Raw genomic sequence first — 57,357 nt, 5'->3', positions numbered from 1 at the left:
AGCATGCCAATACACCGAAAACCTTCTGGATATGTGGCACACACTTTGTACAATTCGCTGGGTGCTTTGCCAGTGGCTCCATAAATCCGTACCCGGTTCGGGCCGGTTTCTTCAATGTTCACTGTGGTGAAGTCGCACACCACATCGGGCAGGGCATAGTTGGCCGGGTCATGAATTTCGTAAAGCAATTGCTCGGTGGCCACGGCTTTGTTCACCAAGCCGCCTGTACCTTCCGGTTTGCTCAACTCAAAGCTTCCATCCGCAGCCACTTCCACAATCGGGTAACCAATGTTGGCCCAGTCAGGCACTTGTTGCCAATCTGTGAACAGCCCGCCGGTGGCCTGTGCGCCGCACTCCACTATGTGACCTGCCAGGCTGCCCTGCGCAAGCGGGTTCAAGTCTGTGGTTTGCCACTTGAATTCATGCACCAGTGCGCCCAACACCATGGCACTGTCGACCACACGGCCGGTAATCACAATGTCAGCGCCGGCATCCAGTGCAGCTGCAATAGGAAAAGCACCCAAGTAGGCATTGGCTGTCAGAAAAAATGGCGGTGCAGCCTGGCTTGAATGTTGGTCTCGCAATTCAACGCCATCCTTGCGCAGTTGGCCAAGGGTGCCTGTTGCGTCATCGCCGCTGACCACGCCAATTCGAATGGTGTGGCCAGCCTCTATCATGGCTTGCTGCAAGGCCGCTGCACAACCGGCAGGGTTAAGCCCGCCTGCGTTCGCGATAATCTTGATGCCTTTGGATTTGGCCGCGGGCAGGGTCTTCTTCATCAGGTCAATGAAGTCGAGTGCATATCCGTGCTCCGGGTTTTTCATGCGCATGCCCGCCATGATGGCCAGGGTCAGTTCCGCAAGGTAATCGTAGGTGATGTACTGTATTCCCGGAACCTTCAGCAGTTGTTCAGTGCCCAGGCTACTGTCGCCCCAAAAGCCGCAGGCGCCGCCGATTTTGATGGTGTTTGGGGTTGGCATGCTCATGGTCACTTGTTAATGATTTTGGGAAGTCCATCATAGCAAAGCCATTTGTAATAAATCAAACGATCGTTTGAATTAATCAAATTGTTGGTAGCTTCTTTGCAGTGCATCCATCATCAAATTTGCTGCACTGGTTGTGTTGTGGTTCATGTCAGGCGCAATCCTCGGGAACACCATTATGTTTTTGCTTTCATCGTCAAAGCAAGCGGGTAATAGTCCTGATCTCAGCAGGACAAAATCAGCAATCAGGCGGCAGGTTCTGCCGTTGCCATCCGAGAAAGGATGAATTGAAATTCCTTTCATGGCGGTTTTTGCCGCCAGCAAAATCGGGTTGACATTGCCCAGGTTCAATTCTTCGGCCACTTCGTTGCACAAGGTGTTCAATTCGGTGTTAACCATTGAGCCGGGTACTGCAAGGCGGCTTGGGTGAGGGTCGGTGCTGCCTTTGGCGTCACAGGGTCCAACCCACACATTGTTCAGTTGCCTTACTTTCCCACCCGTACTGTTGTGAATTTCTTGCATCAGCACCGTATTGATTCGAATGAACAAATTGCGAATGGCCTGCGGCGTTGCAGGTTCCCTGCGCTTGGCGGTTTCGTGGACGATGGTGCTGGCCAGATCCCAATTCGCCAAGGCGACGTTGTGGTGTGCATTTCGATGTTTCAGTGTTTCTGAACCACCACGGCGAAGCGGGGCAAGCTGTTCCAGGTGCGAGGGTTGAACTTGCGGTATCTGAGTCTTGAACTGTTGAAGTTTTTGATCCGCCAGGCAAATCACGATTGGGTTCACTGGCTGATTGAAAATGTAGTCCAAATTGCGTTTCATGGCTGCATCATCTTGCCCTGAGGTAACAAGGTGCAGGCGTGCGTCAAGTAGTGGAATTTCATCTAGCCCAGCCTTTTTGCAGTCTGGTGCGGGCGGTTTGGTGTAGTGTGTTTTCAGGCTGCTTGGCACAAATCCATCACCCAGCTTTTCTTTTGTTATTACTTTAGGCCACTTGCCGTCGGCCGTTTTTATTGCACGTGAGCTCGATAGCTCGGATTGATTGGGTAATTGACACCGGTTCGCCAACAAACCAGGAAGGGACAATCTAGCAATTGTGTTCGCTGCGCTTGAAACTGAAGGCATGTGTTGTGTTGAAGCTTCCTCGGAAGCAGAGGGTTCCTCAACCGCTTTTGCGTCGCAGACAGCAATTTGGTTTGCCTTGAACATAAGTCAGGTCGCGAGGATGGATATTGTAGTGAGTTGACAAAATCCAAGCTTGGTTCCGCGATTGTCTGCAAATTACTCAGCTTTTGTAGCTTGATAGATGAATGCTGGTCTCGGTGTTACTGATGCCCTTGATGAGTCGAATTCGTTCCAAAATTCCGGACAGCCCGGTCAGGTTTTCTGCCTGCAACTCGACCAGTAAGTCCCATCGTCCATTGGTGCTGTGAATGGCGGTTACCCCAGGTTCCCCGAGCAACTTCGCCAGCACCGTGCGGCTGTCATTGCCTTCAATCAAAATACTCATCCAGGCGACAATCAGATTGGGTGTTGTGTCAGGCCGCAATTTGACACTGTAGCCCACGATCACGCCTGAGCTCTCCAGCTTGTTGATTCGATTGGTCACTGTGCCGCGGGACACTTTCAGATGGTGGGCCAACGCCGCGATGCTTAACCTGGCATTGGTACGGAGCAGTCCCAAAAGTTGGCGATCTAAAGCATCCATGCTATCGAAGTGTAGGTTGATGCTGTCATTGTGCAAGAAAATTGCCATTTTGTAAGCAAATTGTGTGCTTTTGATTGCCTTCACTGGGCAGCACAATGGTGTTTCTACTTGCAATTCAGCAGGTGAGGGAGTATGCGATGCGCACCTTATTCCTGAGCGCGCAAGGCGCGGCAACACTGATTTCACGGACTGGCCTGGCCCACTGTATTCGGGGAATGGTTAACGAGATTGATCACGATTTCAAGCGCTGGGAGCAGTTTGACAAGTCGGCGCGCCTGGCGAGTCATTCTGCACAGGGCGTGATTGAAATCATGCCAATCAGTGATGGACAAACCTATGGTTTCAAATATGTCAACGGGCATCCCAACAATCACCGGCATGAATTGCCCACGGTCATGGCCTTTGGTGTTCTCGCGCGTGTAGAAACCGGCCTGCCGGAGTTTGTCAGTGAATTGACGTTGATCACCGCGTTGCGCACTGCCGCGACTTCTGCACTCGCAGCACGGCACATGGCCAATCCAGCAGTGCGCTGCATGGCGCTGATTGGCAATGGTGCGCAAAGCGAGTTTCAGGCCGTTGCATTTCACGAACTGCTCGGAATTGACACGTTTTATTTGTACGACACCGATTTTTCGGCGACAGAAAAACTGGCCAATCATTTGTATGAACTCGGCTTGAAGACTATATTGTGCAAAAGTGTCCCGGAAGCTGTACGTGAGGTTGACGTGATCACCACTGCCACAGCCGCAAAAACCCATGCCAGCGTGTTGACCAAAAACATGCTCAGGCCAGGCGTTCACATCAATGCCATCGGCGGCGACTGCCCCGGCAAAACTGAGCTTCACCCCGATATTCTTCGCGACGCCCGCGTATTTGTTGAATATGAACCGCAAACGCGGATTGAGGGTGAGATCCAGCAAATGCCCAAGGATTTTCCAGTGACGGAGTTGTGGGAAGTGCTGACCGGTTTTGCGCTTGGGCGTACAGCGCCGGATCAAATCACCGTGTTTGACTCGGTGGGTTTTGCGCTCGAAGATTTTTCCGCGATGCGTTACATGCACAGGTTGGCGCTTGCACAGGGTGAACTTGAATCACTGTCCTTGATCCCTGAACTGCCGGATCCCAAGAACTTGTACAGTTGTTTGAAACACGGGGAGGTCGCATGATTTCACTGATCGGTGCCCCGTGCGATGCCGGCGCAAATATGGCTGGTGCTGCACTGGGTCCTTGTGCACTAAGGCGTGCCGGTGTTCAGCAGGGTTTGCAAAAAATCGGTTGCAAAGTGATTGACCGCGGCGATCTGAAAATACAGACATCTGAACCGTATGTCGAGGTGCAGGGGTATCGGAATTTTCATGAAGTACTGGCATGGAATCGGGCAGTGTATGCCGCAGTGGCCGCAGCATTGAATGTTGGCGATATTCCCGTATTGCTGGGTGGCGATCATTCGCTGGCCATGGGGTCAATCAGTGCGGTGGCATCGAATTGCCAACGTCAGAACAAAGAACTGCGGGTGTTGTGGCTGGATGCGCATGCTGACTTCAATACGGCCAATACTTCGATCACCGGCAATATGCATGGCATGCCATTGACCGCGCTGTGTGGTCAGGGACCTTCTGAGTTGACCGAGCTTGCCGGGTTCTCCCCAGCCTTGCGCGCTTCTCAAATTCGATTATTGGGTGTGCGTTCTGTTGACCCCGAGGAGCGCCGCGCGGTGCGCCGCGCGGCTTTGCCCATGGTTACCATGAGGCACATACAAGGGCGTGGAATTATTCAGGCCATGAATATTGCACTGAGCGACATTGAGCCAGGTACTCATTTGCACGTGAGCTTCGATGTGGATTGCCTTGACCCCTTGGTGTTACCCGGCGTGAGTACACCGGAAGACGGTGGCTTGCAGCTTGATTCGCTTCGATATTGCATGGCGCGCATTGCTCAAACCGGTTGTGTTGGGTCGGTCGATCTGGTTGAGTTAAACCCTGCCGCAGACCCCACTGGCAGCAGTGCGCAGCGTGCAGTGGAGTTGCTGACAGTTCTTCTGAATCCGCATTGGGAGCGGCATGTGCAGCGTTCGTTTGACTGGGCTGAACATGCAGGCTGAGCTGGACCGTTTGCGCACTGAAATAGATGCACTGACTCGGGTGGATGAAACACAGCGAGTGCGCAACCTGCTTGAACAATGCGATTGGCCTGACACCGGGTTTGATGTCATCAAACAGGCCGCACTCGGGCATGTAAAGCGTTTATATGAGGTGCAAAAACACCGTGCAGGCGTCCACCAGTGGATGGCGGAGTATCGCTTGTCCACCCAGGAGGGCGTTGCGCTGATGTGTCTTGCCGAGGCTCTGTTGCGAATTCCGGATACCCAAACACGCGATGATTTGATTCGCGACAAATTAAGCCATGCGAATTGGGCGGCTCACTTGGGGAACAGCACGTCCCTGTTTGTGAATGCAGGCACCTGGGGTTTGTTCATGGCCGGTCATTGGATTCAAATTCCAGATGACAACACCCTGTACTCCACCCTTCGGCGCTTGATCGCACATAGCACTGAAGGCCTCGTTCGTGCTGCGGTGGAACAGGCGGTGAAATTCATGGGGCAGCAGTTTGTTGCTGCCCAAAACATTGAGGAGGCTTTGCGCAGCAGCCGTGCGAAATCCTCGCAGGGCTTTACCTATTCCTTCGACATGCTGGGGGAAGCGGCTTTGTGTGAAGCGGACGCGCAGGCTTACTTCAGCAGCTACTTGCATGCAATCCATGTGATTGGACAAAGTAATTCCAAAGGCGTAATCGACGGTCACGGTATTTCTGTGAAGTTGTCGGCATTGCACCCGCGATACACCGTGTGGCAAGAACAACGCGTACAAGCCGAACTGTACCCGCGGCTTTACGCACTGGCACTTTCAGCCAAGCAGCACAACATTGCATTCAATGTGGATGCAGAGGAAAGCGAGCGTCTCGAATTATCACTCGACCTGTTCACACGCTTGGCCTTCGAGCCTGAATTAAAGCGCTGGAATGGTCTTGGGTTGGCGGTTCAGGCCTATCAAACCCGAGCAACAGCTGTGGTTCGATTTGTCGCTGCACTGGCACGCGCCAGTGAACGGATTATCCAGGTTCGATTGGTCAAAGGTGCATATTGGGACAGTGAAATCAAGCGTTGCCAAATACAGGGTTTGGCACATTTCCCGGTGTTTACCCAGAAGGTTCACACCGATCTTTCATACCTGTGTTGTGCGGAGCTGATGTTGCGCAATGCCGATTTCATTTACCCACAATTTGCCACCCACAACGCGCATACGTACGCCGCTGTTCAGCACATGGCCGAGCAACTGAATGTGCGGCAGTTCGAGATGCAGTGTTTGCATGGCATGGGTGAGGGGCTTTACAGCCGTGCCAGAATTTATGCGCCTGTGGGCACTCACCAAACATTGCTTCCCTACCTGGTGCGCCGTTTGCTGGAAAATGGCGCCAACACCTCGTTCGTTAATCAGATGGTGGATCCGAATGTGGACGTGAATGAACTGCTGGAACACCCGGTTCTCACCTTGCGTAGGCATGGCGTTCAAGCCAACCCTGCCTGCGTACCTGCACCGAATTTGTTTGGTGCCAATCGCCTGAACTCAAGCGGGCTAGATTTGTATTGCAAACGCACTGTGCAGCAACTTCATCAAGCCGTAGGTAGCGGAACCTTTGCGGATTTGGAACCCTTGGCTTACAACACACATGGGCAGGTGCAATCCGCATTGGGTGTTGCTTTTCGATCGCGCAGCACGGGTGGCGACTGGTTTGAGAAAGGGCCAGAACACTGGGCGACTGTCTTGTTGCAAGCAGCGGAGCTGCTCGAGAGTCATCAGCTTCCATTGATTAACCTGCTGGTTCACGAAGCCAGAAAAACCATCCCCAATGCCCACATGGAAGTGCGCGAAGCCGTTGATTTTTGCCGCTACTATGCAGCCCAGGTTTCCACCTTGCGTGCATCGCAATCCGAATCAACACCGCGCCTTGCGGTGTGCATCAGCCCCTGGAATTTTCCTTTGGCCATTTTTATGGGGCAGGTGGTGGGTGCACTGGCCAGTGGGCACGTGGTGGTGGCCAAGCCCGCCGAGCAAACGCCGCACATTGCATGTTATGCAGCAACGCTGTTGCACAAGGCAGGCGTGCCTGTGGAGGTGTTGCAGCTGGTCTATGGCGATTGGGAAGTGGGTTCCTGGCTATGCAGTTATCCTGCAGTGGATACCGTCTTGTTCACGGGCTCTAATGCGGCGGCCAAGCACATTCACGCCAGTTTGTTGAATCGTGACTGTTTGCAAAGCCTCCCCTTGCTGATTGCTGAAACAGGCGGACAAAATGCCATGGTGGTTGACTCTTCGGCATTGCTTGAACAAGTGGTCGGGGATGCGCTTGAATCGGCTTTTGGAAGTGCGGGGCAGCGTTGTTCGGCACTGCGGGTGCTGTGTGTGCAAGAGGATATTGCCGACAGCCTCATCGCTCTTCTAAAAGCCGCAATGCAGGAGCTACAGGTGGGTGACCCTGCATTTTTTTCCACCGATCTTGGACCCCTGATTGATCGAGACGCATGGCAAGCAGTGAATACCCACATTGAAAACATGAACGCAAATGGATTTCCCGTGTTCCGGGCGGAACGCGTGGATCTCTGCGTCGCGGGTCACTTTGCGGTGCCGACCCTGATCGAACTACAGCACTTGTATGAACTGCAGCAAGAGGTGTTTGGCCCGGTACTGCATGTCTTGCGTTTCAAGGTCGACCACTTGCCCGCCTTGCTTCATGAATTGAATGCTACCGGTTACGCCCTTACTTTTGGCATTCACAGCCGCATTCAATCCACCATCGATCTGGTTTGCAACACCACGCAAGCTGGCAACGTGTATGTGAACCGAAACATGGTAGGTGCTGTGGTGGGTAGCCAGCCATTTGGTGGGCATGGCAAATCGGGAACCGGGCCCAAGGCAGGTGGCCCGCATTATTTGCCTACCTTGATGCGCCTGCCTCAGCTTAAGAATATGCAGGACCAAGAATTGCACGGCCCCACAGGTGAACAAAACCTTTACCGCTGCCGACCCCGTGGCCGGATTTGGTGCACTGCACAGGACCTTACTTTGCTTGAACAACAAATTGACGCGGTGCTGAGCACCGGGAATGTGCCGGTTTGTGAGCTCGCAGACGATGACCGAAACCCACATTTGATCGCGAATGCCGAGGTGTTGTCTGAAATTGATCTTGGCAATATCAACCTGGTAATTTGTCACCCGGAAAACACAGAAATCTTGAAAAGGGTGTGCAATCTCCTGGCAAAACACCCGGGAACAATCATTCCTCTGGTGTTGGCCGATGAGCATGGCGTTTATCCAGATTACAGGCTGGTTTGTGAGCAGGTGCTGTCAATTAACACCGCAGCCATCGGTGGTAACTTGACGCTGCTTGCGGATGATCATCAGGGTTCGCATTAACCATGGCACAATCGGGAACCGGATCATCAATGCAGTAAAACATGTCTGAATTTCGAGGTATTCCGCCAGGCCCCAATGTGGGTACGCAGCTCAAAGCCCTGCGTCGAAAAAAGAAAGCGGCCGACAGGGCAGTAAATTTGGTACCAGCCACTGTAGGTCAAGCTCCCGAAGTCGTTCTTCAGGCGAATAGGCCGCCGTTGTCAGAACTCACCCTGGCCAATCTTCAGGAGTGGTTCGACGCACAAGGCTGGCAGCCTTTCGAGTATCAATTGCAGGTGTGGAAGGCATTTCAGAAAGGCCACAGCGGCTTGCTTCATGCCACCACCGGCGCTGGTAAAACCCTGGCGGTGTGGCTGGGTGCCTTGCTTCGGCTGGCACAACTTCCCAAGCCAAGGGGTGCGGCAACCCGTGTCATGTGGATAACACCCATGCGCGCTTTGGCTGCTGACAGCACCAAGGCTTTGCATCAATCGCTGTCAGCCTTGGTGGGTGATTGCGATGTGGCCTTGCAAACCGGCGACACCGATTCAGCCGCGCGAGCAGCGATTTTGCGCAACCCCCCTTTCGCTTTGGTTACCACGCCTGAAAGTCTGACCCTGATGTTCACGCGCGCCAGCAGCCAGCCCAACTTGAGCAAACTGCAAGTGTTGGTGGTCGATGAATGGCATGAACTGATCGGCAACAAACGTGGTGTGCAACTGCAGTTGGCCATCGCACGCCTGGCCCGAATTAACCCGGGCCTGCAGGTGTGGGGGTTAAGCGCTACTTTGGGTAACTTACCTGTGGCCATGGATGTGCTGCTGCATCCGGTTAAAAACCACGGTAAGTGCACATTGGTTCAAGGCAAACTGCCCAAACAACTGATGATCGACAGTTTGATTCCTGACACCTTTGAGCGTTTTCCCTGGGGCGGGCATTTGGGCTTGAATCAGCTTGAGTTTGTGGCGCGGGAAATCGACCAGTCTGCATCTACCCTCGTATTCACCAACACACGTTCCCAAGCGGAAATTTGGTATCAGGCTTTGCTCGAAGCCCGGCCCGACTACGCCGGTTTACTGGCCTTGCACCACGGCTCACTCGATAAAACCGTGCGCGATTGGGTTGAGCAGGGATTAAAAAACGGCAGCCTGAAGGCTGTGGTGTGTACTTCATCGCTTGATCTGGGCGTCGATTTTCTACCCGTAGAACGCGTGATTCAAATTGGTTCGCCCAAAGGCGTTGCCCGTCTGCTCCAACGTGCAGGTCGTTCCGGGCACGCGCCCGGCAGGCCCTCCCGAATTACCGTGGTGCCTACCCATGCGCTTGAATTGGTCGAGGCCGCCGCTGCCCGCCATGCTGCCCAGCAAAAACAGATTGAATCGCGTTTCAGCCCATTGGCCCCACTGGACGTGTTGGTGCAGCACCTGGTGACTGTGGCCATGGGCACTGGATTTAAACCCGATGAATTGTTTGCCGAAGTGCGCACCACAAGTGCCTATGAAAATTTGAGCCGCTCCCAGTTTGATTGGGCCTTGGCTTTTGTAGAGAAGGGAGGCGAAAGCCTGGCTGCGTATCCGGACTATCAAAGGGTGGCCGCCGATGAGGAAGGTATTTACCGCGTGCCCCGGCGTGACATTGCGCGCAGGCATGCCATGTCGGTGGGTACCATTGTCTCCGACTCAGCGATGCATGTGGCGTGGATGACTGGCGGGCGCCTTGGCACCATTGAAGAAGGATTCATCGCACGCTTGAAGACCGGCGATTGTTTCAGTTTTGCAGGTCGCGTGCTCGAACTGGTGAAGGTGCGTGACATGACTGCCTATGTGCGCAAAGCCGACCGCAAAAAAGCCACGGTGCCGCAGTGGCAGGGCGGTAAAATGCCCTTGAGTAGTGAACTTGCGCACGCCTCCCTGCAAATGCTGGAGCTGGCGCACCAGGCTATTTCTTCCGGGAAAAAGACCACTTTGCCCGAGCTGCGCGCACTTGAGAGTTTGTTGGCCTTGCAAATGCGCTGGAGTGCTTTGCCCAATACTGGCAACTTGCTGATTGAAGCGCTGCACAGCAAAGAAGGTCACCACCTGTTTGTATATCCGTTTGAAGGACGAACTGTTCACATTGGCTTGGCCAGTCTTCTGGCCTGGCGTGCCTCGCGGAACAAGCCGGGCACGTTTTCAATTGCCATGAACGATTACGGGTTTGAACTGTTGAGTGCGGAACCCGTGAACTGGCATGAATGGATTGCGGGCAGCCTTGCACAAGCCCCGTTGTTTTCTACGGAGAATCTTTTCGAGGACGTGCTGGCTTGTCTCAACGCCTCTGAACTCGCCCAGCGACGTTTCCGTGAGATTGCCAGAATCGCGGGTTTGGTTTTTCAAGGCTTCCCCGGGGCGGGAAAAAGTGCAAAGCAGTTACAAGCCTCCAGCGGTTTGTTTTTCGAGGTGTTCAAAAAACACGATCAAAATAATTTGTTGCTGGACCAGGCCCAGCGTGAGGCGCTTGAACAAGAACTTGATTTGAAACGAATGGAGGCAGCGCTTTGTGCAATTCACGGCAAAACTTTGGTGTTCAAGTCGATTGATCGCCCAACACCTTTTGCGTTTCCCTTGCTGATTGAGCGGTTGCGCGAAACCGTTAGCACGGAAAAGCTCAGCGATCGTGTGGCAAGAATGGTGGCCGAGCTAGAGAAAGCAGCTCAGGTTTAACAGATTTCAAAATTACAATTCAGGTCATCTTCACCGTGCATTTGTTGTCAGCAAACTCTTCAGTACATTCAATGGAAACACCTTTTGGCGCACTTCAACTGTCGCGCCACAAAACGGCGTTTTCACCCGCACACAAGGCGCTTTTTGTCGCCGATGTTCATTTGGGCAAAGCCGCTACCTTTCGCAGCCTGGGTGTGCCTGTGCCTGCGGGGACCACTCAAGAGAATCTGGATAAGCTCTCAGAATGTATCGCAGAATTCAATCCACTTTCGGTGTATTTTCTGGGCGATTTGTTGCACGCAAAAATGGCGCACAACCCCGACTTGCTCAGCAAACTGATGGCTTGGCGCGTCCAGCACGCAAACCTGACCATGACGTTGATTCGCGGCAATCATGACAGCAGGGCGGGTGATCCGCCTGCAAGTTTGAACATTTCGGTGGTGGAGGAGCCTTTCATGCTGGGTGGGTTTGCCTTGTGCCATCACCCACAGACCGTGCAAGATGCTTTGGTGCTTGCCGGGCATGAGCACCCAGTCGTGGTACTGAATGGAAAAGGTAGAAGCCGAGCCCGATTGCCATGCTTCTACCTGAAAAGCGATCAGCTCATACTGCCTTCATTTGGTGCTTTCACCGGCGGTTATGCAGTCAATCCCCAGGCCAGCGAAGCAGTATTTCCAGTGGTGTGAACAGTGGGCCCTTCAGCCCACTGATTTGCCACTTGATTGTTCTTTATTTGCCTTTGCTCAAGCCAAGTGTGCCACCACCCAAAGCCACAACCATTAGCAGGCCACCAGCCACACTCACGTTTTTCATGAACATCAGTTGCTGCACAAATGCCTGTTCAGCAGGCATGGCCCAGTAGTTGTGAAACAAAACCGAGGCAGCCAGGGTGAAGCCGGCCAGCAGCAACGCTGCAATTCGTACCTGAAAGCCGACAATCAAAGCCAGCCCCGCGCCAATTTCAACCGCAATGGTCAGCACAGTCAGTACTTCTGGAAAAGGCAGACCCACAGAACCGATGTACCCGGCGGTGCCCTCGAACCCTCCGATTTTGTCGAAGCCCGCCAGAACAAACATGGTAGCCAGTAGAACCCGGCCAATCAGGGCAATGGTTGAGGCTGATGAGTTAAAGGCATTGTCCAGAACATTCGTGCTTGCGTGTGTTGTGTTTGCTGTAGTCATTTCAATTCTCCGTATTGGGTTTGCGATTCACTGAATCGATGAGCGAATCATGCGCGTTCAATTGCTAAAAATCGAGTGACCTTTTTTGCAGTAATCATTCAAATAATTTGAATAATATTTCGTGGATAATGATGCCCTAGAGGAATTTCTCTAACCTGGCCCATTCCCATTTTGCCGAAGAAATAGCGTACACTCATAAAAAAACGAACGTTCGGTCTATTTTCTATATGCGCAAAGGTGAACAAACCCGAGCCGCCATTGTTGAGGCGGCGCTTGAAATCGCGTCCACACAGGGACTCGAGGGTTTGACCATTGGTTCTATCGCAGAAAAAATGGCCATGAGCAAAAGCGGCGTATTCGCCCACTTCGGTTCGCGAGAAGAACTTCAAATTGCCGTACTTCAAGAGTACGAGACCCAATTCATCAACGCCGTGTTGTTTCCCTGTTTGAAAGAGCCCCGCGGATTGCCCCGTTTGCGTGCAATTTTCATGCGTTGGCTTGACCGGATCGGCAAGGAAATCGACAGTGGTTGCATCTATATTTCAGGCGCGACAGAATACGATGACAGGCCAGGGGCGGTTCGCGATGTCCTGGTGAAAATGCATCGCGACTGGCAAAAAGAAATGCACCGTGCCACGGCACAGGCCATCGAAGAAAATCATTTACCGGCCAATCAGGCCCATGCGGACCAACTCGTATTCGAGATGGTCGGCCTGATTCTGGCAGCCCACCAGCAAGGTCGCCTTATGGGTGATTCTTCGTCTGTGAAGCGGGCCCGCCAAGGCTTTGAACGCATGATTCAGCATTACCAGCAAACCCCGTCAGAAATTCTGAGCCAGTAGTACCAGGAGACACTTCAATGAGCCAATACACGCCCCCAATCCGCGACATGCAATTCGTACTGCACGAAATGTTGAACGCAGAAGCTACTTTCAAAAGCATTCCCGCCTTTGAAGAAATTGACGCAGACACGGTGAATCAGATCATCGAAGAAGGCGGCAAATTCTGCGCGGAAGTGTTGCAGCCCCTGAACGCCGTGGGCGATTCAGAAGGTTGTACTTTGAACAAGGCCGACCATTCACTGAAAACACCGACAGGCTTCAAAGAAGCCTATCAGCAGTTTGTGGAAGCCGGTTGGGCCTCGCTAAGCTGCGACCCCAATTACGGTGGTCAGGGCTTGCCAGTGACTGTGAACCAGGCTTTCTATGAAATGATGAACAGTGCCAACCAGGCCTGGACCATGTACCCCGGCTTGACGCACGGCGCTTACGATTGCTTGCACGAGCATGGCAGTCAGGAACAGAAAGATTTGTACCTGCCCAAGCTGACCAGCGGCGAATGGACCGGCACCATGTGCCTGACCGAACCACACTGCGGTACCGACCTTGGCATGCTGCGCAGCAAAGCCGAACCTCAGGCTGATGGCAGCTACAAAATTACCGGTGCGAAAATTTTCATCAGCTCGGGTGAACATGACATGGCCGAGAACATCATTCACTTGGTGTTGGCCCGCTTGCCCGATGCACCCGTTGGCACCAAGGGCATTTCCCTGTTCCTGGTACCGAAATTCATTCCCAATGCCGATGGCTCGCTGGGTGCGCGCAACCCGATTTTCTGTGGCGCTATTGAACACAAAATGGGTATTCACGGCAATGCTACTTGTCAGATGAACCTGGACGGCGCAACCGGCTGGCTGATTGGTCAACCCCACCGCGGCTTGGCGGCCATGTTCGTGATGATGAACGCAGCCCGCCTGGGCGTGGGCATGCAGTCACTGGGCCTGACCGAAGTGGCTTACCAAAACGCGGTGGTGTATGCGAAAGACCGTATTCAAAGCCGTTCGCTGACAGGCCCGAAGGCAAGCGACAAGCCAGCAGACCCCATCATCGTTCACCCCGATGTGCGCAAAATGCTGTTGACCACCCGCGCGTATGCTGAAGGTGGCCGCGCATTGTGCATGTGGACTGCGCTGGAACTGGACAAAGAACTGAACCACCCCGATGAAGCAGTTCGCAAGGAAGCTTCTGACATGGTTGCTCTGGCTACACCAATCGTGAAAGCCTTCATCACCGACAACGCCTGGGAAGCCACTTCACACTGTATGCAAGTGTACGGCGGCCACGGTTACATCGCCGAGTGGGGCATGGAACAATACGTTCGCGACAGCCGCATCAACATGATTTATGAAGGCACCAACACCATTCAGTCACTGGACCTGCTGGGTCGCAAGGTGCTGGGCGACGGTGGTGCCAAGCTGATGAAGTTCGGCAAAATGGTGCGTGCGCTGTGCGAATCAGAAGCCAACAACCCAGCCATGAAAGAGTTCATTGAACCCCTGGCTGATTTGGGCGACAAGGTCAGCAAGCTGACCATGGAAATTGGTGGCAAGGCCATGCAAAACCCCGATGAAGTGGGCGCTGCTGCCGTGGATTACCTGCGCGTTGTGGGTCATCTGTTCTACGCTTACTTCTTCGCCAAAGCTGCAAAAATCGCGCTGGAAAAACAAGCCAGTGGCGACAAGTTCTACACCGCCAAGTTGCACACAGCCCGTTTCTACTTCCAGAAAATGCTGCCTGAGACCGCCATGCTGATTCGCAAAGCGCGCGCAGGTTCCAGCAGCCTGATGGAAATGGAAGCTGACCTGTTCTAAGAAACCTGTCCCGTAGTACCCCGCAGCCTGCAATCGGCTGCGGGCGTTCAAACCAATTAACTCGAAGGAGACACGCGTGTCCAATTTCATCGTTCGCAAAGTCGCCGTGCTCGGCGCTGGCGTGATGGGCGCACAAATTGCTGCCCACTGTGCCAATGCCAAAGTGCCTGTGGTGCTGTTTGATTTGCCAGCCAAGGAAGGCCCCAAGAATGGCATCGTAGACAAAGCCATTCTGAACCTGACCAAACTGAAGCCTGCACCGTTTGGCGCGAAAGACGTTGCGCAATATGTGCAAGCCGCCAACTACGAAGAGCACCTGGAATTGCTGCAGGGCTGCGACCTGGTGATTGAAGCCATTGCCGAACGTATGGACTGGAAACACGACCTGTACAAAAAAGTCGCACCGCACATCAATGCCACTGCAATTTTTGCCACCAACACATCGGGCTTGAGCATTTCCAAACTCAGCGAAGGTTTTGATGCAGAACTCAAGAGCCGCTTCTGTGGCGTTCACTTCTTCAACCCGCCTCGCTACATGCACCTGTGTGAACTCATTCCTTTGAGCACCACACGTCAGGACATTCTGGACAATCTGGAAACCTTCCTGACAACCACCTTGGGCAAGGGCATTATTACTGCGAAAGACACGCCCAACTTCGTGGCCAACCGCGTGGGCGTGGCCGGCATGCTGGCCACCATGGCTGAAGCAGCGAAGTATGGTATTCCATTCGACATCGTGGACCAACTGACCGGTTCCAAACTGGGTCGCGCGAAATCCGCCACCTTCCGCACCGCCGACGTGGTGGGTCTGGACACCATGGGCCACGTGATTGCAACCATGCAAAACACACTGCCCAACGACCCGTTTGCACCCAGCTACGCAACACCTGCCGTGTTGAAAACACTAGTTGAAAAAGGCGCGCTCGGCCAGAAAACCAAGGGCGGTTTCTTCAAGAAAGAAGGCAAGCAGATCATGGTGTTCGATGCGAACTCCAGCAGCTATGTGCCATCTGAAGGCAAGGCCGATGAAGCTGTATTGAAAATTCTGAAGAACCGCAACGTGGCTGAACGCATGGCTGCGCTGCGTGCTTCCGAGCATCCACAGGCCAAATTCCTGTGGGCGATTTTCCGCGACGCATTTCACTACATCGCATTCCATTTGAACGATATTGCTGACACTGCACGTGAAGTGGATTTCAGTTTGCGCTGGGGTTACGGCTGGACCGAAGGTCCATTCGAAACCTGGCAAGCCGCTGGCTGGAAGCAAGTTGCTGAGTGGGTGAAGGCCGACATCGATGCAGGCGAAGCCTTGTGCAACGCACCGCTGCCCGCCTGGGTTTTTGAAGGCCCGGTGGCCGACAACGGCGGCGTGTATAGCACCGCTGGCGCATTCAGCCCAGCGACCAATTCATTCGTACCCCGCAAAGATTTGCCGGTGTACCAGCGCCAAATCTTCCGCGCCAAAGTATTGGGCGAAACAACTGTGACTGGCCACAACGGTGGCACCACCATCAAAGAAAACGATGCAGTTCGCATTTGGACCGCACCCGGCCATGATGATGTGTTGATCTTGTCGATCAAAACCAAAATGCACGCCATTGGTCCAGATGTAATCACTGGCACCCATGAAGCCATCGCCTTGGCTGAAAAAAGCTACAAAGGCCTGGTGCTGTGGAGCCCGGATGAGCCCTTCTCCGCAGGCGCTGACCTGCAAGCCATGTTGCCTGCATTCATGCAGGGCGGCGGCAAGGCCATTGAACCCATGGTGGCAGAATTCCAGAAAGGCACTGCTGCGCTGAAATATGCACAGGTACCCACCGTGGCCGCTGTAACTGGCCTCGCCTTGGGTGGTGGTTGCGAATTCGCAATTCACTGTGCCGCACGCGTTGCAAACCTGGAAAGCTACATGGGTTTGGTGGAAGTGGGCGTTGGCCTGATTCCCGGCGGTGGTGGCTTGAAGGAAATTGCGATCAACGCTGGTTTGGCTGCTCAAAAAGCAGGTTCATCCGATGTATTGGCTTTCCTGAAAGACGGCTTCATGACCGCAGCCACCGCCAAGGTGGGCACATCGGCCATGGAATGTCGCGACCTTGGTTTCATCAAGGAATCGGACACCATCGTATTCAACAGCCATGAACTGCTGTACGTCGCCATTTCTCGCGCCCGTGCCATGTTCGACGGCGGCTATCGTCCACCTCACAAAATCAAGGGTGTACCCGCCGCAGGCAAATCAGGCTACGCCACGATCAAGGCACAGCTGGTGAACATGCGCGACGGTGGTTTCATTTCCGCTTACGACTTCCATTTGGGCTGCGTAATCGCCGAAGTGGTGTGCGGTGGCGAAATTGAAACTGGCTCTTTGGTGGATGAAGAGTGGTTCCTGAATCTGGAACGCAAGCACTTCGTGAAGTTGCTCGACAACCCCAAGACACAAGAACGAATCATGGGCATGCTGCAAACCGGCAAGCCCGTACGTAACTAAGGAGAGCAAACATGGCTCAAACTTGTAAAGATGTTTACATCGTCGCAGCAACGCGCACCCCAATCGGCAAGGCCCCCCGTGGCGTGTTTAAAGACACCCGCCCCGACGACCTGCTGGTGCACGCCATTGCTAGCGCAATGGCCCAAGTGCCAACGCTCGACCCTGCTTCAATCAACGATGCAATCGTAGGTTGCGCCTTCCCCGAAGGCGAGCAGGGCATGAACATGGCCCGTATCGCTGTGTTGCTGGCAGGCCTGCCCAACACGGTAGGTGGCGTTACCATCAACCGCTTCTGCGCATCAGGCATTACAGCAGTTTCAATGGCTGCCAACGCCATTGCCATGGGCGAAGCTGAGGTGATGATTGCTGCTGGTGCGGAAAGCATGAGCATGGTGCCAATGAGCGGCAACAAGCCAAGCTTCAACAATGCAATTTTCCAGAAAGACGAGAACCTGGGCATTGCCTATGGCATGGGCATGACTGCTGAGAAAGTTGCGCAGCAGTGGGGCATCAGCCGCGACGCGCAAGACGAATTCGCACTGAACAGCCACAAAAAAGCAATCGCTGCCCAACAGGCTGGCGAGTTCAATGATGAAATTACACCGTTCACCGTGGTCAAGGCCTCGCCCGATTTGTCCACTGGCGAAATCAAAACCAGCAGCAAGGTAGTAGGTCTGGACGAAGGCCCCCGTGCCGATTCATCGATTGAGGGCTTGACTAAACTCAAGCCTGTATTCGCTGCGAAGGGATCAGTGACCGCCGGTAACAGCTCGCAAATGAGTGATGGTGCTGGTGCCTTGATTCTGGCTTCTGAAGAAGCTGTGAAGCGCTACAACCTCACTCCCTTGGCCAAGTGGCGCGGTTTTGCCGTGCGTGGTGTGCCCCCCGAAATCATGGGTATTGGCCCCAAGGAAGCAATTCCTGCCGTGTTGAAAACTGCTGGCCTGAAAGCCAGCGACATCGACTGGTTTGAATTGAACGAGGCGTTTGCCGCGCAATCCTTGGCCGTCATGAAAGACCTGGAACTGGACCCTGCCAAGGTGAACCCCATGGGCGGCGCAATCGCCTTGGGCCACCCACTGGGTGCAACCGGTGCAATTCGCGCAGCCACTGTAGTGCATGCACTGCGCCGGCACAACCTGAAATACGGTATGGTGACCATGTGTATCGGTACCGGCATGGGTGCAGCAGGCATCTTCGAACGCGTGTAATTTCTGCGCGAATCAAAGCGGGTGTGGGTGCAAACCTTCACCCGTTTTTTTTGAGTTTTTACAACAAAAAAAGACAGGGAATACGGCAGTGGACATTCAAACAGAAATCAGCAATGGCTTGATGACCATCACCATCAATCGGCCAGAACGCAAAAACTCATTTACCAACGCCATGTACACCGCGCTGGCTGACGCGTTTCGCGATGCCACGCACAGCAGTGGCGTGAAAGTGGTGTTGCTCAAAGGCCATGAAGGCTGTTTCTCTGCGGGCAACGATCTGGGCGATTTTCTGAACAACCCACCCACCGATCTCGATGCGCCTGTGTTTCGATTTCTGCGAATGATCTCCGTGTTCCCCAAGCCTGTGGTAGCACAGGTGCAAGGTTTGGCCATTGGTATCGGCACCACCGTATTGCTGCACTGTGATTTGGTGTATGCAGCAAGCACTGCAAAATTTTCCATGCCTTTTGTGAAATTGGGCTTGTGCCCGGAAGCGGCTTCCAGCTTGTTGTTGCCCATTTCTGCGGGCTACCAGAAAGCGGCTGAATTGCTCTTGTTGGGCGATATTTTCACCGCTTTGAAAGCCTACGACACCGGCATTGTTTCCGATGTGCTTGAACCAGAGGCATTGGCGGCACATGTGCAAGCGCAAGTGAAAAAACTGCTCGACCTGCCACTCACAAGCCTGTTGACCACCAAGCGTTTGATGAAGTCGGCCAACAAAACTGCTGTGGCCGAGAAAATGGCCGAAGAAGGGCACCTGTTCATGAGCATGATTCCACAAGCCCCCGCACAAGAGGCATTCAAGGCGTTTGGTGAAAAGCGTGCCCCAAATTTCAAGCAATTCGAAAACTAATTCAATACGCACCATAGGCTCAGCATGACCGTTGCACTTTCAGAAATTCTGTCCAGCCGCCGCCTGAGCGGTGATACCGTTACCTTCACCGCCACCGAGGACTGGATGCAAGGCCGAACCATGTTCGGTGGTTTTTTGTCAGCTCTTGCCGTGGTCGCCATGCGTGACACGCTTGGCATAGACATGCCTTTGCGTGCCCTGCAGACCAATTTCGTGGGCCCTGTGCCCGCTGGCGATGTGGTGTATCGCACGCGTTTGCTCCGGCAGGGCAAAAGTGTCAGCCAGGTGCAATGCGAAATATACAGCGACGAAACTTTGGCGGGTTTGGTGGTTGGCGTATTCGGGGCACCGCGTGAATCTGCGTTGCCTGTGCTAACACCGGAACACAAGCCTCTGCCCAAAAAAGTTGAAGAATTACCGGCATTGCCTTTCATACCCAAAATCACGCCCAACTTTTTGCAGCATGTCGAAATGCGCTGGGCCATCGGCAGCATTCCCTACATGGGCAACCCGTTTTGGGAAAGTGGTATCTACATCCGTGCCACAGACAAAAACCTGAGTCCCGAGGTGTTGATTGTGATGCTCAGTGATGGCCCGCCCACACCTTGCCTTAGCCACTTTAAAGGGCCTGTCATGGCCAGTTCGGTTAGTTGGTCACTTGAATTGCCACCCATTCCTGCCAACATCGACAGCGAGGGTTGGTTCCAAATCGACATGGAAACCAAAGCCGGATCTGATGGTTACGTGAATCAAAGCGCCAAGCTGTGGACCCCGAATGGTCAACTGGCATCGCTGGGCTATCAGGTGGTAGCGGTTTACGGCTAAGCCTTCTCGGTTGATTGTGCTATTCACTGAACTTTCGTTTTTTCCAGGCTGTCGAATTCACGAAGGAGACAGTTGAACCATGAAACATGCACTGCTCACAATCGGAATGTTTGCCCTGTTTTGTCTGATTTCACCGGCAAAAGCAGAGGCCTTGCGGTGCACCCAGGGCAGTGCCTATGAGGGTGACAGCAGGGTCTCTGTGCTCTACAAATGCGGGCAACCCGCTTTGAAAGATACTTTTTGTGATCCAGTGTATTTTCCCGGTACCCTGCAACCGGTTCCCTCTCCGTTTGCGCAATCGCTGGTACCTTGCCTGCCCGTAGAAGTGTGGGTGTACGACAGGGGGCAGGGTAATTTGATTGCCACCGTACGCTTTCGGGGGGGCGTGGTTCAGTCCATTTCATATGGGCGACAACCCGAATAAATCAATCGAATTATTTTGTTAACACATCAGGTTCGGCTCGCGCCGACCGTCTTGGGCATGCTTTCATGAATCACGCAAACAAACGGTTTTCGGTTTTTCTGGTTTGGCTTTTGGTCTGGTTGCTGGGTTCCTTGCTGGGCACCCTGGTGCAGTCGCAGGTCAATTTGCAGGCCTTGCAAAACCTGGGGGTTGTCATTCCATGGGGTACGCGGCTTCACACCACCCTGCACGATCTCGGGAACTTCTCGCCAGTTTATGCAGTCATCTTTGGGTGCAGTTTTGCGGTATCTCAGGCCGTCGCATTGCTGTTCACGCGTTTCACCGGCACTGCATGGCGCACCTTTTGGTGTGTTTTCGGTGCTGCACTGGGTCTGTGGGTAACTTTCAAAGTGGTCGACATGATTGCACCAATGCCAATACTGATTTCCTCCACCCGCACCGTCGGGGGCATGTTTTCCATGCTTGCAGCCGCCGCAGCCTCGGGCGCCTTGTTCGCCAAACTGTCGACCCGCAAACTGTCAGCCAGTCCCGCAATTCTTGCATTACTGATTGCCGGTATTGTGCTGCCACCCGACCAAGCCCAGGCTCAATCTACCAAACCCTACACAATCGAGACTTTTGCCGATGGTTTGGACAGTCCATGGTCCATGGCATTTTTACCTGATGGCCGCGCTTTGATCACCGAGAAACCTGGCCAGCTGCGCCTGGTGGCCGCCGATGGCAAATTGGTGAATGCCCCAATCGCTGGTGTCCCGAAGGTATTTTATGGCGGCCAGGCGGGTTTGTTTGATGTATTGCCCTCCCACGATTTTGCGCAAAGTCAGCAAATTTTTCTCAGCTATGCCTGCGGCACGCGCAGTGCAAACCATCTGTGTGTGGCCAGCGCCAAGCTTGGCGAGAACAGCCTTGCGAATGTCAAAGAAATATTCCGCTCGCAAATGGCGAAGTCTGGCAGTGCGCACTACGGCGGGCGCATGGCGTGGCTGCCCGACAACACGCTGATCGTGACACTGGGTGATGGTTACAGTTATCGTGAAGAAGCGCAGAATTTGTCGAATCACCTTGGAAAAATTGTTCGGCTCAATGCCGATGGCTCTGTGCCCAAAGACAATCCCTTTGTGGGTAAACAGGGCGCCAAACCCGAAATTTATAGTTACGGTCATCGAAACGTTCAGGGCCTGGCCTACGATGCCGCCAACAAACGATTGATCGCTCATGAGCATGGTCCGCGTGGTGGTGACGAAGTGAACGTGATTACCCCCGGGACCAATTACGGTTGGCCCAAAGCCACCTACGGCATCGACTACACCGGTGCACAAATTTCACCCTTCAAAGAATATGAGGGTACTCAACAACCCGCAATTTACTGGGTGCCGTCCATCGCGCCCTCAGGCATCACCGTGTACAACGGCGATATGTTTCCGCAGTGGAAAGGCAATTTGCTGGTGGGTGCATTGAAAGCCCAGCAGGTCAGTCGAGTGGTGTTGAAAGGCAACAAAGCGTCTGAAGAAGAAGTGTTGTTTAAAGAAGTGGGTGCGCGTTTCAGGGATGTTCGCACAGGCCCCGATGGAGCAATCTACCTGTTGACTGACAGCTCGGATGGCAAGGTACTTCGCGTGAGTGCCCGTTAGCATTCAGTCACATGATGTGTTTACCTGCTCCCTTGTTTTCGGCTAGTCTTGCTGAACAAGGGGGCAACATGGAAATTGTTTATAGAGCGGGCAACATTATCGAGGCGCACATTGTTGCCGGTATGCTGAACGCCTGCGAAATATCCACTTACGTGGGCGGCCATTTTCTTCAGGGCGCTGTCGGCGACCTTTCCCCCACTGGTTTTGCCAACGTTTTTGTCGCTTCTGAGCACTTTGATCAGGCTGCCGCATTGGTTGCCGACTACGAGAAAAACGACCTTTCTTCTGGCGATTTGGTCACGTCTTCACGTTTCGTCCATTCGTTTTAGGAGAGAAAAATGAGTTTATTGGTCTTTTTGCTGGTTGGGATTGTTGCGGGCTGGCTGGCTGGAAAGTTGGTTCGGGGCGGTGGTTTCGGTTTGATTGGCGACTTGGTAGTTGGCGTAATTGGTGCTTTTGTGGGCGGTTTCCTGTTCAACTCACTGGGGGTTTCCAGTGGCGGCGGTTTGTTGGGAAGCATTGTGGTGGCAACCATCGGCGCAGTGGTTTTGTTGATGTTGATTCGTTTGATCAAACGGGCTTGACTGTGGCTTGATCGTTGGCTCACCTCGGGGCGTGGTTTGGCGCTATACTTCGTTCCCGATCTGCCCCTTTCCTCAGGAACCTCATGGCGCTTAAATCCACCGACATGGCCAAAAACATGGCCAAGAAACTTGACGGTTCACTGAAATCCGAAAGCCTTCCTGATCGTTTCGGTCAAGCCGCCAAAGCACAAAACAACAAACGTGAGCGCGCCGCTGAAATACCTGCCAGTAAACTGGTGCCGGTGAACTACCGTCTGCCTGCTGATTTGGTGAGTCGCCTGCGTGAATACGCAGTCGGTACAAATGAAGGCATTAATCAGGTGGTTGCAACCGCCTTGAACGACTGGCTTAAAAAGCAGGGAAAAAACTAAGTTTATCTCGATAGTGGTGTGTTTGAGGCGCTGTTTGACCTTGTCGTGATTGTGTCTGTGGTTTCTGCGTATATGGAAAACCACAATTGCTGCGAGCCAGTTGCATGCTGATACTGCAACATCTCGCACAAAGTTGCGTGAAAGTTTGATAACAACAACAGACATTGATGTAGACATTCCGATACCAATCACAAGGAGAGTTCCGTGAAGAAATCGATTAAATCCGTATTGGCAGTTGCCCTGTTGGGCTTGATGGGTACTGTGCAAGCCCAGGATGCCTACCCATCCAAAGTCATCACCATGCTGATTCCATTCGCAGCGGGTGGCCCAACTGACACGGTGGGTCGTTTGATTGCGCAGTCCATGTCCAAAGACCTGGGCCAACAAGTGATTGTCGAAAACCTCGGCGGTGCCGGTGGCACCCTGGCTGCTGGCAAGGCAGCCCGTTCAGCACCCGATGGCTACAATATTTTCTTGCACCACATCGGCCAGTCCACAGCGCCTTCGCTTTACCGCAAACTGTCCTACAACGCATCAACTGACTTTGAAACCATTGGTTTGGTCACTGATGTACCCATGACTATTGTGGCGCGTGGCAACATGCCTGCCAAAAACATGCAGGAATTGTTGGCCTACATCAAAACCAACAAAGACAAGGTTACCTATGCCAACGCTGGCATTGGTTCTGCTTCACACCTGTGCGGCATGTTGTTCCAAACCGCTGTGGGTGTAGACCTTACAACAGTGCCTTACAAAGGCACTGGCCCAGCCATGAACGATTTGTTGGGCGGTCAGGTCGACTTCATGTGTGACCAAACCACCAACACCACCAGCCAAATCAAAGGCGGAAAAATCAAGGCCTACGCCGTGACCACCAAAAAACCAGTGGCTTCTTTGCCTGATCTGCCAACGCTGGACAAAGCAGGTTTGCCTGGTTTTGAAGTGGGCGTGTGGCACGGTTTGTATGCCCCCAAAGGCACACCCAAGCCCATCATTGATCGTCTGAGCAAGTCTTTGCAAACGGCGTTGAAAGATCCTGCAGTGATTTCACGTTTTGCTGAACTGGGAACCGAGCCAGTATCTCAAGACCAGGCCACACCAGCCGCGCTTCGCAAGCATCTGGATGCTGAAATTGCACGCTGGAAGCCAATCATCGACAAAGCTGGCCAGTACGCTGACTGATCTATTCTGAGAAATTAAAATGCCAAAAGATTTACGAGACTTTTGGGCTGGGCTGCTGTACCTGATTATCGGTGCAGCAGCTTTGTACATGGCTGCTGACTACGAAATGGGCACAGCCATCAGCATGGGCCCCGGCTATTTCCCCAAAGTATTAAGTGGTTTGCTCATTTTGATCGGCGCTGCTTCACTGGTTCGCTCCTTCATTGTTGAAGGCGAACCTTTGAAAGGTTTTGCCTTTTCAAAAATCATTTACGTCACCATTTCCATCATTATATTTGCCTTGTTGGTGGAGGGTGCAGGTCTTGCAATTGCAGTCATGGCGGTGTTCGGTATTTCTGCAATGGCCAGCAAATTTTTCAATTGGAAGTTCACCCTGATCATTGCTTTTGGCGCCGCTATTTTTTGTAGCCTGGTATTCGTCAAAGGTCTGGGTATTCCGCTGCCCATTTTTGGGTCTTGGTTTGGAATGTAAACATGGAACTTCTTGCTAATCTTTCAATTGGTCTTGAAACAGCTTTCACGATCAATAACCTTTTGTTCTGCCTGATCGGTGTTTTTCTGGGCACGGCAATTGGTGTGCTGCCTGGCTTGGGGCCCACTGCCACCATTGCCATGTTGTTGCCAATCACCTTCGGCCTGCCGCCAGTGTCGTCTCTCATCATGTTGTCCGGTATTTATTACGGCGCTCAGTATGGTGGTTCCACCACGGCTATTCTGGTCAACTTGCCCGGCGAATCCTCGTCGGTGGTTACCGCACTCGATGGTTATCAAATGGCTCGTCAAGGCAAAGCGGGCAAGGCTTTGGCCACTGCTGCAATCGGCTCTTTCGTGGCTGGTACGTTCGCAACCGTCTTGCTGGCATTGTTTGCGCCACCTTTGGCAGACATCGCTTTGCAGTTTGGTGCAGCCGAATATTTCTCGTTGATGGTGGTTGGGTTGGTCGCCTCCGTGGTGCTGGCCAGCGGTTCCTTGTTGCAAGCATTCGGCATGATCGTGCTGGGTTTGCTGATGGGCATGGCAGGTACCGATGTGAATTCAGGCATGGAGCGCTACACCTTCGACACACCCTACATGGCCGAGGGGATCAACTTTGTGATTCTGGCCATGGGCATGTTTGGCTTGGGCGAAATCATCAAAAACCTCGAAGAAGAACACCTGCGCTCTGCCATGGTATCCAAGGTTGAGGGTTTGCTGCCCAATAAAGAAGACCTTAAGCGCATGGCATGGCCCATCGTTCGCGGTACTGGTTTGGGCTCCTTGCTGGGCATTTTGCCCGGCGGCGGTGCCATGCTGGCTTCGTTTGCTTCTTACTCCATCGAGAAAAAAATCTCGAAAACACCCGAGCAGTTTGGCAAGGGTGCAATTGAGGGCGTTGCTGGTCCAGAATCAGCCAACAATGCAGGCGCTCAAACTTCGTTCATTCCTTTGCTTACATTGGGTATCCCGTCCAATCCCGTGATGGCGCTGATGATCGGAGCCATGATCATTCAAGGGATTACGCCAGGTCCAGCGGTTATGACCGAGCAGCCAGCTTTGTTCTGGGGCATCATCGTCTCCATGTGGATCGGTAACCTGTTTCTGGTGGTTCTGAATCTGCCCTTGATTGGTATCTGGGTCAAAATGATCTCAGTGCCGTATCATTTCCTGTACCCCATGATTCTGGTTTTCTGCTGTATTGGGGTGTTCAGTTTGGGCAACAAGTTGTTTGATGTGTACTTGTTGGCTGGCTTCGGTGTGTTGGGCTACATCTTCTCGAAATTGAAGTGCGAGCCGGCGCCTTTGCTGTTGGGCTTTATTCTGGGCCCGATGATGGAAGAATACCTGCGCAGGGCTTTGTTGCTTTCTCGCGGCGACTTCTCCGTGCTTGTCACACGCCCCATTAGTGCAACCATGCTGGCCATCGCGGCAATTGCCCTGATCGTGGTGTTTATGCCTTCAATTCGCAAGAAGCGGGAAGAGGCATTTCACGAAGAATAAGTTTCAATTGGATACATGATCATCAAGGGCCATTGACGCGTTGTTTCAATGGCCCTTGTTTCTTTCAGACACGTATTCAGTATGAATTGTGTTGCATTGTGTTGTATTATCCATTTCGTAGCCCAGTAGCATTTGGACAGTACGAATGGACAGTCAGTTTCCCGCCGCATCCCCAGAAGAATCGAATTTCGGTGACAGCAAATTAGACCCGAATCAAGTCGTTCCCCTTTACCACCAAATTTACCTGATACTGCGTGAACGCATTATTGAGGGTCACTACGACACCAAGCCTTTGCCAGGTGAGCTGGTGCTGGCCGAGCAATTCAATGTGTCACGCGTCACCATGCGTCGTGCACTGCAAGACCTTGTCAAGGAAGGCTTGGTCGCAAGGGGGCGTGGCAAGGGTACATTCGTAAAACCGCGCACAGAGTCACGCAACTCGTCGGTGGGGCAAAGCCAGTTGTTGAGCGCTTCGGCCATGCGTTTGCAAGCAAGCGGCGATTCTTCCGATTTACAGCTCATCACGTCCAAGCGCATTTTGCCGCCGCCCGACATTGCAACGCTCTTACATTTGCCCAGCGATGCCATCGTCGAAAAACTGATTCGCATTCGTCAGCTTGACGGGCAGCCTGTGGCTCACCTCACCAGTTTCATTCCACAGGACTTGTCAGGCCGCATTTGTCGTCGCCGACTTCGCGAATTTCCTATTCTGGTGCTGCTTGAAGAAGCAGGGGTGAAGGTGGCCAAAGCCCGCCAAACCATTTCTGCACGGCTGGCTGACGCTTCGGTAGCCTATGCCTTGGGCGTGCCCGTGGGTGCGCCGTTGCTGGCTATTTCACGGGTGGCTTACGATGAAAATGGCAGACCCGTACAAGTGCTCAAAGGCCTGTATCGCCCCGATCGATATGACTACCGAATTGAATTGTCGCGCAAGCAGGCCAAGGGCCAAAGTTCTTGGCAGCATGTGAACGAGGTCGAGTTCGCATTCGAAATGCATCAACAAGACCTCTCACACTTCTGAAGCGAATATTTTATTTAAGTGGGTCCACCGGGCGAGAATTCCTGTTCTCGTCTACAGCCACATAGGTTACATAGGCCTCAGTTACTTTGGCCACATCGTCGGGTTTCAAGCGGCGTTGCGCAAACACCTCCACGTAAATTTGCATGGAGGTTCGGCCCACCTTCACCACTTCGGCATAGAAGCTGCACAAATCACCCACAAACACGGGTTCCTTGAAAATAAACTCGTTCACCGCCACGGTCACAATTCGGCCTTTGGCGTGGGCTGTTGCTGGTACCGAACCAGCCAGGTCCACTTGCGCCATAATCCAGCCGCCAAACACGTCGCCGGACGCGTTGGAGTCTCTGGGCATGGGAATGACCCGAATCACGGGTTCACGGTCGACAGGTAACAAAATGGGTTTGGGTGTGCTCATGTGCAGGTGCTTTGTTGTTGGTTTAACTTTCGATTGTAACGCTGAGCACCTAGAGTCTGCATTTCATTCTAGGTGCATGCTTCCAACCCAATCTAACGAAACCGACGATAATGGCGTTTTGTCGGGTTCATGAGTTGAGGAAGCAATGGCTGCAGGTTGGGTAACGGTGTTGCAAATGGTGCCTTGGGGCGAAGTGATTAAAAATGCGCCCAAGGTGGCCGATGGTGCGGTGAAGCTGTGGAATAGCGTGTCCAAAAAGCGGGTTGATGGTGAAACTGACAGCGACGTGACCAATGTGATGTTGGCCACGGATATGGCAGCCATCGAAAAGCTGGAACATCGCCTGCATGCGGCTGAGCAAACGATCACCGATTTGCAGGCTCAAGTGGTTCAGTCTGCCGAGGTCATCAAAGAGTTGGCCAGTCAAAATACGCAATTGGTTGCGCAAATCGAATCCAATCGCAAAGCGGTTACCGTGCTGGGCGTTATTTTGGCATTGAGCATTTTGGCGGTGGTGGTTCAGGCGGTGATGTTGTTCAGCGCCTGAACCTGGGTGTGTGGCGGCCTGTCAGGCTGATTTTTTGCCACCGTGTTCATCGTCCAGGGCATCTTTGGCCATTTTGTCGATCACGGCTGGCACGAAGGGTTTAAGCTTCAGGCCCAAGCGACCTTTGGCTGTCATGACCCATTCTCGCTTGCGCTCGGCCATGGCATCCACAATTTCATTCACACATTGCTCAACTGTCATGGCGCCTTTCTCGCGCAGGCCTGAAACACCGGCCCGCTCGCCATTCGGGTTCAAGCCATTGCGGCGAATTTCCGTATCCACCACACCCGGGAAAATGGCACACACATCCACGCCTGTGCCCATCAATTCAATGCGCAGCGCTTCCATAAAACCACTCATCGCAAACTTGCTGGTGCAGTAAGTGGTACGGGCGGGCACGCCGGTTTTACCAGCCAGGCTGGAAACGCCGACAATCAGGCCTTTGGACTTTTTAATGTGGGGCAGGGCCTTGTGGGTAATCCACACCATGCTCATCACGTTCACGCGGAACAACCGTTCGAAGGTCCCCAAGTCGGTGATGTCCTCAAACCAGGCGTGCATTGAAACCCCTGCATTGTTCACAATCATGTCAATGCCGCCAAAGGCTTTCACCGATTCTTCCACCAGGTTCTCGCACTGAGCCTGTTCCATCACATCGCAGGCCACACAGTGCACCTGCCCGCCCGCTGCCTCAACCTGCTGTCCGACCTCTTGCAGCTTTTCAAGCCGACGGGCTGCCAGCACCAGTTTGTTGCCCGGGGCCAGCTTGATGGCCAACGCGGCGCCAATGCCCTCGGATGCGCCGGTAATTACGATCACTTTGTTTTGAATACTTGCCATTTGCTTTTGTCTCCTGCTTGGTATGCAACTCGTTTGGCAAGGCGGGTGGTAGCATTGCCTCCATCGCCTCTTTTTTTGTACCGAGAAGTATCGCATGCGCAGAACCGCACCGGTGGAATCCGCCCCGCCAAGACCCCGAAAACGAAGCGACTGGGGTACCATCGCCCAGCTTTTGCCCTACTTGTGGGAATACAAATGGAGGGTTGTTTTCGCCATTGCCTGTTTGGTGCTCGCCAAAGTCGCCAACATGGGCGTGCCTTTGGTGCTCAAGGAAATCATTGACGAGCTAACGCCACTTTTGCAAAGCAATGCCTTGTTGGCTGCAGCTTCCATGCCAATCGTGTTGTTGGTGGCCTACGGATTATTGCGTTTGTCCACCACGGTCTTCACCGAGCTGCGCGAATTCCTGTTTGCCCGGGTAACCCAAAATGCAGTTCGGGCCATTGCCATTCAGGTATTCGATTACCTGCACGCGCTGTCGCTGCGGTTTCATTTGAATCGGCAAACGGGTGGGGTTACTCGCGACATCGAACGGGGTTCCCGGGCCATTTCAAGCCTGGTTAGCTACACGCTGTACAGCATCCTGCCAACACTGATCGAGATCGTGCTGGTGGTGGGCTATTTGTTCATCAACTACGACATCTGGTTCTCGGTCATCACTGCGGTGGCACTGACCTTGTACATTTTTTTCACCGTAAAAATCACAGAGTGGCGTCTGCATTTTCGCCGCACCATGAATGATCTTGATTCCAAAGCCAATGTGCGTGCGGTCGATTCGCTGATCAACTATGAAACCGTGAAGTATTTTGGTAACGAGCGTTTTGAGTCCGAGCGTTACAACAAAAGCATGGCGGCCTGGCAAGAGGCTGCCATTCGTTCACAAAAATCTCTCACCCTGTTGAATACCGGGCAAAGCGCAATCATCGCCATTGCGGTCACGCTGGTGTTGTGGCGCGCAACCGCAGGTGTGCTGGACGGATCAATGACCCTGGGTGATTTGGTGCTGGTGAACGCCTTCATGATTCAGTTGTATATTCCTCTGAATTTTTTGGGTGTCATTTACCGAGAAATCAAGCAAGCTTTGGCCGACATTGAGCGCATGTTTGGCTTGATGGATGAAAACCTTGAAGTGAAAGACAAGCCCAATGCCCCCGAGCTTCAGGTGAGGGGGGGTGCCATAGAATTTCGCAACGTGAACTTTGGGTATGACGAGCGCCGCATGGTGCTTAAGCACATGTCGTTCACCGTGCCAGCTGGCCACACCGTGGCGGTGGTCGGGCACAGCGGTGCGGGCAAATCTACCTTGTCGCGCTTGCTGTATCGTTTCTACGAAGTCACCGACGGAGCGATTTTCATTGACGGGCAAGACATTCGGGAGGTGGCACAAACCTCATTGCGTAAAAATATTGGCATTGTTCCTCAAGACACTGTGCTGTTCAACGACACCATCGCCTACAACATCGCCTACGGCAGGCCCGATGCCACACAGGCGGAAATTGAAGCCGCAGCCAAGGCCGCGCACATTCACGAATTCATCGTGAATCAGCCCGATGGCTACAAGACCCAAGTGGGCGAGCGTGGGCTCAAGCTTTCTGGGGGAGAAAAGCAACGCGTGGCCATTGCCCGCACCATCTTGAAAAACCCGGCGATTCTTATTTTCGACGAGGCCACTTCAGCGCTGGATTCCAAATCAGAACGCGCCATTCAGCAAGAGTTGCAAATGCTGTCCCGCAACCGCACTACCTTGATCATTGCCCACCGTTTAAGCACGGTGGTGCACGCTCACCAAATTCTGGTGATTAGTCAGGGTGAGGTGATCGAAAGTGGCAGCCATGAATCACTACTTGACAAGAATGGTGAATACGCCCGAATGTGGCTGATTCAACAGCACAGTCAACCCAACGCGTCTGCCCATGGAAACCAAATGGCTTGAAGATTTCATCACGCTGGCCCAAACCAAGAACTTCTCAAAAGCGGCCAACTTGCGGTGCGTAACCCAGCCTGCTTTCTCGCGCCGAATTCAGGCGCTTGAAGGTTGGCTGGGCTGCGAATTGATTGACCGGGGTTCCTACCCTACGCGCTTGAGTCCGCAAGGCGAGGTGTTTTACGAGCAGGCGCTCACCATGCTGGAGCAGATCCGCCAGGCCCGCACCATCGTTCGCGGTGGTAGTTTGCAGAGTCGCCAACCCATCCGGTTGGTGGTGCCGCACACTTTGGCTTGCAGCCAAGCGCCACATTGGGTGCGCAGTTTGAAAACCAAGCTTGCCGATCGCCTGCCCGACCTGAGTTTTCAGCTTACTGCCAGCAATGTGCACGATGCCGTGCTGTACTTCACTGACGGCGCAAGTGACTTTCTGGTCTGCTACCACCACAGCCGGGAACCCATTGAACTCGACCCTAGCAAGTTTGAAGTTCGGGTGCTGGGCACGGAACGGTTTGCGCCCTACAGTGCAGCGAAGGCCGATGGCAGCCCAATTTACACGCTAGACCCATTGGCCCCTTTGCCCGTGCCTTACTTGTCCTATTCCAAACATGCTTACCTGTCGAAGATGACTGACATCGCCATGGAGTCGGGCCCGCTGTTCCTGAAAAAGTCGGTGTTTGAAACGGATATGTCGGAAAGCTTGAAATCGATGTGCGAGGCTGGTTTGGGCGTGGCGTGGCTGCCGGAAAGCGCCGTGGCCACTGGTTCTGGTCTTTGCAAAATTCCCGGACCCTATTTCACCGACATGGAAGTTCGCCTGTATCGCCGAACCCACCGTCCAGCTGAAAATTCGGTTGCCCACGAGCAGGTGGATTTGATTTGGCATTATTGGCCAGACTAATCCCCCTCTGTGGATAACCCTTATTAGGGTTTCTTTGGATATGCGGGAATTGCATGGTTTAATGCTGATTAAGTATTGGAGTGCCGGCCACTAAAGATTTAGCATGGCCCACATTCAAAATTCGTCAGGGGATGACATGGTCAAGCAGCACTCAGAGCATCGCGTGGAAAAAGATCTTCTTGGAGAAAAGAAGATTCCCGCTGAGGCCTACTGGGGAGTGCACACCAGCCGCGCCCTCGACAATTACCAAATTACCGGTTTTCCACTTTACAACGCCCCTGAACTTATTAATGCACTGGCTGCAGTCAAATGGGCTGCTACCAAGGCCAATGCAGACCTGGACACTGTTCCCCACGATTTGGCCAAAGCCATCACCCAGGCTTGCAAGGAAATTCGAACCGGCAAACTTCATGACCAGTTCGTGGTCGATGTCATTCAAGGTGGTGCAGGTACGTCCACCAACATGAACGCCAACGAGGTCATTGCCAACCGTGCCATTGAAATTCTGGGTGGCAAGAAAGGCGATTACAAAATGGTGCACCCGATTGAGCATGTCAATGCCTCGCAAAGCACCAACGATGTGTACCCAACTGCTGTAAAAATCGGTCTGATCAACGCCATCTCGGGCCTGTTGGTCGCGATGGAAGAACTCAAAGAGGCTTTCGGCGAAAAAGCCTTTGAATTCCGGAAAATCCTGAAAATCGGCCGCACCCAGTTGCAGGATGCCGTGCCCATGACCTTGGGCCAGGAGTTTGCAACCTTCTCGGTCATGTTGGGTGAAGACATGGCTCGCCTTCGTGAAGCCACTAGCCTGATTTCTGAAATTAATCTGGGTGCCACAGCCATTGGCACCGGCATCAACACCGATCCGGAATACGCGGCCCGCGCGCGCCATTACCTGGAAGAAATCACCCAACTGGGCTTGGTTACTGCCGCCGACCTTGTCGAGGCGACTCAGGATACGGGCTCATTTGTTCAGCTTTCCGGTGTGCTCAAGCGCGTGGCCGTGAAGTTGTCCAAAATGTGCAACGATTTGCGCTTGTTGTCGTCCGGTCCCCAAGCCGGCTTGAATGAAATCAACCTGCCGCCGCGAGCTGCTGGCTCTTCCATCATGCCGGGCAAGGTGAACCCGGTGATACCGGAAGTGGTGAACCAGGTGGCATTTGAAGTGATTGGAAACGATGTGACCGTGACCATGGCGGCCGAGGCAGGTCAGCTGCAATTGAACGCATTTGAGCCCATCATTGCCTGGAGTTTGTTCAAGAGCATTTATCACTTAACCGCCGCCTGTAAAACCCTGACCAAAAATTGCGTATTAGGGATTACCGCAAATGAGTCACTTTTGCGTCAAAGGGTCGAGGAATCAGCCAGTTTGGCCACCTCACTGAACCCTTACATAGGCTATGATCAAGCATCTGAGATTGCAAAAACTGCATTGAAAACCGGCCGGAAGGTTTCCGAGCTTGTTCTCGAAAAAGGCTTACTGTCAGAGCAGCAGTTGAATGAAATACTCAGACCCGAGGTTCTCACCCGTCCTCGGAGAATAAAACTTTAGTACCGCCACGAACCTGGTTCGTATGGCGTAGGGTGTATGCACAATTCGTGCTTAATTTTTTCATTCAAGGAGCAAAAATGAAAAGGAATCTCCTCGCAGCAGCGTTGGCCGTGGCCAGTGTAGCCGCTGTTCAGCCCGCAGTTGCCCAAGATCTCACGGGTACTTTGAAAAAGATTACTGAAACCAAAACCATCGTGGTGGGTTACCGTGAGTCCTCTGTTCCGTTTTCATACCTGGACAACAACCAGAAGCCCATCGGCTACCACATGGACATGTGTAACAAGGTTGTTGAAGCAGTCAAAGCCAAGTTGAAAATGCCAAATCTGAATGTGCAATTGCAACCGGTTACTTCTGCAAACCGTATTCCGCTGCTGCAAAACGGCACCATCGACATGGAATGTGGTTCTACAACCAATTCTGTGGCTCGTCAGGAGCAGGTTTCTTTCGCAAACAGCACCTTTATTACCAGCGTAAAAGTGGTTGTCAAGAAAAATAGCGGCATCAAATCACTGGCCGATCTGGATGGGCAGCCTATCGCAACAACTTCTGGCACCACGTCAGTTCAGTTGATCAAGCAAAACGAAAAGGGCGCAAACATCAACTTCAAGGAAATTTACGGCAAAGACCATGCTGAAAGCTTCTTGTTGGTGGCCAACGACCGTGCCAAGGCTTTTGTGATGGACGACATCTTGATTGCTGGTTTGGTTGCTCAAAGCAAAAACCCCGATGAGTTCATGTTCCTGCCAGAAATTTTGCGTACAGAACCCTATGGCATCATGCTGCGCAAGGACGATCCCCAATTCAAGGCTTTGCTGGATGAAACCGTAAACGGCATGATCAAGTCTGGTGAAGCTGAGAAGTTGTACACCAAGTGGTTTATGAGCAAGATTCCACCCAAGGATGTGAATTTGAATTTCCCGATGTCTCCGCTGTTGAAGGAAGCATTTGCGAATCCAAACGACAAAGGCGTTAAATAAACAGCCCTAGTTAGTCACGGGCCGGCTGTGCGTTTTAAACGTGAGCCGGCCTTTTACTTGTATTGGCCGAGAATATTGACTCGGGAGTATCCAAAATGAATAGCGACCTGAATTGGCTGTTGTTTTTTCAGCCGATTGTGGAAGGTGAAACCCTGGTGTGGTGGGAAATGTTGTTTTCCGGCCTGCTGTGGACCCTTGCCACATCCGCAGTTGCGGGCGTTATTGCCTTCACTGTGGGTTCTTTGATGGGTGTTTTGCGCACAGCCTCCAGCAAACCTTTGGCGTTTCTGGGCAATGCGTATGTGGAAATTTTCCGCAACATCCCACTGATTGTCCAATTTTTTCTCTGGTATTTTGTGGTGCCAGAATTCATCCCGGCTCTGAAAGAATGGTCGATTGAGCAAGACCCCACCTTCGTGCAATTCCTGGCCTCTGTGGTTTGCCTGGGCTTGTTTACCGCTTCCCGGGTTGCCGAGCAGGTCAAGTCGGGCATCTTGTCGCTGTCGCGCGGTCAACGTGCTGCGGGTTACGCTTTGGGCTTGACCGAAGGGCAAACCTATCGCTTCGTGTTGTTGCCCATGGCCTACCGAATCATCGTTCCGCCCATGACCTCCGAGGCGATGAACCTGATTAAAAACTCATCGGTGGCATTAACCATTGGCCTGACTGAACTCACCTTTAGAACTCGAGAAATGGGTGAAGTCACCTTTGCGTTTTTTGAAGCCTACATTGCTGCCACTGTGTTGTACGTGATTGTGGCAATGACGGTGAACCGAGTAATGGCTTTAGTCGAGCGCCGAACTGCTGTGCCCGGTTACATCACGGGAGGTAAATAATGAACGACTTCGACTTCAGTGCAATTAGCACTTCATTGCCTTATCTCATGCAGGGTTTGACTTACACGGTGCAGCTTACCGTGGTGGCCTGTTTGGGCGGTATTTTCTTCGGTACGCTTTTGGCGCTGGCGCGTTTGTCCAGCATTAAGCCCTTGGCAATGATCGCGGCCGGTTACGTGAACCTGATGCGTTCAATTCCCCTGATTCTGGTGATCTTCTGGTTCTATTTTCTGGTGCCAGTGGTCTTGCAGTCAGTAATGGGGTACGAACGGCCTCCGCAAATTGGCCCCGACCGGTCTGCCTACATCACTTTCATCATGTTTGAAGCCGCATTTTTCTGCGAAATCATGCGGGCGGGTATTCAAAGTATTCCGAAGGGGCAGGTGGCTGCCGCGCAGGCACTTGGTTTGAATTACCGCTTGACCATGGCGAAAATTGTGCTGCCTCAGGCTTTCCGCAACATGCTTCCCGTGTTGTTGACCCAAACCATTATTTTGTTCCAAGACACGTCATTGGTGTATGTACTTTCTGTCACCGACTTCCTGGGTGCCGCGTCGAAAATTGCGCAGCGCGACAGCGCCTTGGTTGAAATGTACACCTTCGTGGCCTTGGTTTATCTGGCGATCTGTTTCAGCATGTCCATGCTGGTCAAAGCGCTCCAGAAAAAAACTCAAATCATTCGATAACAGGAGAGCACTGTGATTGAAATCAATAAAGTAAGTAAGTGGTACGGCAGTTTCAAGGTGCTCACCAATTGCACAACCTCTGTTAAAAAAGGGGAAGTGGTGGTGGTGTGTGGCCCCTCCGGTTCGGGCAAGTCAACCTTGATTAAAACCGTGAACATGCTGGAGCCTTTTCAGGAAGGCACCATCACGGTAGATGGTGTCTCGGTGGGTGCCAAAGGCACTGATCTGCCCAAGTTGCGTTCACGCGTGGGCATGGTGTTTCAGAACTTTGAACTGTTCCCGCACTTGACCATCACCGAGAACCTGACCTTGGCGCAAATCAAGGTGTTGGGGCGCTCTAAAGAAGAGGCTGTTGCCAAAGGTTTGGGTTTATTGGACCGTGTAGGTTTGAAAGCGCAGGCGGAAAAATTTCCGGGACAATTGTCGGGTGGTCAGCAACAGCGTGTTGCGATTGCACGCGCACTGTCGATGGACCCAATTTGCATGTTGTTTGATGAACCTACCTCAGCGCTCGATCCTGAAATGGTGAACGAGGTGCTGGATGTGATGGTGGAATTGGCCCAAGAAGGAATGACCATGATGTGCGTAACCCATGAAATGGGTTTTGCTCGCAAGGTTGCTGACCGGGTTATTTTCATGGACCAAGGCAATATTGTTGAAGACTGCACCAAAGAGGACTTTTTTGGTACACCACGCTCGGAGCGTGCGCAGTTGTTCCTCTCAAAAATTCTGGGTCACTGATCCGGAGTTCTGTGCTGCCGGGGCTTGGGCTCTGGCGGCAGCACCTTGATTCAACGCTGCGCCTGGATGCGGGCGCGTGCTGAAGAATTCCCACCTAGCTAAGCTTGCCCAACCGCCTCGCCCAAGGTGATGTGCGCGGCTGTGGCCGTTTCTTCTCCCATCTGCAATGGATGCCGCAAGCGCAATGGCGCCTTGCGGAGCCGCTTCGCGTCTAATCCATTTCAGATGAGGAAACGGCGGGCGAGACGTGAATGTTGGGCACACTCAGCTGGGTAGGAATTCTTCTAGCGCAAGCGACATGCAAGCTTGTGCTGCATCGGCGATGTATCAGTGATAATCCCGCGTCGCAACGCTGTGCGGGCATGTCATCTCAGTGAAAGCACCTGACCCTGCGCAAGCCGCAGTTTGCGATTCAAGAAGGCCCACATACTTCGTCAACTCGCCGCTTTGGGATGGTCCGCAGGACCCCGGATGGACCTGTTTGAGCGCGCAGCGCGAGTTGGTCCTCCGGTTCCCAAAGCAAGGGGTGACTCTTTTCCTTTGGGTCTTCACGCAAACGGGGCTTGCGCAGGGTCAGGTGCTTGACTAGTATCACGCACGCCGCACCACAATCAGCGCTCACGTTTTTGCTGCATCAACTCTCGTGTCTTGGCGTATTTCAAGAAGCTGTTGAAGCACCCAATTGCAATGTGAACCAGCCCGGGCCAGCCATCCAGAAAGCCTTTTCGCACCAGGTAAAACTTGATGAACCGCACTACTGGCGACAGCACCAGTTTGCCCAGCCCAGGCCATTTTCCGCGCGCAGCCAAGCTGTGTGCCTGAATACTGGTGTATCGGTTTTGCTTGGTCATGTAGCTTTCAAGGCTTTCTGCAGATTCATGCAGCAAGTCGCCTTCAAGCTTTTCAAAACGTTTGTCTGGAACTGTGCATTCCACTTTCTCATGGACTGCGTCATTGCTCCAGTTGGCCATCTTTCGGTTAAACAATCGGCGTGAATAATCGGGATAACCCTCGCCGTGGCGAAGGTAACGGCCTAAAAAGAAGTTACAGCGGGGCATGTCAAACCCGGCAACATCGCCAGGTAAAAGCCCCTGTTCAGCTTGTTGAATAACCGCTCGAATACTGCGCTCCAACTCGGGCGTTACTCGTTCGTCTGCGTCCAGGCACAGTACCCAATCATGGGTAGCCTGGGTCACTGCAAACTGTTTTTGTGGACCAAAACCAAGCCAGTTTTGCTGCACAACACGTGCACCGAATTTCTCCGCAACTTCAATGGTGTTGTCTCTGCTGTTGGAATCCACTACCACCAGGTCACCACAAAATTGCAGGCTTTCAAGGGCTGCAGCAAGTTGTTTGCCGGCATTCAAGGTGATCAGCACGGCGGACAAGGCGATGCGGTTGTTGGCTGCTGTGTTCAAATTTATCGTTCCTTGGCTGAGCGGATTCGGAATGGCTACTCGCTTGCCGCTTACAATAAGGCGGTTGCGATCAACCTAAGCGCTAGATGAAGCGTATCTTAATTGTTAAGACCACTTCCATGGGAGATGTCATTCATGCCTTGCCGGTTTTGAATGATATTCACGCCCAAGATCCATCCATCCAGATTGACTGGATGGTGGAGGAGCCGTTTGCGGACCTGGTGCGGGGCAGCCGCCATGTTCACGAGGTGGTGCCGGTCAACTTGCGCAAGTGGCGCAAGCAGGGAATTCGCTACACCTGGCAGCAATGGAAGTTGCTGAAAAGCAAATTGGCCGACAGGCAATACGATGCCATTGTTGATTTGCAGGGTTTGCTCAAAAGCGCACTGTTGGCACGCGCGGCAAATGGCACCTTGATGGGCCCTGGTTTTTCCTATGCCAAGGAAAGCCTGGCTTGTCTCTTCTATTCAAAGCGGGCTGGCTGGGATCCGCAAGCCCATGCGGTCGAGCGTCTGCGAGAGTTGGCAGCCGGGTTATTGGGCTACCGTTTGCTGGGCAAGCCGGTTTTCTATGACATCGCCCCGCAAAAAGTACTTCCCGCCATTCCAAGCGGTGCTGAAATCTGGTTTTTGCACGCCACTGCCCGCGATGAAAAAAAATGGCCAATTGTCAAATGGCGTGAGTTGGCTCATCGATTTTCAGACCTCGGGTATGCAGTCAAACTGCCTTGGGGTAGTGACGCAGAGCAACAGCAGGCAGAAAAAATAGCTACTGGCATAGCCCGGGTTGAGGTGCTGCCTCGAATGGCTTTGGGCGAATTGCGCCTTCGTCTAGAGAGGGCTGGCCTTGTAATTGGTGTGGACACCGGTATAACGCATTTGGCGGCTGCGCATTATTTACCCATGGTCGCTTTGTTTTTCGCCACGCCAGCGTGGCGATTCGCACCGCGCTTTAACCCACATGCCATCAGTTTGGGCGATGTTGGTCGGGAGCCCGCGGTGGGTGAAGTGTTCGAGGCGGCAACGCGTTTGCTACGGGGAAATAAACTTTGAGTGTGTCAGCTCGCATCTTTCTATGGCTTTACAGTCTGATTCTTTTTTTGTTTCAGCCAGTTTTAGCCTTGTATTTGCTCAAGCGCGGTATTCGGCAGCCTGAATATCGTCAGGGCTGGGGCCAGCGTTTTTTGGCGAGCCTACCTGAATTCAGGTCTGTGCCCGCGGGGCAAAAGCGAATCTGGGTGCATGCTGTGTCAGTGGGCGAGGCCCACGCCATTTCCCCTTTGGTGCAGCATTGGGCCAAGGTTTATCCTCAACATGAATGGGCTGTTTCTTGCACCACACCCACGGGTTTGGCCACATGCCGCCAGCTTTATTCGACATTGAATCAGGTTCAATTTTTTTACCTACCTTACGATCTGCCTTATCTGGTTGCGCGCACACTCAAACAAGTGCGCGCCCATATGCTGTGGGTGGTTGAAACCGAGCTGTGGCCCAATTTACTGTTGGGGGCGGCCAAAGCCAAGGTACACACTGCCTTGCTCAATGCCCGGGTTTCGCCCACCACTGGCAGGCGATTGGCGCAATTAAGGCTGTTGAGCCAGCCCGTGTTGCAAAGTGTTGGCACCTTGATTGCGCAAACACCGACCGATGCTGCTGTGTTCGAAAAACTTGGTCGACCTGTAGATGCGGTGTGTGGCAACCTGAAATTTGATGTGGCGCTGAAGCCTGAGTTGGCCACCACGGGGCGCGCCTGGAGAGAGGCTGCGCAGGCTGAGCAGGTGGTGTTGTTTGCCAGTAGTCGGGAAGGGGAAGAGGCATTGTTACTCGACGCCTTGAATCGATGTCAATTTTTCAAACGCATGCCCAAAGCCAGTGTGTGGATTGTGCCGCGCCACCCTCAGCGTTTTGATGAGGTGTTTGAATTGATGGCAGAGGCAGCCACGCGGATGGGCGTGGCCCGTCCCGTACGTCGAAGTGCCTCGTTCAATGCAGGCAGCAATATTGCCTTGGCGGGGTTTGGGCAGGCCCGTTTGGTGTTGGGCGACTCCATGGGTGAAATGCCGGCCTATTACAGCGTGGCCGATCTGGCTTTGTTGGGCGGTTCTTGGCTACCTTTTGGCGGGCAAAACCTGATTGAGGCTTGCGCTTATGGTTGCCCCGTGTGGATGGGGCCGAATACATTTAATTTTGCCAAGGCCGCAGAGGATGCTCTGGCCGCGAAAGCGGCTCGCCGATTCGAACATTTGCTAGCGGCATGTGAATTTTACTTGAGTGGTTTTCACGGTTTCGATGAGGGCAAGAAGGCCGCTTTTGCTTATGCTCGAGGCCATCGTGGCGCAACCCAGCGCAGCTTCGATGTACTGAACCAAGCAAGCCAGTTGCCAGCAGCTGGTTTGCTTACTGAACCAGTAACTGATTAATTTGCAGCACCGTTTCAGCATTCAATTGCCCAGCCACTGCTTGTAGTTCAAGCATATTGATCAGGCTGGTGTATTTGGCCTTTGAGAGGTCACGCTGTGTGGCATTGAATTGTTGTTGAGCGTTCAAGACATCAACGTTGATTCGAATGCCTATTTCATAGGCGGTTTTGTTGGATCGGAGTGCCAGTTCACTTGAGGCCAGTGCAGTTTCGAGTGCACTCACCTGTGCCAGGCTGGTTTGAACCCCCAGAAATGCCGACTTTGCAGCCTGTGTGGCATTTCTGCTTGCGAGTTCTACATTGTTCATCGCTTTTTCCAACAACGCCGCTTGCTGGCGCACCTGGCTTTGGGTGCCGCCTCCACTGAAAATTGGGATGTTCATCACCAGGCCGATGGTGGTGCTGTCTACACCCAAGTCAAAAGGGCGTCCACTGTTGCCATCAAAAATCTGCTGCTCGGTTTCAACCATTTGGGCAGTCAGGTCAAGGGTGGGCAAGTGCCCATATTTGGCCTTGTTGCTCTCGCCTTTGGCAATCAGTTTTGCAAGTCGCGCTTGCTGGGCTCTCAGGTTGTTGTTTCGGGCCTGCTCGGCCCAAGCCTCGGCGGTGTTTGGCGTGGGTGCTTTAAGTTGCGTTGTGGGTGCAAGTGTGGCCAGTTCTTCCACCGGCATGCCCACAATGGTTTCCAGTTGTAGTTTGCGTTGTGCCAACTGGTTCTGGGCAGCCAGTTCCTGGGCCACGGCCAGGTCGAATCGGGCTTGTGCCTCTTGTTGATCGGTGACTGTCGCGCTGCCCACCTCAAAATTGGCTTTCGCCAAGGCCAATAGCTCAGTAATCGCCGTTTTTTGATCACGAATGCTGGCTAAGTCGTCTTGCGCGGTTAATAAATCGAAATATGCGCGAGTCAACCGCAAAACAAGTTCTTGTTCAGCTTGCTGAAAACTAAGCTTGGCAACTTCTCCACTCAATTGGCTTTGCTTGTAGGTTTCCCAGGCTTGAGGGCGAAACAGTGCCTGGTTCAGCACCAGGCTGTAGGTGCCGGGATTGCGGCTGGCGTCAATCGACATGCCAAACGCATCGTAGGTGTTGTCTTGTTTTTCAATGCGTGCCCCAAAGTTGATATTGGGCAGCAAAGCTGAAAATGCCTGGTTTTCAGTTTCAAGGTCAGCCTGCAACTGCGAAGCTGCCGCCCGAAAGGCAGGGTCGTTCTGTTTGGCCAGGCTGTACAGCGTGAGCAGGTTTTTAGGGGTGGGGTTTTGAGCCCATGCCGAATTGCTGAGCATTGAGCAAGCCAGCAATCCCAGCAAAGTCATGAACAGCAAGTGCTTGAGGCCCGATTTTTGTCGCGTTGGCACGGGTTGATCGGGCTGGGTCATGAGTCCCGTGTCCTTAGAATACGAATTCGTTGGCTTTGGGTGCGTTGATTAACACCTTGGTCATGGTTTCAAACAAAGGTGTGGTGATCAGCTGATTATCGCGCGACTTGCGGGCCAACACCAATTGCATGGCAGGTGCTTGGCCAATCACAGCCATTAGGCGCCCAAGTGGGTTGAGTGCTTCAAGCAAGCCGGTAGGCATGATGGGTGTGGCACCTGACAACACAATGGCGTCAAACTGGCCGAGTGTTGGGGCCAACTGGAATCCGCAGCCTTCAAGCACTTTCACACGGGTGATGCTGTTCTTCTTCAAATTGTTACGAGCCAATTCGGCGATTGCTGGGTTCAATTCAACGGTCGTGACATGTGCACACTGTTGCGCCATCAGCGCAGCCATATAGCCTGTGCCAGTGCCAATTTCCAGCACCTTTTCATGCGTACCCAACTCAAGTTCCTGAAGAATGCGAGCTTCCATTTTTGGGCTGAACATGGCCTCGCCTGTGTCGGCGCTATTCACGCGGATCGGCAAGTCGCAATCGGTGAAGGCCAGTTTTTCAAGCCCCGCACACACAAAATTCTCACGTTTGATCATTTCAAGCAAATCAAGTACCTTCTGGTTCAACACGTTCCAGGGGCGGATTTGTTGTTCAATCATGTTGAAGCGGGCTTTCTCGAAGTCCATGGCGGGTTCTCGCGTGGGGATAATGGGTAACTCGCTATTTTAGCAAATTTTACGCAACACGCGATGTGTGCGGGCAGGTCAAACCATTCAGCACCATTTGAATGTGCGCTTCAATGTAGCGCATGGGGTTGGTTTCCACGCCGCAGCAACCATCCATGGTTCGTTTCCACAATCCAAGGGTAACCAGCGGTGCGCACAGCACTTGGGCAGCGTACTCGGTGTCAATGTCTGTGAACTCTCCGCGGGAAATGCCACGTTTCAGCACGGATTCAAGATAGTCCCACCATGGGCGAACCACTTCGTCATAAAAAAAGCGAGCCAACTCGGGAAATGCATTGGCCTCGGACAGTACAATTTTTGTGATGCTGCTTAGTTTGGTAGAGCCGTATTTCAACCACCACAGGTGGATGGCTTCACGAATCAGTGTGGCAGAGCTTTTGTCGGGTTCCAGCAGGCTTTTTGCCTCTTCCACAATGGGTGAAACATGTTCTTTCACCACGGCTTTCAGTAGTTCTTCCTTGTTGGAGTAATACAGATAAACCGTGCCTTTGCTGACACCTGCGCTTTTGGCCACGTCTTCAAGGCGGGCTCCAGCGAATCCTTTTTCGCTGAAAATGGTCAGTGCGGCATCGAGTAGTTCTTGTGGGCGCTCTTGTTTTCTACGCGTCCAACGGGGTTGAGCATTCGCCAGACATTGCTTCATAGGTGTACTTCTTTTTTTAGAGTGGTTGATTGCACTATAGTGGTTCATTCTTCACCGAGTCAACGTGCTAAGCCCAAATCGGTGCTTGTTGGGTTGTAGAATATGTCGGTTTGGTAAATCTTGGAATTTCGGAGAATTCAGCATGTCAATGGCCGATCGCGATGGCTTTATTTGGTTTGACGGCAAACTCGTGCCGTGGCGTGAAGCTCAAATTCACGTGCTTACCCACAGTTTGCATTATGGTTTGTCGGTTTTTGAAGGCGAGCGTGCTTACAAAACGGACAAAGGCCCAGCCATTTTCAGGTTGAAAGAGCACACCGATCGCTTGTTCAATTCGGCCCACATTTACCGCATGAACATGCCCTACACCCGTGAGCAGATCATGGACGCCTGTTGCGAAGTGGTGCGTGCCAACAACCTTGACTCTTGTTACATCCGCCCAATTGCCTTTTACGGCTCTGAGAAAATGGGCGTATCGCCCAAGGGTGCTGTAACCCACGTGGCAATTGCTGCCTGGCCTTGGGGCGCTTACCTGGGCGAAGAAGGTTTGCAGAAAGGCATTCGGGTTAAAACATCGTCTTATGCCCGTCACCATGTGAACGTGACCATGGCGCGTGCCAAGTTTGCGGCCACGTACGCCAACTCAATTCTGGCCAACACCGAAGCTGTGCAAGACGGATACGATGAAGCCCTGTTGCTGGATGTGGACGGTTTTGTGGCTGAAGGTGCTGGCGAAAACGTGTTCGTGATTAAAGACGGCTGCATTTACGAGCCTGAAATTGCCTCGGCCTTGGTTGGGATTACCCGTTCAACGATTATTTCCCTGGCCCGTGAAATGGGCATGGAAGTCAAGAGCAAGCGCTTGACCCGTGATGACATTTACATCGCTGACGAGTGCTTCTTCACTGGCACAGCGGCTGAAGTAACGCCCGTACGCGAACTTGACAACCGAACCATCGGTGCTGGCACACGCGGCCCAATCACCGAAGAATTGCAGAAGGGTTATTTCGACGTGGTGTATGGTCGGAATGAAAAATACGAACACTGGTTGACCCGGGTGTAAAGCATCATGATCAGTGATAAAAAAGCAAAACACGAAACTGTGCAACTCGATGGCGACCAACTGCCTGCATTTTGTCCCAACCCGGCCATGCCGGTGTGGAACACACACCCCAAGGTGTACTTGGATGTGACCAAAACAGGCAAGGCCACCTGCCCTTATTGCGGCACGGTGTACACCTTGAAGCCTGGTGCAAAAGTACACGCACATTGAAGGTTTTAATTGTTGCGCCCAATTGGATTGGCGATGCGGTCATGAGCCTGTCGCTGATTCAAGCCTTGCATCAAGACAACACCCTGCGGTTTGCTGACGGCAGACCCTGCGAAATCCATGTTCTCGCCCCACCGGTCACTGCGCCGGTGTACCAGTTCAGCCACGCTGTCCGGGCTGTGCAGGTTGAACCTTTTTCCCATGGAAAATTACAGTGGCGCTTGCGCAAACAGGTGGGCGCTTCGCTGGCTGGTCGTGGTTTTGACATGGCGGTGGTTTTGCCCAATTCCCTGAAATCAGCTTTGGTGCCGTGGTTTGCAGGCATTCCAAAACGGGTGGGCTATAGCGGAGAGCTGCGCACAGCGGTGCTTACGCATCCCTTGCCCAAGCCCTCCAAAAAAGCCAAGCCTCCCATGATCGAGTGGTACGGCCAACTTGGAGCCTATTTCGCCGATGTGCTTGAGTTTCCGGTGTTGCATGTTGAAGCGGGGATGCGCACCGAGGCATGCACCGAGTTTGACCTTCCGCCCGGTTTTTTGGCCATTGCGCCCGGTGCCGAGTTCGGCCCCGCCAAGCGCTGGCCATCCGAGCATTTCGCTGAAGTGGCGACCGGGTTTTTACTGCGTAACCCTTCACAGAAGGCTGTGCTGTTCGGTGGGCCCAAAGACTCTGGTTTTTGCGGGGAAATTCTTAGTCTGTTGCCTTTGGATTTGCAAACCCGTGCCTGTAGCCTGGCAGGTAAAACCAGTTTGGCGCAGGCTGTGGCCCTGATGTCGGCGGCTAGCCAGTTGTTGACCAACGATTCGGGTTTGATGCATGTGGCTGCTGCGTTAAACGTGCAGGTGCATGCGGTGTTTGGTTCCAGCAGCCCGCACCATACACCGCCCTTGAGCAGCAGGGCCAAAGTGTATTACCTCAATTTGGAGTGCAGCCCCTGTTTTCAGCGGGAGTGCCCACTGGGCCACACCAATTGCCTCAAAAAGCTCGACCCGAAAATGGTGTTGGAACAGCTGGTGCCTGCTTCTCAGGGAGTATGATCTTACAAGCTCATTTTCAACGCACCCTGGCCTTACCATGCGTGATTACATCCTGACCATTTCTTGCCCTGACACCACGGGCATTGTGTACAACGTCAGCAAATTTTTGTTTGACCAACAGTGCAATATTCTTGACTCTGCCCAATTTGGCGACGAGTCCACCAATCTTTTTTTCCTGCGTGTGCATTTTTCATTGCCACTTGAAAGCAATCTGACCGAGGTCGAATTGCAGACCAATTTCGCGAAGGTAGCAGAACCCTTCGCCATGAAATACCAGTTTTTTGATGCCCGTGTAAAGCCTCGCGTGCTGCTGATGGTATCGAAGTTTGGTCATTGCCTGAACGATCTTCTGTTTCGCTGGAAAAGTGGTCAGCTGCCCTGTGAAATTCCGGCCATTGTTTCCAATCATCAGGATTTTGCCTTGTTGGCCGCTTCGTACGGTGTGCCGTTTTACCACTTGCCGGTGAAAGCCGAAGCCAAAGAGCTTCAGGAAACGCAAATTCGTCAAATCATTGAGCGCGAGAAAATTGACCTGGTGGTGCTGGCCCGCTACATGCAAATTTTGTCGCCGGAATTGTGCCGCGATATGCTGGGTCGGGTGATCAACATTCATCACAGTTTCTTGCCCAGCTTCAAGGGTGCCAAGCCCTACCAGCAGGCCTTTGATCGGGGTGTCAAGTTGATCGGTGCCACGGCGCACTATGTGACCTCAGATCTGGACGAAGGCCCGATTATTGAACAAGATGTAGCACGCGTTGACCATTCTTTAACCCCAGAAGAGTTGACCGCCCGGGGACGTGACACCGAGTGTATGGTGTTGGCCCGTGCGGTGAAATGGCATTGTGAACATCGTGTGGTTTTGAATGGATCAAAAACCGTGGTGTTTCAGTGAGTCGCATTAAAAATGTCATTCAAAACACATTAATACCTATCGGAGTGCGTTGAATGTCCCGAGCCAAAGTTATTCATTCTTCACCGCAAGACATCGAGCAAGCCTTTTACGAGGCACTTGAAGCGGCCGATCTTGAAGCCCTGATGGATCTTTGGGCTGATGATGAGCATGTGGTGTGCATTCACCCAGGCGGCCCCCGTGTGGAGGGCTATCACGATGTGCGCGACTCGTGGAAAGAAATTCTTTCAGCGGGCGCTCTGCAAATTCGTGTGGTGCCAGTGCACCGTGTGGAAGGCGTGATGGTGTCGGTACACAACATTGTTGAACAAGTGATGATGAGTAGCTCGCGGGGTGAGCCGCACGTGGTACAAGTGAATGCGACCAATGTGTATCACAAGGGGCCGAACGGCTGGAAAATCGTGATGCATCACGCAAGCCCTGCCATGGATTCTGAAGAAATGGTCGAGGACGATTTGTCTGACTTCGACCCGCAGCCCACGCTGCATTAAACACGCCGAGGCAGTATGGTGTACCGCCCGCCCTGGTGGCTCCCCGAGGGTCACTCCCAAACCATTATGGCCGCACGTTGGGCCAATAAGCCCAGCGTGCAGTATCACCGTGTGCGCTGGAATACACCCGATGGTGATTTCATCGACCTTGACTTCACCGAGCCTCCTGAGCATGCAGCAAAACACCACACGTTGTGGGTGTTGTTTCATGGCCTTGAGGGTTGCTCTCGCAGTCACTACAGCCTTGCGGTAATGAACCAGGCTCGCCTGTCGGGGGCTTTGGGTGTAGTGGTGCACTTTCGGGGGTGTTCCGGCGAAAACAATTGGATGCCGCGTGCCTATCATTCGGGCGATTCTCCTGAAATGGACTGGATACTGCGCCGCCTGCGTAAACAGTTGCCAGCCGTTGAGCACATGCATGTGACTGGTGTTTCACTGGGTGGCAATGTGCTGTTGAAGTGGCTGGGTGAGCAGGAAAAGCACGCTCATGAGGTGGTCAGTTCAGCGGTGTCGGTGAGTGCGCCTGTCGATTTGCTTGCTGGGGCTGTGTCGCTGGCCAAAGGTTTCAACCTGGTTTATACCCGAATGTTTTTGAGTACTTTGGTGCCAAAGTCAATTGACAAGGTCAAGCGCTTTCCCGAATTGGGAAAGGCGCAAGACATTGCCAATTGCAAAGACTTCTTTGATTTCGACAACCGCGTTACCGCCCCTTGGCACGGTTTTCGGGATGCCGAGCATTATTACGCCGTGTCCTCGGCCAAGCCGCTGCTGAAACATATTGCGGTGCCTACCTTGATGATTCACGCAAAAAATGATCCTTTCATGAGTGGCCAACATTTGCCAGCACACCATGAAGTTTCCTCGCAGGTGAAGTGCCTTTTTACAGAGCATGGCGGCCATGTGGGTTTTGCCAATGGGCGCAGTTTGCGTTTGGGGCTGGACTGGCTGCCCAAGCAATGCGATGCTTTCTTTGCGCAGCACTCTGCAAAGCAAACAGGAGCAAGCGGTGGATGACCTTGTAGAAAAAGCACTGGCGCGCTGGCCCAACGTGCCGGCTATTGCCGGATGGCTCAAGTTAAACATGCAGGGCGACTGGCTGCTGACCGGGCCAGTACCGGAAGGGTTAACAATCAGCCATCCGCGGATTTTGAATTTCATGGCGCGCAACTACGGCTGCGAGGCAGATGGCCGCTACTACTTCCAGAACGGCCCTCAAAAGGCATATGTGCACCTGGCCTACACGCCCTGGGTGTATCGAATTCACCCACTGGAACACGGTGCATTGATGTTGAGCACCCACACCGGCCTGGTGTGCTGGCCTTTGGGCATGTATCAAGATGAACAGGGCAGGGTGTTGATTGAAGGTGAGCAAGGCATTGGCCTGTTGCACAGCAATGACATGGACCTGCTTGCGAAAGGCTTGCAAGAAAGTAAAGGCGAGCTGGTTCACCAAGCCAGTTGGGCGGTGCCCGAAGTAGACCCCGACACACTGATTGCGGCCCGTACCAAACTGCGTCGCGATAAAAACACGTCCACGGGGCAACGCACTTGCACGTTGAAATTGCTGCCGATTGAATCGAGCGCTGTGGCGCTGCGTTTTCAATTCAATCCGAATCCCGAAGTTAACCAGCAGGATCCCAATTCGTGAAACCGAACCAGAATCAACGCGGTGCCTCAGCCACTGCATTGCTTGCCTTTGTGTTGTTTGTGGCTTTGCTGTACGTGCTGTATAACCAGTCTAGTATCGAAAACCTGTTCACCAGTCGTCCCGAAAATGTCACGCCGCGCGTGGTTGAGGCGCGGGGAGATCTCGCCGCGGGCGAAAAAAGCGTGGTTGAGCTCTTCGAGGTGTCCAAGGCCTCCGTGGCTTACATTTTTACGGAAAGCGTACAGGGTCAACTGTTTTTCAGGCGAGTGGCGGAGGGCACAGGTTCGGGTTTTATTTGGGACGATGCCGGCCACATCGTGACCAATGCCCATGTGGTGGAGGGCGCCAGTCGTATTCGTGTGCAGCTTGATGATTCCGAGCCTTTACCGGCACGTCTTGTGGGTATTGCGCCCTCATACGATCTCGCGGTGATCCGATTGGTAAACAAGCCTGCCAACCTGCGGCCCATCCCTGTGGGCACCTCTGGCGACTTGCTGGTGGGGCAGTCAGTGTTTGCGATTGGCAATCCCTTCGGTTTGTCCAAAACGCTCACAGCCGGCATCGTCAGCGCTTTGGGGCGTACCTTGCCTGTGAGCAATGGTCGTGAAATTCCTGACGTTATACAAACCGATGCAGCCATCAACCCCGGCAACTCAGGAGGTCCCTTGCTGGATTCTGCCGGGCGTTTGATCGGTGTGAACACCGCTATTCTTTCTCAAAGCGGCTCCTCCGCTGGTGTAGGCTTTGCCATTCCTGTGGATTTGGTCAATGAAATTGTGCCGCAATTGATTGAGCGCGGCACCTTGCCCCGCCCCGGTATTGGCATTGCAGTGGCGGATGAGTCGCTGGCCCGCCGCTTGGGTATTCGCGGCATCGCAGTCATGGGCGTTGAGCCAGGTTCGCCCGCCGCCCAAGCTGGTTTGAAACCGTTTGATTTGCAGGCTGGTGTAGTGGGCGACATTATCATTGCGGTGGACCGCAAGCCAGTCGCCAATGTGTTGCAGCTGTCGAAAGCGCTTGAGGCTATTGGCGTAGGCGGTACGGCCAAGTTACTGGTGATGCGTGGCGACGATACGCGAGAAGTGGCTGTCAGTATCGTGGATCTGGAAGCGCGCTAATGGTTGAACCAATAGACGAGCATCCAGATCTGAATCGACGTTTTGGCGGAATAAGTCGCCTGTACGGTGATGGTGCACATGCGTTTCTCAACCAGCGCGTTCATGCCATGGTGGTAGGTGTGGGTGGCGTGGGTTCCTGGGCTGCTGAGGCCTTGGCACGTAGTGGGGTCGGCCACATTACGCTGGTTGATATGGACCATGTTGCTGAAAGCAACATCAATCGGCAAATTCAGGCCAGCGACGCCACCTTGGGGCGGGAAAAAATCAAGGCTTTGGCCGATCATATTCATGGCTATTTTCCGCAGTGCCAAATTACTTTGGTGGATGCGTTTCTGGAGCCTGACAATGCACAGGCCCTATTGACAGAATTTGCCGCTGCGGCTGGCGAGTGCAAAGTTGTGCTGGATTGTTGCGACAATGTGCGGGCGAAGGTGGCCATGGCGACTTGGGCCAAGCGTTTAAAACTTGCCGTGGTGTTGTCTGGCAGCGCTGGCGGGAAAACCAAACCCTGGCTGGTGCAGCCAGCTGATTTGCGCGACACCACCAACGACCCCCTGCTGGCCAAGGTGCGGTACACATTGCGCCGCGAACATGGGTATGCCAAAGACCCAAAGAAAAAATTGGGCGTCGCAGTTTTCTATTCAGCGGAGCAGGTCAAGCGTAGTGAAGCTTGTGAACCAGCTGCTGGGCTGAATTGCGCAGGTTACGGTTCAGTGGTTGCAGTAACCGCCACCATGGGCATGCAAATGACCGCATGGGCCATTGCGTACGCGCTTGATCAGCGCAGCAAACCTGGTTCTTAAAACTTAGCGCTTGAACATATCACCAAACAGGTCTTCAGCCTTCTCAACCTTGGGTGCCACTACATACGCGCAGTAAGGTTGCATCGGGTTGTTCTCGAAGTATTCCTGGTGGTATTTCTCGGCCGGAAAATAATTCAGCAAGGGCGAAATCTCGGTAACCACCTTGTCGCGGAAAATTTTCCGTTTTTCCAGGTCTTCAACAAAAGCCACGGCTGTGTCGCGTTGCTCGGGCGTGTGAAAAAAATGACCGAGCGATATTGGGTGCCCACATCGTTGCCCTGTCGGTTCAAGGTGGTGGGATCGTGAATCGCGAAGAACACTGCCAATATTTTCCGGAATGAGATCACTTCCGGATCGTAGTGCAGCCGGATTACCTCGGCATGGCCGGTTTTGCCGCCACACACCTTGTCATAGTTGGGGTTGGGGTCACTTCCCCCGCTGTAGCCCGATTCGCACAACTCGATTCCTTTGAGTTGCCGGAAAACAGCTTCCGTGCACCAGAAACAACCCCCGCCCAAGGTTGCCTGTTCTATCTTGCTCGACATAGATCAAAGCCTATTTTTTATTGTTCCCACAATCGCTAAGTGAATCTTTAAGTGGAACCCAAGTCAAGCCTTTTGGTCTGAATTTTAAGTGTCAAGCGTTGTATACTCGGCGCGAACCCATCACAACTTTAAGGAGATGACTGTGATTTCATCCGCGTTTGCGCAATCCGCAGCCGCTGGCCCGGAAAGTGGCCTTTTAAGCTTCCTGCCCCTCATTTTGATGTTTGGCGTACTTTATTTCTTGGCCATTCGTCCCCAAATGAAACGCCAGAAAGAACACAAAGCCATGGTTGAAGCCCTGCAAAAAGGCGATGAAGTAATTGCCTCGGGTGGTTTGCTGGGCAAGATCAGCAAAATCAACGAATCGTACATCACGCTGGAAGTGGCCGAAATGGGTGACAAGCCTGTTGAAGTTGTGCTGCAACGCGCTGCTGTACAAAGCCTGCTGCCTCGCGGCACCCTGAAAGAAACACGTTAATTTGCTGTCATGAATCGATACCCTGTCTGGAAGTACCTGATGATCGCCATTGTGTTGGTGCTGGGTGTGTTGTACACCCTGCCCAATTTTTATGGTGAAGCGCCCGCTGTGCAGGTTTCAAGTGGCAAGTCCACCTTGAAATTGTCACCTGATCTGGCTGACCGATTGTCCAGCCAGCTTGAGGCGCAAGGAGTTAAGCCCGATGGGGTATTTTTCGAAGAAACACTGGGCGGCGGAACTCTGAAATTAAGGTTCAACTCGTCTGAAGAGCAACTGAAGGCGAGAGACTTTCTTCAAAGCCAGCTTAACCCAGACCCGGCAGATCCGGATTACATCGTTGCCCTGAATCTGTTGTCCCGGTCCCCCGACTGGTTGACCAGCATCAATGCGCTGCCCATGTATCTCGGCCTCGATTTGAGGGGCGGCGTGCACTTCCTGTTGCAAGTGGATATGAACGCTGCACTGGAAAAACGCAAGGACGCCTTGCTGGCCAGCGCCAAGCAAACCTTGCGCGAAGAAGATTTGCGGTATGCCAGCGCGCCCCGCACGCCGGCTGGTTTTAACCTGACCTTCCGCGATGCAGAAGCCCGCAACAAGGCGCAGGCTGCTCTGGCCAAGGAATACCCGGACTTGCAGCTTGCCACTCCTGAAAACAGCACTGAATTTGCGCTTGTGGCGACGTTGGCGCCAGAAATTGAACAGCAGGCGCGCGAGTATGCTTTGCGCCAAAACATCACTACTTTGCACAACCGAATTAACGAATTGGGTGTAGCCGAACCCGTGATTCAACGCCAGGGTGCGGATCGCATTGTGGTTCAGCTCCCAGGCGTGCAAGACACGGCGAAGGCCAAAGACATTCTGGGCCGTACTGCGACACTGGAAGTTCGCATGGTTGATGACAGCCCGGAGGCTCAGTCTGCCTTGGCCAGCGGCATTGTGCCCTTTGGCCTTGAGCGTTACACCGAGCGTGGCGGCCGCGACTTGTTGCTGAAATCGGAAGTGATTTTGACCGGCGACAACCTGACCGATGCGCAAGCCGGCTTTGACAATCAAACCCAGGAACCAGCGGTGCATTTGACGCTGGACAGCCAGGGTGCCCGCATTTTCCGTAACGTAACTGCTGAAAGTATTGGCAAGAGAATGGCCATTGTGCTGATCGAGAAAGGCAAGGGCGAGGTAGTCACCGCGCCTGTTATTCGCGGTGAAATTGGCGGTGGCCGCGTGCAAATCTCAGGCAGCATGAATACGGTTGAGTCCGCTGACCTGGCACTGTTGCTACGAGCGGGTTCGCTGGCCGCACCTATGGATATCATTGAAGAGCGCACCATTGGCCCCAGCCTGGGTGCTGACAACATTGACAAGGGTATTAACTCAACCTTGTATGGCTTTGTTGTACTGGGTGCATTCATGATCGTGTACTACTTGTTGTTTGGCGTGTTTTCAGTGTTTGCACTGGCGGTCAATGTGATGTTGTTGTTTGCCTTGTTGTCCGTGTTGCAGGCTACCCTGACCTTGCCAGGTATTGCAGCGATTGCGCTTACTCTGGGTATGGCGATTGATGCCAACGTGCTGATCAACGAGCGTATTCGCGAAGAACTTCGGGACGGTGCGCAGCCCCAGCAAGCCATTGCTGCGGGTTATGAGCGTGCATGGGCCACCATCCTGGATTCGAACATTACCACCTTGATTGCTGGTTTGGCTTTGTTGATTTTTGGCTCAGGCCCTGTGCGTGGTTTTGCAGTGGTGCATTGTCTGGGTATTTTGACCTCAATTTTCAGTGCGGTTGTGGTGTCCCGTGGTGTAGTCAACCTGTGGTATGGCCGTAAAAAGAAATTGGACTCAGTCAGTATTGGGCAAATTTGGCGTCCCGATTCTGACACTGCTGTTGCTAAAAAAGCGTGATCCACACCAACTGAACCAAGTGAACTAAAAGAAAATGGAATTATTCAGAATCAAAAACGACATTCCGTTCATGCGGCATGCCAAGATTTTCAACATTATCTCGTTCCTAACTTTTGCGGCAGCGGTGTTTTTTCTGTCCACCAAAGGCTTGAATTTGAGCGTTGAGTTCACTGGCGGTGTACTGGTTGAAGCCCGTTATTCCCAGCCTGCTGAACTCGAGAAAATTCGTGAAGGTTTGCGTGCCACCGGAATTGACGAACCGCAGGTTCAAAACTTTGGCACCGCGCGCGATGTGCTGGTTCGACTGGCGGTGAAAGATCTGCAATCGGGCGTGTTGGGCACTGAAGGCAAGCTGAATCAGCAGGCGATGACCGAGCAGGTATTAAGCCTGGGAGGCCCAGACGTGCAGTTGATGCGCGTTGAATTTGTCGGGCCACAAGTAGGTCGGGAGTTGGCTGAGAACGGTGTGATTGCCTTGATGGTCGTGATCGGCGGCATCATGATTTACTTGGCCCTTCGTTTTGAATGGAAGTTTGCGGTTTCAGCCATTGTGGCCAACTTGCACGACGTGGTCATTATTCTCGGTTTTTTTGCCTTCTTCGGTTGGGAGTTTTCCCTGTCGGTGCTGGCGGCGGTGTTGGCGGTTTTGGGTTATTCAGTGAATGAATCGGTGGTGGTATTCGATCGAATTCGCGAAACATTCAAGAAAGTCCGAAAAATGACCGTTGAAGAAACCATCGACAACGCAATTACCCGAACAATTTCACGCACCATCATTACCCACGGCTCCACCCAGATCATGGTGTGTTCCATGTTGTTTTTTGGTGGTCCTACATTGCACGGCTTTGCTTTGGCGCTGACCATTGGTATTTGCTTTGGCATATATTCCTCAGTGTTGGTGGCCAGCCCCCTGTTGATGTGGCTGGGCCTGACCAGGGAAGACTTGGTAAAGCCTGTGAAAAAAGACAAAGAATTTGAGACCCCGTAAAACGGGGTTAGTAAGCGAGGCAGCGTGGACAATCCCAAAGACCTTTCGCCTTTGGCCAAAGGCGACATTGAAATTGGCAAGGCGCTGCCATTCGCAATCTTTGACAGAAGCGGGGTATTGCTGCTGGCAGAGGGCCAAGCGGTCAACAGCCAGAAGCAGCTTGATGAACTGGCCGCCAAAGGCTTGTACCACAACCCCCGGTGGGCCAACAAGTTTGTGATTCAACCGGGCAAGCCTCAAATGGATCCGAGTGCCTTGCCCAGAATGCTTCCCGCGAAACAGGCGTTTGAAGATCCCTTCGAGACGGGTAGCCAGCTGAAAATGTCTGCCCCCGGGCAATCCAAAGAGCCCTTCCATGTTCGTTTAATCGGTAGCATCCCTCAAGCCGCCATTGTGATCACGCACCCCATGCGGGATGGCAAATGTGTATTTGCAAAAGAAGGGCAGGTTTGGGAATTCCAGGCCACCTATGGTTTGTCCATCTACCGCTTCAGTTCAATGATTGAAAAGGTGTTGCTGTCGCCGCACCCGCTGATTGTGATGTCATGGCCCCATGAAACTCACTTGGAGTCGCAGGCCGTTCGCCGCGCCCGGCGTGTGAATTGCGATTTGCCCGCCACCATTCGTTTGAATGGCAGTCAAAGTGGTTCAGTCGAATCGATCACTGCTGTAATCGATAATATTTCAACTGGGGGGCTTGAACTGTTGTTTGCCAAGGCGGTGTCTTTCAAAATAGGGCAATCCATCTCGATTGCGTTTCAAATCATTCTGGATGACCGGAAGTATTTGATTGAATGCGATGCCGAGGTGGTCTCAAAACCGCGTGACTCTGGCCCCTCCTCATCAACTTATGGCTTTGCCTTAAAGTCGCTGAACGATGAGCAATTTGCAGTCATTCACGCGTTTGTAAGCGATCGCCTGAATCACCGTCTGGGTCCCCAGCTGTATTCAAAGTAGCCTCAAAGCGGACTAACCAAGGTGTACACGCTGACATTTTCGGTCTGGTTGTCTCGTGTGTGCCCGTCAATCCATCTGGCTTCGATGTGCACCCAAACGCCGTTGGTCTGGGTGTTCAAATTGGGTAAGGGCCGAATGCTGATACACGACGCTGCGCCCTGCGCCCATGCGCGCGGCAATGTGGCCTGGCTCAGGTTAATCGAATTGTTGGGTGCACCCAAGGCCCTTGGCTCATTGTTGGTGCATTCGTAGCCCCTGGCACTAGCATAACTGTTCAAGTGATCTTCCAGCCGCCCCGAGAACTGCTGCATGCGGGCGATGATTTGTCCGCGTGGCGTGTCCCTGTCCAGGTCTGAAATATTGGCCAGCAATACATTGCCAATCTCCGCGACCTGGGTTGCAGCGATTGAACGCACATGGGTCGAATTCTTGGCGCCATAGTTGGCTGTCCAGTTTTTGGCATACAAGACCAAACCAATGGACAGCACCAGAATGGCGATCAATGCGTCGACCATTGAAAATCCGTTTTTTCTAGAATCCAACTTCATGTTTGCCCTTTGATTTCGGAGGTGGCGGCCTGGGTTCTTCCCGGGGCGGTGGCTCTGAAGGAGGTGGGTGCTCAACCGGCGGCGCTGGTGGCGGCGCTGGTGGCGGTGGCGGCGGCGGATTGGGATCGGGTGGCCTTGGCGGTGGCGGTGGAGGTGGTGGGGTTTGGATTGGATTGTAAGGCAGACCGTTGCTGTCTTCGCGATTAAATACAAATGAGCGTTTGACACAACCCGATTCCACCCCGTCACTTCCTGAACAATTCACGCTGGCAACAATTTCAAAAGTGGCGCGGTAGTTTTCATCTGAAATGGCATGGTCGCAGTTGTAGGGCACCACGATCCCGCGTATCACAATGTCCTGCCGTGCGTCGTCCGGGGTGTTCGGACTGGCCAATTGCACTTGTGGGCTTAATGTTTCAGGCAAAGCTACTGTGAATGAGCATTCACCTATGATCCGGTTATCTCCACGGTGAGAGTCGATTAGCTGCTGAATGGCCGCATCGTTGCCAAAGTTGTGGGTGTAATGTCGAAGGCCGGCATAGGCCAACTGGCGTGCCTCTTCAATATGTTGTTTGGAGTTGGACAGATAAAGATCAAGACTTGTGGTAGTGATGTTTTGCAGGCTGATCAGCCCGAACACAATCACTAACACTACACATACAAACACGCCAAGTGCACCGGTTTGTACTTTGTTGTGTAAGTTGCGCCGCTTTTTCATGATCCAACCCTTACCCGCGTGGTGTTCAGCAGGTGAATAATTCTTGCTTCTTCATACTGCCCCTCGGTCAGGTTGTTGCCAATTTTGGCTTTGAGCATGGCAATCCAGAACATATTGGATTCGGGGTTGTTCTCTATCACCGAATTGCAGTTCTGTTCGTAGTGCGCGGTGACTTGGTTTGGTGTGTTGGCCTGAAATCTGCAAAACCGAATGTTGGTGAATTCAAAGTCGCGCTTGTTGTTTAAATCGAGCCAGTCCGGGCTGTCGTTACAAAATGTGCCATGGTCAAATTGAGCCATATTGACGCCGTTCAGCTCCCTTTGAGCCAGCACACCATTGAGCAGACGAAAGCCGGTTAAATTGATCACATCATTTCCGCTGCGACTGACCCGGGTGGGAATACTCAGACAGAAGTTTTGGCTGGTAGGTTGGTAACCGTTGCATTGGGCCGCCTGGTTTTGCAAGCTGCACAGCTGTATGCCTTTGGCCTCAACATCCGGGTTTTGGTAACTGCCGCCCCGGTTCAGGTGAACCGTGATAATTTCACCAATCCGATTAACTTGGTCCACCAGGTTTTCGGTGTTCAAATCGTTTTGCGCACGCATGCTGACACCCATTAATTTCAATGCGCCGGTAATGCTGATTGCCAACAAGGCCATGCCAATCAGAAGGCTGACTGAAGA

General features: G+C 53.0%; 56 protein-coding genes and 1 pseudogene (2 of these 57 running past the window's edge). 43 read left to right on the top strand and 14 right to left on the bottom strand.

The window, feature by feature from the left end; translation table 11 throughout:
- The 3 genes from PY990_RS02300 to PY990_RS02290 all read right to left on the bottom strand — a co-directional run.
- A protein-coding gene (locus PY990_RS02300; RefSeq protein WP_275270226.1) for an acyclic terpene utilization AtuA family protein crosses the window boundary here: on the bottom strand, positions 1-986 show its 5' portion. It extends 796 nt beyond the left edge of the window; the window shows 986 of its 1,782 coding nt (coding positions 1-986); its start codon is at positions 984-986; the stop codon falls past the left edge of the window.
- A 72-nt stretch (positions 987-1,058) separates the two neighbouring features.
- The gene (locus tag PY990_RS02295) at positions 1,059-1,937 is read right to left on the bottom strand and encodes a Fic family protein (protein WP_275270225.1); all 879 of its coding nucleotides are present in this window, start codon (positions 1,935-1,937) and stop codon (positions 1,059-1,061) included.
- 334 nt (positions 1,938-2,271) lie between these two features.
- On the bottom strand, positions 2,272-2,694 hold the full coding sequence (locus PY990_RS02290) for an Lrp/AsnC family transcriptional regulator (protein ID WP_275270224.1): 423 nt from the start codon (positions 2,692-2,694) through the stop codon (positions 2,272-2,274).
- Between the two features lie 137 nt (positions 2,695-2,831).
- Between PY990_RS02290 and PY990_RS02285 the strand changes: the two genes are divergently transcribed.
- From PY990_RS02285 to pdeM, 5 genes are all read left to right on the top strand, one after another.
- The gene (locus PY990_RS02285) at positions 2,832-3,860 is read left to right on the top strand and encodes an ornithine cyclodeaminase (protein WP_275270223.1); all 1,029 of its coding nucleotides are present in this window, start codon (positions 2,832-2,834) and stop codon (positions 3,858-3,860) included.
- On the top strand, positions 3,857-4,795 hold the full coding sequence (gene rocF, locus PY990_RS02280) for an arginase (protein WP_275270222.1): 939 nt from the start codon (positions 3,857-3,859) through the stop codon (positions 4,793-4,795). The genes PY990_RS02285 and rocF overlap by 4 nt, the downstream gene beginning before the upstream one ends.
- The gene (gene putA, locus PY990_RS02275) at positions 4,755-8,165 is read left to right on the top strand and encodes a bifunctional proline dehydrogenase/L-glutamate gamma-semialdehyde dehydrogenase PutA (protein ID WP_275270221.1); all 3,411 of its coding nucleotides are present in this window, start codon (positions 4,755-4,757) and stop codon (positions 8,163-8,165) included. The genes rocF and putA overlap by 41 nt, the downstream gene beginning before the upstream one ends.
- A gap of 41 nt (positions 8,166-8,206) precedes the next feature.
- Positions 8,207-10,846 (top strand): ligase-associated DNA damage response DEXH box helicase, encoded by a 2,640-nt coding sequence (locus PY990_RS02270; RefSeq protein ID WP_275270220.1) that lies wholly within the window; start codon positions 8,207-8,209, stop codon positions 10,844-10,846.
- Between the two features lie 71 nt (positions 10,847-10,917).
- Positions 10,918-11,532 (top strand): ligase-associated DNA damage response endonuclease PdeM, encoded by a 615-nt coding sequence (gene pdeM, locus PY990_RS02265; protein WP_275270219.1) that lies wholly within the window; start codon positions 10,918-10,920, stop codon positions 11,530-11,532.
- Between the two features lie 43 nt (positions 11,533-11,575).
- Here the strand turns inward: pdeM and PY990_RS02260 are convergent, their stop codons facing one another.
- Positions 11,576-12,028 carry a DoxX family protein gene (locus PY990_RS02260; protein WP_275270218.1) on the bottom strand — a complete coding sequence of 151 codons (453 nt, stop codon included), beginning with the start codon at positions 12,026-12,028 and terminating at the stop codon, positions 11,576-11,578.
- A 227-nt stretch (positions 12,029-12,255) separates the two neighbouring features.
- Here PY990_RS02260 and PY990_RS02255 point away from each other — a divergent pair, with 227 nt between their 5' ends.
- From PY990_RS02255 to PY990_RS02185, 15 genes are all read left to right on the top strand, one after another.
- Positions 12,256-12,870 (top strand): TetR/AcrR family transcriptional regulator, encoded by a 615-nt coding sequence (locus tag PY990_RS02255; RefSeq protein ID WP_105028137.1) that lies wholly within the window; start codon positions 12,256-12,258, stop codon positions 12,868-12,870.
- 17 nt (positions 12,871-12,887) lie between these two features.
- On the top strand, positions 12,888-14,678 hold the full coding sequence (locus PY990_RS02250) for an acyl-CoA dehydrogenase C-terminal domain-containing protein (RefSeq protein WP_105028138.1): 1,791 nt from the start codon (positions 12,888-12,890) through the stop codon (positions 14,676-14,678).
- Positions 14,679-14,754: 76 nt separating this feature from the next.
- The gene (locus PY990_RS02245; RefSeq protein WP_275270217.1) at positions 14,755-17,160 is read left to right on the top strand and encodes a 3-hydroxyacyl-CoA dehydrogenase/enoyl-CoA hydratase family protein; all 2,406 of its coding nucleotides are present in this window, start codon (positions 14,755-14,757) and stop codon (positions 17,158-17,160) included.
- Between the two features lie 11 nt (positions 17,161-17,171).
- Entirely contained in the window at positions 17,172-18,371 is a 1,200-nt protein-coding gene (locus tag PY990_RS02240; protein WP_105028140.1) for an acetyl-CoA C-acyltransferase, read from the top strand.
- Positions 18,372-18,459: 88 nt separating this feature from the next.
- Positions 18,460-19,227 carry an enoyl-CoA hydratase gene (locus PY990_RS02235; RefSeq protein ID WP_105029786.1) on the top strand — a complete coding sequence of 256 codons (768 nt, stop codon included), beginning with the start codon at positions 18,460-18,462 and terminating at the stop codon, positions 19,225-19,227.
- A gap of 24 nt (positions 19,228-19,251) precedes the next feature.
- Positions 19,252-20,052: an acyl-CoA thioesterase gene (locus PY990_RS02230; RefSeq protein WP_275270216.1), complete on the top strand. Its 801-nt coding sequence runs from the start codon at positions 19,252-19,254 to the stop codon at positions 20,050-20,052.
- Positions 20,053-20,131: 79 nt separating this feature from the next.
- Complete coding sequence (locus PY990_RS02225) at positions 20,132-20,476, top strand: DUF2845 domain-containing protein (RefSeq protein WP_105028142.1); 345 nt, start codon at positions 20,132-20,134, stop codon at positions 20,474-20,476.
- 65 nt (positions 20,477-20,541) lie between these two features.
- Positions 20,542-22,107, top strand: coding sequence for a PQQ-dependent sugar dehydrogenase (locus PY990_RS02220; protein WP_275270215.1), 1,566 nt, complete (start codon positions 20,542-20,544; stop codon positions 22,105-22,107).
- 68 nt (positions 22,108-22,175) lie between these two features.
- Positions 22,176-22,436, top strand: a complete 261-nt coding sequence (locus PY990_RS02215; RefSeq protein ID WP_105028143.1) for a putative signal transducing protein — start codon at positions 22,176-22,178, stop codon at positions 22,434-22,436.
- A 9-nt stretch (positions 22,437-22,445) separates the two neighbouring features.
- Positions 22,446-22,691, top strand: coding sequence for a GlsB/YeaQ/YmgE family stress response membrane protein (locus tag PY990_RS02210; protein WP_105028144.1), 246 nt, complete (start codon positions 22,446-22,448; stop codon positions 22,689-22,691).
- 83 nt (positions 22,692-22,774) lie between these two features.
- Positions 22,775-23,062, top strand: coding sequence for a hypothetical protein (locus PY990_RS02205; protein ID WP_275270214.1), 288 nt, complete (start codon positions 22,775-22,777; stop codon positions 23,060-23,062).
- A gap of 252 nt (positions 23,063-23,314) precedes the next feature.
- Complete coding sequence (locus PY990_RS02200; protein ID WP_413789490.1) at positions 23,315-24,244, top strand: tripartite tricarboxylate transporter substrate binding protein BugD; 930 nt, start codon at positions 23,315-23,317, stop codon at positions 24,242-24,244.
- 19 nt (positions 24,245-24,263) lie between these two features.
- Positions 24,264-24,716 (top strand): tripartite tricarboxylate transporter TctB family protein, encoded by a 453-nt coding sequence (locus tag PY990_RS02195; RefSeq protein WP_275270212.1) that lies wholly within the window; start codon positions 24,264-24,266, stop codon positions 24,714-24,716.
- Between the two features lie 2 nt (positions 24,717-24,718).
- Complete coding sequence (locus PY990_RS02190) at positions 24,719-26,221, top strand: tripartite tricarboxylate transporter permease (protein WP_275270211.1); 1,503 nt, start codon at positions 24,719-24,721, stop codon at positions 26,219-26,221.
- Between the two features lie 145 nt (positions 26,222-26,366).
- Positions 26,367-27,242, top strand: a complete 876-nt coding sequence (locus tag PY990_RS02185; RefSeq protein WP_105028149.1) for a GntR family transcriptional regulator — start codon at positions 26,367-26,369, stop codon at positions 27,240-27,242.
- Between the two features lie 10 nt (positions 27,243-27,252).
- On the opposite strand, the gene PY990_RS02180 is transcribed toward PY990_RS02185, so the two are convergent.
- Positions 27,253-27,657 (bottom strand): acyl-CoA thioesterase, encoded by a 405-nt coding sequence (locus PY990_RS02180; RefSeq protein ID WP_168426887.1) that lies wholly within the window; start codon positions 27,655-27,657, stop codon positions 27,253-27,255.
- A gap of 145 nt (positions 27,658-27,802) precedes the next feature.
- On the opposite strand from PY990_RS02180, the gene PY990_RS02175 reads away from it, so the two are divergent.
- Positions 27,803-28,204 carry a hypothetical protein gene (locus PY990_RS02175; RefSeq protein ID WP_275270210.1) on the top strand — a complete coding sequence of 134 codons (402 nt, stop codon included), beginning with the start codon at positions 27,803-27,805 and terminating at the stop codon, positions 28,202-28,204.
- Between the two features lie 21 nt (positions 28,205-28,225).
- Here PY990_RS02175 and PY990_RS02170 read toward each other — a convergent pair whose 3' ends face one another.
- Positions 28,226-29,044 carry an SDR family oxidoreductase gene (locus tag PY990_RS02170; protein WP_275270209.1) on the bottom strand — a complete coding sequence of 273 codons (819 nt, stop codon included), beginning with the start codon at positions 29,042-29,044 and terminating at the stop codon, positions 28,226-28,228.
- 94 nt (positions 29,045-29,138) lie between these two features.
- On the opposite strand from PY990_RS02170, the gene PY990_RS02165 reads away from it, so the two are divergent.
- The 7 genes from PY990_RS02165 to PY990_RS02135 all read left to right on the top strand — a co-directional run bounded on the left by PY990_RS02165 (position 29,139) and on the right by PY990_RS02135 (position 36,664).
- Complete coding sequence (locus tag PY990_RS02165; RefSeq protein WP_275270208.1) at positions 29,139-30,977, top strand: ABCB family ABC transporter ATP-binding protein/permease; 1,839 nt, start codon at positions 29,139-29,141, stop codon at positions 30,975-30,977.
- The gene (locus PY990_RS02160) at positions 30,958-31,869 is read left to right on the top strand and encodes a LysR substrate-binding domain-containing protein (protein ID WP_275270207.1); all 912 of its coding nucleotides are present in this window, start codon (positions 30,958-30,960) and stop codon (positions 31,867-31,869) included. Before PY990_RS02165 ends, PY990_RS02160 begins: the two co-directional genes overlap by 20 nt.
- Before the next feature lie 103 nt (positions 31,870-31,972).
- Positions 31,973-33,424: an aspartate ammonia-lyase gene (aspA, locus tag PY990_RS02155; RefSeq protein ID WP_413789484.1), complete on the top strand. Its 1,452-nt coding sequence runs from the start codon at positions 31,973-31,975 to the stop codon at positions 33,422-33,424.
- A 77-nt stretch (positions 33,425-33,501) separates the two neighbouring features.
- Positions 33,502-34,401, top strand: coding sequence for a transporter substrate-binding domain-containing protein (locus PY990_RS02150; RefSeq protein WP_275270206.1), 900 nt, complete (start codon positions 33,502-33,504; stop codon positions 34,399-34,401).
- Between the two features lie 95 nt (positions 34,402-34,496).
- Positions 34,497-35,237 (top strand): amino acid ABC transporter permease, encoded by a 741-nt coding sequence (locus PY990_RS02145; protein WP_171097546.1) that lies wholly within the window; start codon positions 34,497-34,499, stop codon positions 35,235-35,237.
- Positions 35,237-35,923, top strand: coding sequence for an amino acid ABC transporter permease (locus PY990_RS02140; protein WP_171097548.1), 687 nt, complete (start codon positions 35,237-35,239; stop codon positions 35,921-35,923). The genes PY990_RS02145 and PY990_RS02140 overlap by 1 nt, the downstream gene beginning before the upstream one ends.
- A 12-nt stretch (positions 35,924-35,935) precedes the next feature.
- Complete coding sequence (locus PY990_RS02135) at positions 35,936-36,664, top strand: amino acid ABC transporter ATP-binding protein (protein WP_171097550.1); 729 nt, start codon at positions 35,936-35,938, stop codon at positions 36,662-36,664.
- A 611-nt stretch (positions 36,665-37,275) separates the two neighbouring features.
- Here PY990_RS02135 and PY990_RS02130 read toward each other — a convergent pair.
- Positions 37,276-38,082 (bottom strand): glycosyltransferase family 2 protein, encoded by an 807-nt coding sequence (locus tag PY990_RS02130; RefSeq protein ID WP_275270205.1) that lies wholly within the window; start codon positions 38,080-38,082, stop codon positions 37,276-37,278.
- A gap of 86 nt (positions 38,083-38,168) precedes the next feature.
- On the opposite strand from PY990_RS02130, the gene waaC reads away from it, so the two are divergent.
- A complete protein-coding gene (waaC, locus tag PY990_RS02125; RefSeq protein WP_275270204.1) occupies positions 38,169-39,134 on the top strand; it encodes a lipopolysaccharide heptosyltransferase I in 966 nt (321 codons plus the stop codon).
- Between the two features lie 2 nt (positions 39,135-39,136).
- Positions 39,137-40,501, top strand: coding sequence for a 3-deoxy-D-manno-octulosonic acid transferase (locus tag PY990_RS02120; protein WP_275270203.1), 1,365 nt, complete (start codon positions 39,137-39,139; stop codon positions 40,499-40,501).
- Here PY990_RS02120 and PY990_RS02115 read toward each other — a convergent pair.
- The 3 genes from PY990_RS02115 to PY990_RS02105 are packed head-to-tail and all read right to left on the bottom strand — an operon-like array spanning position 40,479 to position 43,261.
- Positions 40,479-41,876 (bottom strand): TolC family outer membrane protein, encoded by a 1,398-nt coding sequence (locus tag PY990_RS02115; RefSeq protein WP_275270202.1) that lies wholly within the window; start codon positions 41,874-41,876, stop codon positions 40,479-40,481. The genes PY990_RS02120 and PY990_RS02115 overlap by 23 nt on opposite strands.
- 13 nt (positions 41,877-41,889) lie before the next feature.
- A complete protein-coding gene (locus PY990_RS02110) occupies positions 41,890-42,558 on the bottom strand; it encodes a protein-L-isoaspartate O-methyltransferase family protein (protein ID WP_275270201.1) in 669 nt (222 codons plus the stop codon).
- A 49-nt stretch (positions 42,559-42,607) separates the two neighbouring features.
- Positions 42,608-43,261, bottom strand: a complete 654-nt coding sequence (locus PY990_RS02105) for a TetR/AcrR family transcriptional regulator (protein WP_171097562.1) — start codon at positions 43,259-43,261, stop codon at positions 42,608-42,610.
- Positions 43,262-43,403: 142 nt separating this feature from the next.
- On the opposite strand from PY990_RS02105, the gene PY990_RS02100 reads away from it, so the two are divergent.
- Genes PY990_RS02100 through PY990_RS02060 form a run of 9 tightly spaced genes read left to right on the top strand, consistent with a single transcriptional unit; the run spans position 43,404 to position 50,538 of the window.
- A complete protein-coding gene (locus PY990_RS02100; RefSeq protein ID WP_275270200.1) occupies positions 43,404-44,324 on the top strand; it encodes a branched-chain amino acid transaminase in 921 nt (306 codons plus the stop codon).
- Positions 44,325-44,330: 6 nt separating this feature from the next.
- Positions 44,331-44,534 (top strand): zinc-finger domain-containing protein, encoded by a 204-nt coding sequence (locus tag PY990_RS02095; RefSeq protein ID WP_008249601.1) that lies wholly within the window; start codon positions 44,331-44,333, stop codon positions 44,532-44,534.
- The gene (waaF, locus tag PY990_RS02090; protein ID WP_275270199.1) at positions 44,483-45,568 is read left to right on the top strand and encodes a lipopolysaccharide heptosyltransferase II; all 1,086 of its coding nucleotides are present in this window, start codon (positions 44,483-44,485) and stop codon (positions 45,566-45,568) included. The genes PY990_RS02095 and waaF overlap by 52 nt, the downstream gene beginning before the upstream one ends.
- A 37-nt stretch (positions 45,569-45,605) precedes the next feature.
- A complete protein-coding gene (purU, locus tag PY990_RS02085; protein ID WP_275270198.1) occupies positions 45,606-46,460 on the top strand; it encodes a formyltetrahydrofolate deformylase in 855 nt (284 codons plus the stop codon).
- A gap of 53 nt (positions 46,461-46,513) precedes the next feature.
- On the top strand, positions 46,514-46,969 hold the full coding sequence (locus PY990_RS02080) for a YybH family protein (protein WP_008249605.1): 456 nt from the start codon (positions 46,514-46,516) through the stop codon (positions 46,967-46,969).
- 15 nt (positions 46,970-46,984) lie between these two features.
- Positions 46,985-47,983, top strand: coding sequence for a hydrolase (locus PY990_RS02075; protein WP_275270197.1), 999 nt, complete (start codon positions 46,985-46,987; stop codon positions 47,981-47,983).
- Entirely contained in the window at positions 47,976-48,617 is a 642-nt protein-coding gene (locus tag PY990_RS02070; protein ID WP_275270196.1) for a DUF2946 family protein, read from the top strand. Before PY990_RS02075 ends, PY990_RS02070 begins: the two co-directional genes overlap by 8 nt.
- On the top strand, positions 48,614-49,735 hold the full coding sequence (locus PY990_RS02065) for a S1C family serine protease (RefSeq protein WP_275270195.1): 1,122 nt from the start codon (positions 48,614-48,616) through the stop codon (positions 49,733-49,735). Before PY990_RS02070 ends, PY990_RS02065 begins: the two co-directional genes overlap by 4 nt.
- The gene (locus PY990_RS02060) at positions 49,735-50,538 is read left to right on the top strand and encodes a tRNA threonylcarbamoyladenosine dehydratase (RefSeq protein WP_275270194.1); all 804 of its coding nucleotides are present in this window, start codon (positions 49,735-49,737) and stop codon (positions 50,536-50,538) included. The genes PY990_RS02065 and PY990_RS02060 overlap by 1 nt, the downstream gene beginning before the upstream one ends.
- A gap of 3 nt (positions 50,539-50,541) precedes the next feature.
- Here the strand turns inward: PY990_RS02060 and msrA are convergent.
- Positions 50,542-51,083: pseudogene (gene msrA / locus PY990_RS02055) on the bottom strand (peptide-methionine (S)-S-oxide reductase MsrA).
- 136 nt (positions 51,084-51,219) lie between these two features.
- Here msrA and yajC point away from each other — a divergent pair.
- From yajC to PY990_RS02035, 4 genes are read left to right on the top strand one after another with little or no spacing between them, the layout of a single operon-like run.
- Positions 51,220-51,561 carry a preprotein translocase subunit YajC gene (gene yajC / locus PY990_RS02050; RefSeq protein ID WP_008249612.1) on the top strand — a complete coding sequence of 114 codons (342 nt, stop codon included), beginning with the start codon at positions 51,220-51,222 and terminating at the stop codon, positions 51,559-51,561.
- 9 nt (positions 51,562-51,570) lie between these two features.
- Positions 51,571-53,463: a protein translocase subunit SecD gene (gene secD / locus PY990_RS02045; protein ID WP_275270193.1), complete on the top strand. Its 1,893-nt coding sequence runs from the start codon at positions 51,571-51,573 to the stop codon at positions 53,461-53,463.
- 34 nt (positions 53,464-53,497) lie between these two features.
- The gene (gene secF / locus PY990_RS02040) at positions 53,498-54,451 is read left to right on the top strand and encodes a protein translocase subunit SecF (protein ID WP_275270192.1); all 954 of its coding nucleotides are present in this window, start codon (positions 53,498-53,500) and stop codon (positions 54,449-54,451) included.
- A 24-nt stretch (positions 54,452-54,475) separates the two neighbouring features.
- Positions 54,476-55,408: a flagellar brake protein gene (locus PY990_RS02035; protein WP_275270191.1), complete on the top strand. Its 933-nt coding sequence runs from the start codon at positions 54,476-54,478 to the stop codon at positions 55,406-55,408.
- Positions 55,409-55,410: 2 nt separating this feature from the next.
- Here PY990_RS02035 and PY990_RS02030 read toward each other — a convergent pair whose 3' ends face one another.
- The 3 genes in view from PY990_RS02030 to PY990_RS02020 are tightly spaced (at most 16 nt apart) and all read right to left on the bottom strand, a layout consistent with a single transcriptional unit that may run on beyond the window.
- Positions 55,411-55,923: a hypothetical protein gene (locus PY990_RS02030; RefSeq protein ID WP_275270190.1), complete on the bottom strand. Its 513-nt coding sequence runs from the start codon at positions 55,921-55,923 to the stop codon at positions 55,411-55,413.
- A 16-nt stretch (positions 55,924-55,939) separates the two neighbouring features.
- A complete protein-coding gene (locus PY990_RS02025; RefSeq protein ID WP_275270189.1) occupies positions 55,940-56,674 on the bottom strand; it encodes a hypothetical protein in 735 nt (244 codons plus the stop codon).
- A protein-coding gene (locus tag PY990_RS02020) for a PulJ/GspJ family protein (protein ID WP_275270188.1) crosses the window boundary here: on the bottom strand, positions 56,671-57,357 show its 3' portion. 33 nt of this gene lie beyond the right edge of the window; 687 of the gene's 720 nt are visible here — the last part of the coding sequence; its start codon lies beyond the right edge, outside the window; its stop codon occupies positions 56,671-56,673. Before PY990_RS02020 ends, PY990_RS02025 begins: the two co-directional genes overlap by 4 nt.

This window comes from Limnobacter olei (assembly GCF_029087225.1).
GTDB classification, from domain to species: Bacteria; Pseudomonadota; Gammaproteobacteria; order Burkholderiales; family Burkholderiaceae_B; genus Limnobacter; species Limnobacter olei.
This window is presented reverse-complemented; position numbering and strand designations above follow the sequence as displayed.

Bases quoted from the DNA above. Each gene is read 5' to 3' on its own strand.
- PY990_RS02290 (WP_275270224.1), bottom strand. From the start codon at position 2,694: ATGGATGCTTTAGATCGCCAACTTTTGGGACTGCTCCGTACCAATGCC.
- PY990_RS02285 (WP_275270223.1), top strand. From the start codon at position 2,832: ATGCGCACCTTATTCCTGAGCGCGCAAGGCGCGGCAACACTGATTTCA.
- rocF (WP_275270222.1), top strand. From the start codon at position 3,857: ATGATTTCACTGATCGGTGCCCCGTGCGATGCCGGCGCAAATATGGCT.
- putA (WP_275270221.1), top strand. From the start codon at position 4,755: ATGTGCAGCGTTCGTTTGACTGGGCTGAACATGCAGGCTGAGCTGGAC.
- PY990_RS02270 (WP_275270220.1), top strand. From the start codon at position 8,207: ATGTCTGAATTTCGAGGTATTCCGCCAGGCCCCAATGTGGGTACGCAG.
- pdeM (WP_275270219.1), top strand. From the start codon at position 10,918: ATGGAAACACCTTTTGGCGCACTTCAACTGTCGCGCCACAAAACGGCG.
- PY990_RS02260 (WP_275270218.1), bottom strand. From the start codon at position 12,028: ATGACTACAGCAAACACAACACACGCAAGCACGAATGTTCTGGACAAT.
- PY990_RS02255 (WP_105028137.1), top strand. From the start codon at position 12,256: ATGCGCAAAGGTGAACAAACCCGAGCCGCCATTGTTGAGGCGGCGCTT.
- PY990_RS02250 (WP_105028138.1), top strand. From the start codon at position 12,888: ATGAGCCAATACACGCCCCCAATCCGCGACATGCAATTCGTACTGCAC.
- PY990_RS02240 (WP_105028140.1), top strand. From the start codon at position 17,172: ATGGCTCAAACTTGTAAAGATGTTTACATCGTCGCAGCAACGCGCACC.
- PY990_RS02230 (WP_275270216.1), top strand. From the start codon at position 19,252: ATGACCGTTGCACTTTCAGAAATTCTGTCCAGCCGCCGCCTGAGCGGT.
- PY990_RS02225 (WP_105028142.1), top strand. From the start codon at position 20,132: ATGAAACATGCACTGCTCACAATCGGAATGTTTGCCCTGTTTTGTCTG.
- PY990_RS02220 (WP_275270215.1), top strand. From the start codon at position 20,542: ATGAATCACGCAAACAAACGGTTTTCGGTTTTTCTGGTTTGGCTTTTG.
- PY990_RS02215 (WP_105028143.1), top strand. From the start codon at position 22,176: ATGGAAATTGTTTATAGAGCGGGCAACATTATCGAGGCGCACATTGTT.
- PY990_RS02210 (WP_105028144.1), top strand. From the start codon at position 22,446: ATGAGTTTATTGGTCTTTTTGCTGGTTGGGATTGTTGCGGGCTGGCTG.
- PY990_RS02205 (WP_275270214.1), top strand. From the start codon at position 22,775: ATGGCGCTTAAATCCACCGACATGGCCAAAAACATGGCCAAGAAACTT.
- PY990_RS02200 (WP_413789490.1), top strand. From the start codon at position 23,315: ATGGGTACTGTGCAAGCCCAGGATGCCTACCCATCCAAAGTCATCACC.
- PY990_RS02195 (WP_275270212.1), top strand. From the start codon at position 24,264: ATGCCAAAAGATTTACGAGACTTTTGGGCTGGGCTGCTGTACCTGATT.
- PY990_RS02190 (WP_275270211.1), top strand. From the start codon at position 24,719: ATGGAACTTCTTGCTAATCTTTCAATTGGTCTTGAAACAGCTTTCACG.
- PY990_RS02185 (WP_105028149.1), top strand. From the start codon at position 26,367: ATGGACAGTCAGTTTCCCGCCGCATCCCCAGAAGAATCGAATTTCGGT.
- PY990_RS02180 (WP_168426887.1), bottom strand. From the start codon at position 27,657: ATGAGCACACCCAAACCCATTTTGTTACCTGTCGACCGTGAACCCGTG.
- PY990_RS02175 (WP_275270210.1), top strand. From the start codon at position 27,803: ATGGCTGCAGGTTGGGTAACGGTGTTGCAAATGGTGCCTTGGGGCGAA.
- PY990_RS02170 (WP_275270209.1), bottom strand. From the start codon at position 29,044: ATGGCAAGTATTCAAAACAAAGTGATCGTAATTACCGGCGCATCCGAG.
- PY990_RS02165 (WP_275270208.1), top strand. From the start codon at position 29,139: ATGCGCAGAACCGCACCGGTGGAATCCGCCCCGCCAAGACCCCGAAAA.
- PY990_RS02160 (WP_275270207.1), top strand. From the start codon at position 30,958: ATGGAAACCAAATGGCTTGAAGATTTCATCACGCTGGCCCAAACCAAG.
- aspA (WP_413789484.1), top strand. From the start codon at position 31,973: ATGGCCCACATTCAAAATTCGTCAGGGGATGACATGGTCAAGCAGCAC.
- PY990_RS02150 (WP_275270206.1), top strand. From the start codon at position 33,502: ATGAAAAGGAATCTCCTCGCAGCAGCGTTGGCCGTGGCCAGTGTAGCC.
- PY990_RS02145 (WP_171097546.1), top strand. From the start codon at position 34,497: ATGAATAGCGACCTGAATTGGCTGTTGTTTTTTCAGCCGATTGTGGAA.
- PY990_RS02140 (WP_171097548.1), top strand. From the start codon at position 35,237: ATGAACGACTTCGACTTCAGTGCAATTAGCACTTCATTGCCTTATCTC.
- waaC (WP_275270204.1), top strand. From the start codon at position 38,169: ATGAAGCGTATCTTAATTGTTAAGACCACTTCCATGGGAGATGTCATT.
- PY990_RS02115 (WP_275270202.1), bottom strand. From the start codon at position 41,876: ATGACCCAGCCCGATCAACCCGTGCCAACGCGACAAAAATCGGGCCTC.
- PY990_RS02110 (WP_275270201.1), bottom strand. From the start codon at position 42,558: ATGGACTTCGAGAAAGCCCGCTTCAACATGATTGAACAACAAATCCGC.
- PY990_RS02105 (WP_171097562.1), bottom strand. From the start codon at position 43,261: ATGAAGCAATGTCTGGCGAATGCTCAACCCCGTTGGACGCGTAGAAAA.
- PY990_RS02100 (WP_275270200.1), top strand. From the start codon at position 43,404: ATGTCAATGGCCGATCGCGATGGCTTTATTTGGTTTGACGGCAAACTC.
- PY990_RS02095 (WP_008249601.1), top strand. From the start codon at position 44,331: ATGATCAGTGATAAAAAAGCAAAACACGAAACTGTGCAACTCGATGGC.
- purU (WP_275270198.1), top strand. From the start codon at position 45,606: ATGCGTGATTACATCCTGACCATTTCTTGCCCTGACACCACGGGCATT.
- PY990_RS02080 (WP_008249605.1), top strand. From the start codon at position 46,514: ATGTCCCGAGCCAAAGTTATTCATTCTTCACCGCAAGACATCGAGCAA.
- PY990_RS02075 (WP_275270197.1), top strand. From the start codon at position 46,985: ATGGTGTACCGCCCGCCCTGGTGGCTCCCCGAGGGTCACTCCCAAACC.
- PY990_RS02060 (WP_275270194.1), top strand. From the start codon at position 49,735: ATGGTTGAACCAATAGACGAGCATCCAGATCTGAATCGACGTTTTGGC.
- yajC (WP_008249612.1), top strand. From the start codon at position 51,220: ATGACTGTGATTTCATCCGCGTTTGCGCAATCCGCAGCCGCTGGCCCG.
- secD (WP_275270193.1), top strand. From the start codon at position 51,571: ATGAATCGATACCCTGTCTGGAAGTACCTGATGATCGCCATTGTGTTG.
- secF (WP_275270192.1), top strand. From the start codon at position 53,498: ATGGAATTATTCAGAATCAAAAACGACATTCCGTTCATGCGGCATGCC.
- PY990_RS02030 (WP_275270190.1), bottom strand. From the start codon at position 55,923: ATGGTCGACGCATTGATCGCCATTCTGGTGCTGTCCATTGGTTTGGTC.
- PY990_RS02025 (WP_275270189.1), bottom strand. From the start codon at position 56,674: ATGAAAAAGCGGCGCAACTTACACAACAAAGTACAAACCGGTGCACTT.